The organism is Bradyrhizobium genosp. SA-4 str. CB756 (assembly GCF_000473125.1).
GTDB lineage: Bacteria > Pseudomonadota > Alphaproteobacteria > Rhizobiales > Xanthobacteraceae > Bradyrhizobium > Bradyrhizobium arachidis.
The window spans coordinates 2590833-2645617 of the sequence record NZ_KI421499.1 but is presented as its reverse complement, the minus strand read 5'-3'; the positions used below and the strand labels follow the sequence as shown (position 1 = coordinate 2645617).

At 64.9% G+C, this 54785-nt stretch carries 55 protein-coding genes and 1 tRNA gene (1 of these 56 only partly in view); 22 read left to right on the top strand and 34 right to left on the bottom strand.

Translation table 11 applies throughout. The annotated features are described in order from the left end of the window. Positions 1–137: 137 nt before the first annotated feature. Entirely contained in the window at positions 138–566 is a 429-nt protein-coding gene (locus tag BRAGE_RS0113045) for a PaaI family thioesterase (RefSeq protein ID WP_027559531.1), read from the bottom strand. 86 nt (positions 567–652) lie between these two features. On the opposite strand from BRAGE_RS0113045, the gene BRAGE_RS0113040 reads away from it, so the two are divergent. The 4 genes from BRAGE_RS0113040 to BRAGE_RS0113025 all read left to right on the top strand — a co-directional run bounded on the left by BRAGE_RS0113040 (position 653) and on the right by BRAGE_RS0113025 (position 4149). Further along, positions 653–1477, top strand: a complete 825-nt coding sequence (locus tag BRAGE_RS0113040) for an enoyl-CoA hydratase (protein WP_027559532.1) — start codon at positions 653–655, stop codon at positions 1475–1477. Between the two features lie 123 nt (positions 1478–1600). Then, on the top strand, positions 1601–2185 hold the full coding sequence (locus tag BRAGE_RS0113035; protein ID WP_027559533.1) for a CoA-binding protein: 585 nt from the start codon (positions 1601–1603) through the stop codon (positions 2183–2185). A gap of 149 nt (positions 2186–2334) precedes the next feature. Next, on the top strand, positions 2335–3615 hold the full coding sequence (locus BRAGE_RS0113030) for an O-acetylhomoserine aminocarboxypropyltransferase (protein WP_027559534.1): 1281 nt from the start codon (positions 2335–2337) through the stop codon (positions 3613–3615). 189 nt (positions 3616–3804) lie between these two features. Next, on the top strand, positions 3805–4149 hold the full coding sequence (locus BRAGE_RS0113025; protein ID WP_027559535.1) for a hypothetical protein: 345 nt from the start codon (positions 3805–3807) through the stop codon (positions 4147–4149). Here BRAGE_RS0113025 and BRAGE_RS0113020 read toward each other — a convergent pair whose 3' ends face one another. Beyond that, positions 4150–5232, bottom strand: a complete 1083-nt coding sequence (locus BRAGE_RS0113020; RefSeq protein ID WP_027559536.1) for a COX15/CtaA family protein — start codon at positions 5230–5232, stop codon at positions 4150–4152. A gap of 109 nt (positions 5233–5341) precedes the next feature. Between BRAGE_RS0113020 and BRAGE_RS0113015 the strand changes: the two genes are divergently transcribed. Then, positions 5342–5563, top strand: coding sequence for a DUF2842 domain-containing protein (locus tag BRAGE_RS0113015; RefSeq protein ID WP_027559537.1), 222 nt, complete (start codon positions 5342–5344; stop codon positions 5561–5563). Here BRAGE_RS0113015 and BRAGE_RS0113010 read toward each other — a convergent pair. Then, positions 5547–6596, bottom strand: a complete 1050-nt coding sequence (locus tag BRAGE_RS0113010) for a polysaccharide deacetylase family protein (protein ID WP_027559538.1) — start codon at positions 6594–6596, stop codon at positions 5547–5549. The genes BRAGE_RS0113015 and BRAGE_RS0113010 overlap by 17 nt on opposite strands. 128 nt (positions 6597–6724) lie before the next feature. Between BRAGE_RS0113010 and BRAGE_RS0113005 the strand changes: the two genes are divergently transcribed. Beyond that, positions 6725–7903, top strand: a complete 1179-nt coding sequence (locus tag BRAGE_RS0113005) for a GNAT family N-acetyltransferase (protein WP_027559539.1) — start codon at positions 6725–6727, stop codon at positions 7901–7903. Between the two features lie 155 nt (positions 7904–8058). Here the strand turns inward: BRAGE_RS0113005 and BRAGE_RS0113000 are convergent, their stop codons facing one another. Then, positions 8059–10347 carry a GumC family protein gene (locus BRAGE_RS0113000; RefSeq protein ID WP_027559540.1) on the bottom strand — a complete coding sequence of 763 codons (2289 nt, stop codon included), beginning with the start codon at positions 10345–10347 and terminating at the stop codon, positions 8059–8061. Between the two features lie 200 nt (positions 10348–10547). Here BRAGE_RS0113000 and BRAGE_RS0112995 point away from each other — a divergent pair, with 200 nt between their 5' ends. From BRAGE_RS0112995 to BRAGE_RS0112980, 3 genes are all read left to right on the top strand, one after another. Beyond that, positions 10548–11681 (top strand): glycosyltransferase family 4 protein, encoded by a 1134-nt coding sequence (locus BRAGE_RS0112995; protein WP_027559541.1) that lies wholly within the window; start codon positions 10548–10550, stop codon positions 11679–11681. Between the two features lie 118 nt (positions 11682–11799). After that, complete coding sequence (locus BRAGE_RS0112990; protein ID WP_027559542.1) at positions 11800–13347, top strand: undecaprenyl-phosphate glucose phosphotransferase; 1548 nt, start codon at positions 11800–11802, stop codon at positions 13345–13347. Between the two features lie 158 nt (positions 13348–13505). Next, positions 13506–14762: an O-antigen ligase family protein gene (locus tag BRAGE_RS0112980; protein WP_027559543.1), complete on the top strand. Its 1257-nt coding sequence runs from the start codon at positions 13506–13508 to the stop codon at positions 14760–14762. On the opposite strand, the gene BRAGE_RS0112975 is transcribed toward BRAGE_RS0112980, so the two are convergent. Next, the gene (locus BRAGE_RS0112975; RefSeq protein WP_051378454.1) at positions 14731–15207 is read right to left on the bottom strand and encodes a MarR family transcriptional regulator; all 477 of its coding nucleotides are present in this window, start codon (positions 15205–15207) and stop codon (positions 14731–14733) included. The genes BRAGE_RS0112980 and BRAGE_RS0112975 overlap by 32 nt on opposite strands. Before the next feature lie 147 nt (positions 15208–15354). Here BRAGE_RS0112975 and BRAGE_RS0112970 point away from each other — a divergent pair, with 147 nt between their 5' ends. Next, on the top strand, positions 15355–16551 hold the full coding sequence (locus BRAGE_RS0112970) for an FAD-dependent monooxygenase (protein ID WP_027559545.1): 1197 nt from the start codon (positions 15355–15357) through the stop codon (positions 16549–16551). A 134-nt stretch (positions 16552–16685) separates the two neighbouring features. On the opposite strand, the gene BRAGE_RS0112965 is transcribed toward BRAGE_RS0112970, so the two are convergent. The 4 genes from BRAGE_RS0112965 to BRAGE_RS0112950 form a co-directional block, all read right to left on the bottom strand. Further along, positions 16686–17861 carry a saccharopine dehydrogenase family protein gene (locus BRAGE_RS0112965; RefSeq protein WP_027559546.1) on the bottom strand — a complete coding sequence of 392 codons (1176 nt, stop codon included), beginning with the start codon at positions 17859–17861 and terminating at the stop codon, positions 16686–16688. Positions 17862–17890: 29 nt separating this feature from the next. Next, entirely contained in the window at positions 17891–19069 is a 1179-nt protein-coding gene (locus BRAGE_RS0112960) for a saccharopine dehydrogenase family protein (protein WP_027559547.1), read from the bottom strand. A gap of 9 nt (positions 19070–19078) precedes the next feature. Further along, positions 19079–19861 carry a DUF169 domain-containing protein gene (locus BRAGE_RS0112955; RefSeq protein WP_027559548.1) on the bottom strand — a complete coding sequence of 261 codons (783 nt, stop codon included), beginning with the start codon at positions 19859–19861 and terminating at the stop codon, positions 19079–19081. A gap of 61 nt (positions 19862–19922) precedes the next feature. Then, entirely contained in the window at positions 19923–20639 is a 717-nt protein-coding gene (locus BRAGE_RS0112950; RefSeq protein ID WP_231164040.1) for a YdcF family protein, read from the bottom strand. Positions 20640–20872: 233 nt separating this feature from the next. Between BRAGE_RS0112950 and BRAGE_RS0112945 the strand changes: the two genes are divergently transcribed. The 3 genes from BRAGE_RS0112945 to BRAGE_RS0112935 all read left to right on the top strand — a co-directional run bounded on the left by BRAGE_RS0112945 (position 20873) and on the right by BRAGE_RS0112935 (position 22763). Then, entirely contained in the window at positions 20873–21814 is a 942-nt protein-coding gene (locus BRAGE_RS0112945; RefSeq protein WP_027559550.1) for an acetamidase/formamidase family protein, read from the top strand. Between the two features lie 199 nt (positions 21815–22013). Next, the gene (locus BRAGE_RS0112940) at positions 22014–22211 is read left to right on the top strand and encodes a hypothetical protein (RefSeq protein WP_007603456.1); all 198 of its coding nucleotides are present in this window, start codon (positions 22014–22016) and stop codon (positions 22209–22211) included. A gap of 72 nt (positions 22212–22283) precedes the next feature. Continuing rightward, positions 22284–22763, top strand: a complete 480-nt coding sequence (locus tag BRAGE_RS0112935) for a GcrA family cell cycle regulator (RefSeq protein ID WP_027559551.1) — start codon at positions 22284–22286, stop codon at positions 22761–22763. Positions 22764–23104: 341 nt separating this feature from the next. On the opposite strand, the gene BRAGE_RS0112930 is transcribed toward BRAGE_RS0112935, so the two are convergent. Next, a complete protein-coding gene (locus tag BRAGE_RS0112930) occupies positions 23105–24661 on the bottom strand; it encodes a porin (protein ID WP_027559552.1) in 1557 nt (518 codons plus the stop codon). A 405-nt stretch (positions 24662–25066) separates the two neighbouring features. Here BRAGE_RS0112930 and BRAGE_RS0112925 point away from each other — a divergent pair, with 405 nt between their 5' ends. After that, complete coding sequence (locus tag BRAGE_RS0112925) at positions 25067–25573, top strand: MarR family winged helix-turn-helix transcriptional regulator (protein WP_027559553.1); 507 nt, start codon at positions 25067–25069, stop codon at positions 25571–25573. A gap of 116 nt (positions 25574–25689) precedes the next feature. Here the strand turns inward: BRAGE_RS0112925 and BRAGE_RS0112920 are convergent, their stop codons facing one another. Both BRAGE_RS0112920 and BRAGE_RS0112915 read right to left on the bottom strand, forming a co-directional pair. Beyond that, a complete protein-coding gene (locus BRAGE_RS0112920; protein ID WP_027559554.1) occupies positions 25690–26799 on the bottom strand; it encodes an alpha/beta hydrolase family protein in 1110 nt (369 codons plus the stop codon). 274 nt (positions 26800–27073) lie between these two features. After that, a complete protein-coding gene (locus tag BRAGE_RS0112915; RefSeq protein ID WP_027559555.1) occupies positions 27074–28045 on the bottom strand; it encodes an SDR family NAD(P)-dependent oxidoreductase in 972 nt (323 codons plus the stop codon). 456 nt (positions 28046–28501) lie between these two features. On the opposite strand from BRAGE_RS0112915, the gene BRAGE_RS0112910 reads away from it, so the two are divergent. Beyond that, on the top strand, positions 28502–28741 hold the full coding sequence (locus BRAGE_RS0112910) for a hypothetical protein (RefSeq protein WP_027559556.1): 240 nt from the start codon (positions 28502–28504) through the stop codon (positions 28739–28741). A 119-nt stretch (positions 28742–28860) separates the two neighbouring features. Here BRAGE_RS0112910 and BRAGE_RS0112905 read toward each other — a convergent pair whose 3' ends face one another. Beyond that, positions 28861–29835 carry an alpha/beta fold hydrolase gene (locus tag BRAGE_RS0112905; protein WP_027559557.1) on the bottom strand — a complete coding sequence of 325 codons (975 nt, stop codon included), beginning with the start codon at positions 29833–29835 and terminating at the stop codon, positions 28861–28863. Between the two features lie 123 nt (positions 29836–29958). On the opposite strand from BRAGE_RS0112905, the gene BRAGE_RS0112900 reads away from it, so the two are divergent. After that, entirely contained in the window at positions 29959–30591 is a 633-nt protein-coding gene (locus BRAGE_RS0112900; RefSeq protein WP_027559558.1) for a TetR/AcrR family transcriptional regulator, read from the top strand. Positions 30592–30989: 398 nt separating this feature from the next. Here the strand turns inward: BRAGE_RS0112900 and BRAGE_RS0112890 are convergent. From BRAGE_RS0112890 to BRAGE_RS0112860, 7 genes are all read right to left on the bottom strand, one after another. After that, positions 30990–31067, bottom strand: a tRNA-Pro gene (locus BRAGE_RS0112890). 125 nt (positions 31068–31192) lie between these two features. Beyond that, a complete protein-coding gene (locus tag BRAGE_RS0112885) occupies positions 31193–31768 on the bottom strand; it encodes a MerR family transcriptional regulator (protein WP_027559560.1) in 576 nt (191 codons plus the stop codon). Between the two features lie 26 nt (positions 31769–31794). Beyond that, positions 31795–32136 carry an integration host factor subunit alpha gene (locus BRAGE_RS0112880; RefSeq protein ID WP_026311906.1) on the bottom strand — a complete coding sequence of 114 codons (342 nt, stop codon included), beginning with the start codon at positions 32134–32136 and terminating at the stop codon, positions 31795–31797. 132 nt (positions 32137–32268) lie between these two features. Further along, the gene (locus BRAGE_RS0112875; RefSeq protein WP_027559561.1) at positions 32269–33249 is read right to left on the bottom strand and encodes a beta-ketoacyl-ACP synthase III; all 981 of its coding nucleotides are present in this window, start codon (positions 33247–33249) and stop codon (positions 32269–32271) included. After that, on the bottom strand, positions 33246–34307 hold the full coding sequence (plsX, locus tag BRAGE_RS0112870) for a phosphate acyltransferase PlsX (RefSeq protein ID WP_027559562.1): 1062 nt from the start codon (positions 34305–34307) through the stop codon (positions 33246–33248). The genes BRAGE_RS0112875 and plsX overlap by 4 nt, the downstream gene beginning before the upstream one ends. A gap of 298 nt (positions 34308–34605) precedes the next feature. Further along, positions 34606–35175: a YceD family protein gene (locus BRAGE_RS0112865; protein ID WP_027559563.1), complete on the bottom strand. Its 570-nt coding sequence runs from the start codon at positions 35173–35175 to the stop codon at positions 34606–34608. Beyond that, positions 35172–35723 (bottom strand): ubiquinol-cytochrome C chaperone family protein, encoded by a 552-nt coding sequence (locus BRAGE_RS0112860; protein ID WP_027559564.1) that lies wholly within the window; start codon positions 35721–35723, stop codon positions 35172–35174. Before BRAGE_RS0112860 ends, BRAGE_RS0112865 begins: the two co-directional genes overlap by 4 nt. A gap of 98 nt (positions 35724–35821) precedes the next feature. Between BRAGE_RS0112860 and BRAGE_RS0112855 the strand changes: the two genes are divergently transcribed. Both BRAGE_RS0112855 and BRAGE_RS0112850 read left to right on the top strand, forming a co-directional pair. After that, on the top strand, positions 35822–36307 hold the full coding sequence (locus BRAGE_RS0112855) for an outer membrane protein assembly factor BamE (protein ID WP_027559565.1): 486 nt from the start codon (positions 35822–35824) through the stop codon (positions 36305–36307). Positions 36308–36424: 117 nt separating this feature from the next. Next, complete coding sequence (locus BRAGE_RS0112850; RefSeq protein ID WP_027559566.1) at positions 36425–37426, top strand: Bug family tripartite tricarboxylate transporter substrate binding protein; 1002 nt, start codon at positions 36425–36427, stop codon at positions 37424–37426. A gap of 252 nt (positions 37427–37678) precedes the next feature. Here the strand turns inward: BRAGE_RS0112850 and BRAGE_RS0112845 are convergent, their stop codons facing one another. The 13 genes from BRAGE_RS0112845 to BRAGE_RS0112785 all read right to left on the bottom strand — a co-directional run bounded on the left by BRAGE_RS0112845 (position 37679) and on the right by BRAGE_RS0112785 (position 49134). Beyond that, positions 37679–39799: a sodium-translocating pyrophosphatase gene (locus BRAGE_RS0112845; RefSeq protein WP_027559567.1), complete on the bottom strand. Its 2121-nt coding sequence runs from the start codon at positions 39797–39799 to the stop codon at positions 37679–37681. A gap of 271 nt (positions 39800–40070) precedes the next feature. Further along, complete coding sequence (locus BRAGE_RS0112840; protein ID WP_027559568.1) at positions 40071–40676, bottom strand: hypothetical protein; 606 nt, start codon at positions 40674–40676, stop codon at positions 40071–40073. Positions 40677–40774: 98 nt separating this feature from the next. Next, positions 40775–41806: a thiamine-phosphate kinase gene (thiL, locus tag BRAGE_RS0112835; RefSeq protein ID WP_051377863.1), complete on the bottom strand. Its 1032-nt coding sequence runs from the start codon at positions 41804–41806 to the stop codon at positions 40775–40777. 143 nt (positions 41807–41949) lie between these two features. Further along, a complete protein-coding gene (gene nusB, locus BRAGE_RS0112830) occupies positions 41950–42447 on the bottom strand; it encodes a transcription antitermination factor NusB (RefSeq protein WP_027559570.1) in 498 nt (165 codons plus the stop codon). A gap of 3 nt (positions 42448–42450) precedes the next feature. After that, positions 42451–42942: a 6,7-dimethyl-8-ribityllumazine synthase gene (ribH, locus tag BRAGE_RS0112825; protein ID WP_027559571.1), complete on the bottom strand. Its 492-nt coding sequence runs from the start codon at positions 42940–42942 to the stop codon at positions 42451–42453. Between the two features lie 167 nt (positions 42943–43109). Then, entirely contained in the window at positions 43110–43718 is a 609-nt protein-coding gene (locus BRAGE_RS0112820) for a riboflavin synthase (protein ID WP_027559572.1), read from the bottom strand. A 1-nt stretch (position 43719) separates the two neighbouring features. Further along, positions 43720–44868: a bifunctional diaminohydroxyphosphoribosylaminopyrimidine deaminase/5-amino-6-(5-phosphoribosylamino)uracil reductase RibD gene (gene ribD, locus BRAGE_RS0112815; RefSeq protein WP_027559573.1), complete on the bottom strand. Its 1149-nt coding sequence runs from the start codon at positions 44866–44868 to the stop codon at positions 43720–43722. Beyond that, entirely contained in the window at positions 44865–45347 is a 483-nt protein-coding gene (nrdR, locus tag BRAGE_RS0112810; protein ID WP_027559574.1) for a transcriptional regulator NrdR, read from the bottom strand. The genes ribD and nrdR overlap by 4 nt, the downstream gene beginning before the upstream one ends. Before the next feature lie 15 nt (positions 45348–45362). Continuing rightward, the gene (gene glyA / locus BRAGE_RS0112805) at positions 45363–46661 is read right to left on the bottom strand and encodes a serine hydroxymethyltransferase (RefSeq protein ID WP_027559575.1); all 1299 of its coding nucleotides are present in this window, start codon (positions 46659–46661) and stop codon (positions 45363–45365) included. A gap of 273 nt (positions 46662–46934) precedes the next feature. Further along, positions 46935–47156, bottom strand: coding sequence for a hypothetical protein (locus BRAGE_RS0112800; protein WP_027559576.1), 222 nt, complete (start codon positions 47154–47156; stop codon positions 46935–46937). A 37-nt stretch (positions 47157–47193) separates the two neighbouring features. After that, positions 47194–47430: a hypothetical protein gene (locus tag BRAGE_RS0112795; protein ID WP_027559577.1), complete on the bottom strand. Its 237-nt coding sequence runs from the start codon at positions 47428–47430 to the stop codon at positions 47194–47196. Positions 47431–47631: 201 nt separating this feature from the next. Beyond that, complete coding sequence (gene ldtR, locus BRAGE_RS0112790) at positions 47632–48150, bottom strand: transcriptional regulator LdtR (protein ID WP_018320040.1); 519 nt, start codon at positions 48148–48150, stop codon at positions 47632–47634. 492 nt (positions 48151–48642) lie between these two features. Beyond that, complete coding sequence (locus tag BRAGE_RS0112785) at positions 48643–49134, bottom strand: DUF6163 family protein (protein ID WP_027559578.1); 492 nt, start codon at positions 49132–49134, stop codon at positions 48643–48645. Between the two features lie 122 nt (positions 49135–49256). On the opposite strand from BRAGE_RS0112785, the gene hemB reads away from it, so the two are divergent. From hemB to BRAGE_RS0112770, 3 genes are all read left to right on the top strand, one after another. Then, entirely contained in the window at positions 49257–50318 is a 1062-nt protein-coding gene (gene hemB, locus BRAGE_RS0112780; protein ID WP_027559579.1) for a porphobilinogen synthase, read from the top strand. Between the two features lie 236 nt (positions 50319–50554). Further along, positions 50555–51097, top strand: coding sequence for an RDD family protein (locus tag BRAGE_RS0112775; RefSeq protein WP_027559580.1), 543 nt, complete (start codon positions 50555–50557; stop codon positions 51095–51097). 130 nt (positions 51098–51227) lie between these two features. After that, positions 51228–52004, top strand: coding sequence for an arginyltransferase (locus BRAGE_RS0112770; protein ID WP_027559581.1), 777 nt, complete (start codon positions 51228–51230; stop codon positions 52002–52004). Positions 52005–52074: 70 nt separating this feature from the next. On the opposite strand, the gene BRAGE_RS0112765 is transcribed toward BRAGE_RS0112770, so the two are convergent. Then, positions 52075–53427, bottom strand: a complete 1353-nt coding sequence (locus tag BRAGE_RS0112765) for an Nramp family divalent metal transporter (RefSeq protein ID WP_027559582.1) — start codon at positions 53425–53427, stop codon at positions 52075–52077. 170 nt (positions 53428–53597) lie between these two features. Here BRAGE_RS0112765 and BRAGE_RS0112760 point away from each other — a divergent pair, with 170 nt between their 5' ends. Beyond that, positions 53598–54785, top strand: the 5' portion of a protein-coding gene (locus BRAGE_RS0112760) for an MFS transporter (RefSeq protein WP_027559583.1). The gene runs 57 nt beyond the window's last position; only the first 1188 of its 1245 coding nucleotides appear in the window; it begins with the start codon at positions 53598–53600; its stop codon lies beyond the right edge, outside the window.

The window sequence follows — 54785 nt, the reverse complement described above, 5'->3', positions numbered from 1 at the left end:
GAGCATCGGCGCGAACACCGCACCGGACTGCGCGGTTTTCTAGAGAAGAGACGCTCAGCGGTCAATGCCCGAAGACGTAGATTATCTACGCGAAATCAATAACTTAAAAATATGGTGCTATCTTACCTGCGAAAAGGTCAAACATTTGGAATGGAATAGGTCGAGGTGACATGGGCAATCGGGTCGGCTGAGGTCCCGGACAACAGGTTCACCTCCCCGACGGCCAGGCGCTTGCCGAGCTTGAGCAGCCGGGCTTCCGCCAGCACGTCCTGCCCGGGCTGGCCTTTGCGCAGGAAGTTGATGTTGAGATTGGTGGTCACGGCGAGCCCGATCGGTCCGATCGCGGACAGAAGCACTACGTACATGGCGAAATCGGCCAGCGCCATCAGCGTCGGGCCGGACACGGTTCCGCCCGGCCGCAGCATCCTTTCGCTGAAACGCTGGCGTAACAGGCAGGTCTGGCCATCCGCGCTCTCGATCGTGATGTCGTCGCCGCTGAAGGCCTGGGGAAACTCGTCGCGGAGAAACTGCTCGACCTCCGCCACGGTCATTTTCGCTGCCGCCATGCTGTTCCACACCCTCGCTTCGCTTGCCCTGTTACATTAAGTTATCTGCGTCATCCCATTGCAATCATCCAACGGAAACCGCGTCAATGTCCGTTCAGGCCGCCCGCGCCCCCTCCCCGCACCCGCCGATCCTGCTGCGCGAGACCGTCGGCCCCATCGCGGTCCTGACGCTGAACCGTCCGGCCGCCCGCAACAGCCTGTCCGCGGCGATGATCGCCACCCTGCACGCCGAGCTCAACGAGATCCGCGACGACAAGGCCATCCGCGGCGTGGTCATCGCCGCCAACGGCCCCGCCTTCTCCGCCGGCCACGACATGAAGGAGCTGACCGCGCGCCGCACCGACCCGGATCGCGGCCGCGCCTTCTTCGCCGAGATGATGAACGCCTGTAGCGCGATGATGCAGGCGGTCGTGCATCTGCCCAAGCCCGTGATCGCGTCCGTCCAGGGCATCGCGACCGCGGCTGGCTGCCAGCTTGTGGCAAGCTGCGACCTCGCGATCGCCTCGGAGGATGCGAAGTTCGCAACGCCCGGCGTCGACATCGGCCTGTTCTGCTCGACGCCGATGGTGGCGCTGTCGCGCAACGTCCCGCGCAAGCAGGCGATGGAGATGCTGCTCACGGGTGAGCCTGTTACCGCCGACCGTGCCCGCGAGATCGGCCTCGTCAACCGCGTGGTGCCCGCCGGCACCGAGCTCGGCGCCGCGATCGAGCTTGCGCAGCAGGTCGCGTTGAAGTCCGCCTACACCGTCAAGCTCGGCAAGGAAGCATTCTACCGCCAGGCCGAGATGAGCCTTGCGGACGCCTATCGCTATGCCGCAGAGGTGATGACCGAGAATATGATGGCGCGTGATGCCGAGGAAGGCATCGGCGCGTTCATCGAGAAACGCGAGCCGATATGGCGGGATGAGTGATTTGTTGCGCAGTCATTCCGGCGGCTCGAAGAGCCGACCCGGAATCTCGAGATTCTCAGGTGCGCCATTGCGCACCATAGTTCGATGCTGCGCACCGCCCCGGAATGACGAATGAAGGATCACATGAACCACGACGCCTATCCCGACAATTACATCCGCAGCATCCTCAACAGCGTGAAGTCGATCGCGATGGTCGGCGCCTCGCCGGTCAATGTGCGGCCGAGCTATTTCGCGTTCAAATATCTGGCCCAGCGCGGCTACGACATGATCCCGATCAATCCCGGCCATGTCGGCAAGGAGCTGCTCGGAAAACCCTTCGTCGCCTCGCTCTCCGACATCGGACGTCCCGTCGACATGATCGACATCTTCCGCAATTCCAGCCACATCATGCCTGTCGTCGACGAGGCTCTCACGCTCGATCCGCTGCCGAAGGTGATCTGGATGCAGCTTGGCGCACGCGATGACGCCGCCGCGGAAAAGGCGGAAGCGGCCGGGATCAAGGTCGTGATGAATCGCTGCCCCAAGATCGAATATGGCCGTTTGTCATCGGAGATTTCCTGGATGGGCGTGAATTCGCGCACGCTCAGCTCCAAGCGCCCGCCGGCGCCGACGCAGGGCATGCGACTCTCCCTCAATCGGATGAGTGTCGGCGGCGGCGACACCGCGGCCTCCGATCGCGCGGCCAAAAACAAGACCGAGCAAAGCTGAGACAATCGCGAAGGATTCCTTTCGCGAACGCGACAATGCGTAGCAAGATCATGCCCAAATCATTCTGATGTGAAGCGGCAGCTTGACGGCGGCCACGGCGGCCATCAGCATGCCGCGCGATTTCAGACCACAAGAACAGGACGCCCTCAATGAGCGATCGCCTTCCGGGATTTTCAACCCTCGCCGTGCATGCCGGTGCACAGCCCGATCCGACCACCGGTGCGCGCGCGACTCCGATTTATCAAACCACGTCTTTCGTCTTCAATGACGCCGACCATGCCGCCTCGCTGTTCGGCCTGCAGGCATTCGGCAATATCTACACCCGCATCGGCAACCCCACCAACGCGGTGCTGGAAGAGCGCGTCGCCGCGCTCGAAGGCGGCACCGCCGCGCTCGCGGTCGCCTCGGGCCATGCCGCGCAGGTCGTGGTGCTGCAGCAGCTGCTCCAGCCCGGCGACGAATTCATCGCTGCGCGAAAACTCTATGGTGGCTCGATCAACCAGTTCACGCATGCGTTCAAGAGCTTTGGCTGGAACGTGGTGTGGGCCGATCCCGATGACATCGCAAGCTTCGAGCGCGCGGTGACGCCGCGCACCAAGGCGATCTTCATCGAGTCCATCGCCAATCCCGCCGGCAGCATCACCGACATCGAGGCGATCTCGACGGTCGCCCGCAAGGCGGGCGTTCCGTTGATCGTCGACAACACGCTGGCCTCACCCTATCTGATCCGCCCGATCGACCACGGCGCCGACATCGTCGTGCACTCGCTGACGAAGTTTCTGGGCGGCCACGGCAACTCGCTCGGCGGCATCATCGTCGATGCCGGCACGTTCGACTGGTCGACCGGCGGCAAATATCCGATGCTGTCGGAACCGCGGCCGGAATATCACGGCATCCGCCTTCAGGAGACCTTTGGCAATTTCGCCTTCGCGATCGCCTGCCGCGTGCTGGGTCTGCGCGATCTCGGGCCGGCGCTCTCGCCCTTCAATGCCTTCATGATCCTCACCGGCATCGAGACGCTGCCGCTGCGCATGCAGAAGCACTGCGACAACGCCAAGGCGGTCGCCGAATTCCTCGCCGGCCATCCGGCGGTGGCCTCGGTGAGCTATGCGGGCCTGCCGAGCGACAAGTACAACCAGCTCGCGCGCAAATACGCGCCGCGGGGCGCGGGCGCGGTGTTCACCTTCAGCCTCAAGGGCGGCTATGACGCCGGCGTCAGCCTGGTGTCGAAACTGCAGCTGTTCTCGCACCTCGCCAATGTCGGCGACACCCGCTCGCTCGTCATCCACCCGGCCTCGACCACGCACAGCCAGCTCGACGACGCCGCCAAGGTCAAGTCCGGCGCCGGTCCCGACGTGGTGCGGCTCTCGATCGGCATCGAGGACAAGGAAGATCTGATCGCGGACCTGGAGCAGGCGCTGGGGGCCTAGTTTTCCGCTGTCATTCCGACCGGGATGGTCCGAAGGACCAGACCCGGAATCTCGAGATTCCGGGTTCGGTGCTTCGCACCGCCCCGGAATGACGGCCGCGCTGTTTGGCGATCGCCCCCGTTAACAGTCATTAACCATATCTGCCCCATACATCGTTCGAGGATCGCCCCCCTTGATTCGGAGCCGACGATGTTGCGCTGGACGCTGCCTGCCCTCGCGGCGATGCTGACGGTTTCAGCCGCTGTCGCCGCCGATTTGCCGGCCACGCCGAAGCGGCGCGCCGTCGCTCCGCCGCCGGAACCGCCGACGGTCTATGTCGAGACCGATCCGGATGCGCTGATCTCGCCGGCGTACGGCATCGGCAGCTATATCCGCAACCTGCCGGGCACGCCGCTCCTGCCCGGCTCCAACACGTTGCCGGGCTATTACGGCCGCCCCTGGAGCTACGATTATCAGGGCCCATACTACGGCGGACCGCAGGTCGGCTATTTCTGGCGGCTGCCCTATGCGTGCGGCATCTACGGCTATTGCTGATCAACCTGCCTGGCTAACCGGAACCGCACTCGGCTGCGTCGCAGTCGACTGCCGCGAAGCGAGCCGCTCCACCTGTATCACCGCGAGTGTGAGCACCACGATCGCAACAGCCTGATGCGAAAGCGCGAGATCAATCGGCACCTGATTAAGCAGCGTGAGAATGCCGAGCACCGCCTGCAGGCCCACCGCCGCGAGAAGCAACAGCGCGCCACTCGCCGCTGCACCTGCGCGCGAGCGCGCCGCGTCGATCGCATGCAGCGCCGCCAGCACGAACAGCGCGTAAGCCGTCATGCGGTGCTCGAACTGCACGGTGAGCACGTTGTCGAACATGTTGCGCCACCACGGCGTCTCGAACCACAGCCGGTCTGCAGACGGGATGAAAGCACCGTCAATCTGCGGCCAAGTGTTGTAGGCACGGCCCGCGCGCAGGCCCGCAACCAGCGCGCCGAAATAGATCTGCACAAAAGTCACGACGAGGAGCAGCGCGCTCGTGAAACGCAGCCGCGTGGGCGCTGCGATCTGCGGGCGCTCTTTGAGCCGGCGCACCGTCCAGACGATGCCGGCGAAGATCAAGAGCGCCAGCATCAGATGCGTCGCCAGCCGATATTGCGAAACCTCGACGCGTTCGGTGAGGCCCGAGGCCACCATCCACCAGCCGACCGCGCCCTGCAGTCCGCCGAGCGCGAACAGCAGCCACAGCCTCCGCTTCAGCTCACCGGAGAGGCCCCCCCGCCACAGGAAGAACAGGAACGGCAGGAGATAGGCGATGCCGATGAAGCGACCGAGCAACCGGTGGCTCCATTCCCACCAGAAAATCTCCTTGAACTCAGACAGGCTCATGCCCGCGTTGAGCTCGCGATATTGCGGGATCTTCTTGTAGGCCTCGAAGGCCTCGGTCCACTGCGCTTCCGAGAGCGGCGGGACGCTGCCCGTGACCGGTTTCCATTCGACGATCGAGAGCCCGGATTCCGTCAGCCGCGTCGCGCCGCCGACCAGCACCATCAGCGCGATCAGCGCGGCCACGGAAATCAGCCACCAGCGCACGGCGCGATGCGGCTCGGACGGGGCGGAAATCGGCGTCATTTCAAGGGCTAAACCAGGTCTATAGCTAAGAGACTTGAACCGGACTGCGTGCCCCTTATAGTCCCCCGCTTCCGCAGTGCAAGTTACGCGAAAGCCGCAGTCATCCGCCATGACGATCCGCACCCGCAAGTTCCTCGGCGCCATCCTGCTCCTGGTGCTAGCCACCGTCTGGGCCCTGCTCGGCATGGCGGCCGCGCAGATGCCATGGATCGCCGAATCCGGCTGGCGGCAGGCGATCTATTACGTGGTGGTCGGCATGGGCTGGGTGCTGCCGGCGATGCCGATCGTGAGCTGGATGCAGCGGCCCGACCGCGTCAAGTCGAGCTCGTGACGCTGCCCGTCGGCTTCACCGGCGCAAAGGCGACACCCGACATCAGCACGCGCAACATGCGCAACGAGCGCACGCGCCCGTCCCAGGAAATCCGCGGCAGTGCGCGCAGATTGGTGCGGCCCTCCGCATCGACGATGCCTGGGATCGTCGACACAGCGCTGGCAAAACCCGCCTCCTCCGCCATCACGACATGGCTGCGCCGGAACGACGAGCGGTCGCCGAACGGAAAGGCGAGATGCCTGACGTCGCTGCGAAAGGCAGCTTCCGCGACGGCCTTGCCCATCGTCATCTCGCGCAGCGCGGCTGCATCCTTCATGTTGGCAAGAACGGGATAGTTCACGGTCGCGCTGCCGATCGTCACCAGCGGGTCGGCAGCCAGCTTCGCCAGATCCTCCCAGTCCATCGACGCTTCGCGCGAGAGCGCGGCAAGATCGATCCGGTAGCGCGTGCAGAGATCGGCCATCGCCGCCGACAGCTCCGCCGGCGGCAGCGAGCGCAGCCAGCCTTCAAGATACGAAAACAGTGCCCGCTTCTCGGCATTGCCCGTGACGGTGAAACGCTGCTCCTTCTCGCCCATCATGAGGCTGATGCGGCTCTCGCGCGCGATCACCTGCTCGAGGCCGAGCCACCAGGCTTCTCCGACACCGTCGGGAAAGGCGGTGGGAACGTAGATGGTGAACGGGACCGCGTGGCGCGCCAGCACCGGATAGGCGAAGCTGATGAGGTCCTTGTGCGCGCCGTCGAAGGTGAGCGCCACGAAGCGGCGCTTCTCCCGCAGCGTCACCGCACGGCGGCAAACCTCGTCCATGCCGAGAAAGTCATAGCGCCACCGCTTCAGCGCGCGAATGGCGCGGTCGAGGAATTGCGGCGTGATCTCGTCCTCTCGCAGCGGCTGGAACCCGCCGCGCCGCCGCGGCCGCACGCGCGAAAACCGCAGGATGGCCCCGGCGCCGCGGCTGCTCAGCGCAGCCTTGCCGGTGAACCAGGCCAGCTCGAGGCGCAGCCGCTCCAGCCATCTGTCGTCCGATGCCAATATCCCACCTTCGCGTTCGCTGGCGGCCCGTTCCCGCAGCTATTGTCATTACCCTTTGTTGACATTTCTTTGCAAAGGTCGGCCACAGGCCGAATTGCGCATTTTTCGTTTCTCGACAGGTTTCGCGAATGACCATGGCTGCGGCGATGCAAAGCCGGACGGCAGAAGCGCCAGCGCGGTCGAAAGCGAGCCGTATCGCGCATGTCGAAATCGTCACCGATCTCGCCGAGGCCGAGATAGCCTGGCGCGCGTTCGAGGAGAGCGGCCACCTCTTCACGCCCTATCAGCGCTTCGACCTGCTGGGCCCGTGGCAGCGCCTGGCCGGCTGCGAGGACTCGCGCCCCTTCATCGTCATTGCCCGCGACGCCGATCGCCAGCCGCTGCTGCTGCTGCCGCTCTCGCTGCGTCAGGGGCACGGCTTGCGCACGGCCTGCTTCATGGGCGGCAAGCATACGACGTTCAACATGGGCCTGTGGAACGCCGAATTTGCCGTGCAGGCCACCGTCGCCGACCTCGACGCGCTGCTTGCGCCGCTGCGCGAGCATGTCGATGTGCTCTCGCTGACGCAGCAGCCGCTGCGCTGGAACGACCAGCAGAACCCGTTTGCGGCTCTGCCGCGGCAGAGCGCAATCAACGGCTGCCCGCTGCTGGTGATGGAGCCCGGCGGTCCGCCCACCTCGCGGATCAGCAACTCCTTCCGCCGCCGTCTCAAGAGCAAGGAGAAGAAGCTCCAGGCGCTCGCGGGCTATCGCTATCACCTTGCCACCACGGACGCGGACGTCACCCGCCTGCTCGACTGGTTCTTCCGCGTCAAGCCGGCGCGGATGGCCGAGCAGAAGCTGCCCAATGTCTTCGCCGAGCCCGGCGTCGAAGCGTTCATCCGCAGCGCGTGCCTCGCCCCGCGCGGCGACGGCCGCGTCATCGACATCCACGCGCTCGAATGCGACGACGAGGTGATCGCGATCTTCGCCGGCGTCGCCGACGGCCAGCGCTTCTCGATGATGTTCAACACCTACACGATGTCCGAGCACGCCCGCTACAGCCCCGGGCTGATCCTGATGCGCTACATCATCGACCGCTACGGCGAGCGCGGCTACCGTTCGCTCGATCTCGGCATCGGCTCGGACGACTACAAGCGCATGTTCTGCAAGGACGATGAGGACATCTTCGACAGCTTCGTTCCCCTGACCTCGCGCGGAAAACTCGCGGCGATGGCGATGTCCTCGCTGAGCCGCGGCAAGCGGCTGGTGAAGCAGAACCAGATGCTGTTTGATTTGGCCCGGCGGCTGCGGCAGGCGTTCGGGTAGTTCTCTTCCCTTCTCCCCTTGGGGGAGAAGGTGGCGCGAAGCGCCGGATGAGGGGTATCTCTCCGCCCGCTAGACTGTTCGTGAGGAGAGAAACCCCTCACCCGGCTTCGCTTTCGCGAAGCCACCCTCTCCCACAAGGGGAGAGGATAAGAACGTCACGCCGCCACGACGCGCGGGGCTTCCGGTGCGTTTGACGGCTGCACCGGCCTAGTCAGCATCGTCACCTCGCTGAAGCCGACGCCCCTCAGTTGCTCGCACATCAGCGTGCGCGCATCCTGCGCCATCGACGCATCGGGCACCACGACGGCGCGGGCATGCGCCGTCAGCAGCTCCGCAGGCAGGTCCGAAGCGCTACCGGCGTCGAGCAGCACGTGGTCATAGGCACGGAGTAGCGCGTCGACCGCGAGCGTCACCCGCGGCGATTGCAGCAGGCTGCGGTCGAAGCCGGGACGGCCGGCCATGACCAGGTGCAGCCGCGAGAGCTTGTCGCGGGTGATGACCTGCGCGAACGAGGCTTCACCCTGCATCAGCTCGGCAAGGCCAGGTGCCGTGGTATCGACGGACACGGCGGCGATGGTCAGCGACGCCCCGGCGAGATCGACCACGACGACCCGCGCGTCGCGCGCCAGATGCCGGGCGAGCGTCAACGTCGACAGCGTGATGGCTTCGCCCGAGGCGGTGCCGAGCACCGTGACTTTCTTGGCCGCAGCACCAGCCGCGCTCAGGCGCTCCGCCAGATGCTCGATCTCGGCGAACTCGCTGACATCGGCATCGGCCGTGATCTCCGGCTGGAGCGGCGCGGGCTCCGCCATGACCGGATCGACGAGCGGTTCGACGACCGGCTCGACCACCCGCTCCTGGCGCACCGGCGTCGGTGCCGGGACGACCGCCGCCACTGCGCGCGGCGCGGTCTGGCGCAGCAGCTCGCCGGTGACGACGACGCCGGACGACAGCAGCAAGGTCGCGATCGTCGCGATCAGCACGATCGGCAGCTTCTTCGGATAGGCCGGCGTGTTCGAGACGATGGCACGCGAGATGATGCGTCCGTCAGTCGGCGCGGTGTCGATGGTCTCGCGGGTGTTGGCCTCGCGGTATTTGGCGAGATAGGTCTCGAGCAGGTCGCGCTGCGCCTTGGCTTCGCGCTCGAGCGCACGCAGCTGTACGTCCTGACCGTTGGTCGAGGTCGCCTGCTTCTTGAGCTGCTCCAGGCTCGCCGACAATTCCTGCACCCGACCGCTGGCGAAGCGCGCGTCGTTTTCCAGCGAGCGGGCGATCTTGGCGGCCTCGTCGCGGATCTGGTTGTCGAGATCGGCAAGCTGCGCCTTCAGCTCCTTGATGCGCGGATGATTGCCGAGCAGCGTCGAGGATTGCTCCGCCAATTGCGCCCGCAGGGCTACGCGCTGCTGGGATGGCCCACGAATCGATTCCGAGTTCAGCACCTCGGAGGCCTCGATCGGCTTGCCGCTCTGGAGCATCTCGCGGATCAGCCGCGCCTTGGCCTCGGCATCGGCCTTCAATGCGCGCGCATTGTTGAGCTGGGTGTTGACCTCGCCCATCTGCTGGTTCGACAGCGTGGTGTTGTTGGTGCCGACGAACAGGCTCGACTTGGAGCGGAAATCCTCGGCCTTGGCTTCGGCCTCGGCGACGTTCCGCCGCAGCTCGTCGATCCTGCTGCCGTACCACTGGCTCGCGTTCTTGGCTTGATCCTGGCGCGCATCCTGCTGCAGCACCAGATAGCCGTCGGCGATCGAGTTGGCGACGCGCGCGGCAAGGTCGGGATCGGCGGACTGGAATTCGACCACGATGACGCGCGACTTGTCGACGGCATAGGCTTGCAGGCGCTCGTAATAGGCGTCGAGGACGCGCTCTTCCGGCGTCATCGAGAACGGATCGCGGCCGATGCCGACCAGCGCGGCCAGTGACTTCAGCGGCGAAATGCCTTGAAGCACCGGATCGAATTCGGGCCGCTCCGCAAGCTTGTTCTTCTTGATGATCTCGCGCGCGAGTTCGCGCGACAGCACGAGCTGCACCTGGCTGGTGACGGCTTCGGCGTCGAGCGCCTGCCGCTCCTCGGTGCGGTCGCTGTTCGGCCGCAGGAACACGTTCTCGCGGCCGTCGATCAGGATGCGCGCCTCGGATTTGTAGCGCGGCGTGACGAGATTGACGGCGGCAATGGAGGCGACGAGCGCGAGCACCGTCGGCACGATGATCCAGCCGCGCTTGCGCGCCAGCGCCGCGCCAAGCGCGTGCAGGTCGATGTCACCGGATTCCACGGGCGCCTGCTTAGGAGCAACAGGCGCAGGCTTTGCTTCGACCCTGGTGGCTTCAACCTCGGATGCGGCTTCGGCTTCCTTGGGTCCAGCCTTAGGTTCGGTCTTGGGCTTCGAAACAGCCCGCTCGATCACAGCCTTGTCCTTGCCGGCACGCCAGAACGCTAAACGCATCGAACACTCCCGCAGGGCAATGCTGCGACTCTACCTCAACCACGGCGATTACACTCCATTAAGGTTGCCGCTGGGTTAATCGCGCCGCACAGCGACCGGCGGACTTGCACCCGACACCGTTTGTTAACCACGAGGGCTCTTAATCCATCTCGATATTTCGAGAATTGTTCGAGCATCGCCTTCGAGCGCTGGTTCTGATCATGCCCCCCTCTTCCGACCGGCCGCTCCGCATCCTCCACGCCGTACGCGCGCCCGTCGGCGGCATCTTCCGCCACATCCTCGACCTCGCCAACGGGCAGGTTGACCGCGGCCATCATGTCGGCATTCTCGCCGACAGTCTCACCGGCGGCGAGCGCGCCGAGAAGGCACTTGTCGAGCTCGCGCCGCGGCTCAAGCTCGGCGTGCATCGGCTCGCAATCCGCCGCGAACCTTCTCCGGATGATTTCCTGGTGTGGCTGCGGATGCGCCGCCTGATCGCCGGCCTCAAGCCCGACGTCATGCACGGTCACGGCGCCAAGGCCGGCGCCTTCGTCCGGATGCGGCGGCGCTCCGACGACACCATTCGCATCTACACCCCGCATGGCGGCTCGCTGCATTACCCTCTCCACACGTTCAAGGGCGAATTCTACGCACGCCTGGAACGCACGCTGATGGATGCGACGGACCTGTTCCTGTTCGAGAGCGCCTTTGCCCGCAACACCTATCAGCGCATCGTCGGCACGCCCAAGGGCGTGGTGCACTGCGTCTTCAACGGCGTGACGTCGGAGGAGTTCGAGCCTGTTATCACCGCGGAGGATGCCACCGATCTCGCCTATGTCGGCGAGTTCAGGCACATCAAGGGCGCAGATCTGCTGGTCGATGCGGTGGCGCGCCTGCATGCAGGCGGCAGGAAGGTGACGCTGACGCTCGGTGGCGATGGCGAGGAAACGGCGACCTTGAAAGCGCAGGTCGAGAAGCTCGGCCTCGCCGGTGCCATTCGTTTCATCGGCCACGTCAAAGCGCGCTACGGCTTCTCCAAGGGCCGGCTGCTGGTGGTGCCTTCGCGCGGCGATTCCATGCCTTATGTCGTGATCGAAGCGGGAGCGGCCGGCATTCCCATGATCGCCGCCCGGGTCGGCGGCATCCCCGAGATCTTTGGTGCCGACAGTCCGGCGCTGTTCGCGCCGAGCAATGCCGAAGCGATGGCGGAAGCAATTGCAGCCGCGCTGGACGATCCACAAGGAACCGCACAGCGTGCATCCTCTCTGCGCGAGCGCATCTCCGCGCATTTCTCGCAGCAGGCGATGGTCGATGGCGTGCTCGCGGGCTATCGCGACGCATTTGCCAATCATTAACATTGTTCGGGTCGCTTTAGAAAATCTTCCGATTTGTTCGATAATCGACGTGCCAGGGGATGCTCACCCGGGGCGCAAAGTCGCTGCCCGCGGGTCTTTGGAATGGACGTGGACGCCCGTGGAACCGCTCAACGCACGCTCGATGCTCGATGCCGCGACCAGCGCCGCGGCCGTCCCGGTTGATAAACCCTTCGTCGAACGACGCCGCCGGCTTTCGCCGGCCGCGCTCGATGTCGTCAACCAGAAGGTCGCTCGCGCCTATTCGCCGATCGTGATCACAGGCTTCGTGCGCGCGGCCGACTTCACGCTGCTGAGCCTCGTCGGCGCCGCACTCTATGTCGGCTATGTCATGCCGCTGTCCGGCTTCAGCTGGGTCTATCCTGCGCAGATCGTTGCCGTCGCGGTGGCCGCCGTGGTCTGCTTCCAGGCTGCCGACATGTACCAGGTGCAGCTGTTCCGCGGCCATCTGCGGCAGATGACGCGGATGATCTCGTCCTGGTCGTTCGTCTTCCTGCTGTTCATCGGCGTCTCCTTCTTCGCCAAATTCGGCAGCGACACGTCGCGGCTCTGGCTCGCCGCCTTCTTCTTTCTCGGACTTGGCGTGCTGATCGGCGAACGCCTCGTGCTGCGCTCGCTGGTGCGCAACTGGGCCCGTCAGGGTCGCCTCGACCGCCGCACCATCATCGTCGGCTCCGACCGCAACGGCGAGGAGCTGGTCGAGGCGCTGAACGCGCAGGAAGACTCGGACATCCACGTGCTCGGCGTGTTCGACGACCGCAACGACAGCCGCGCGCTCGACACCTGCGCCGGCGCCCGCAAGCTCGGCAAGGTCGACGACATCGTCGAGTTCGCGCGTCGCACCCGCGTCGATCTCGTGCTGTTCGCGCTGCCGATCTCGGCCGAGACCCGCATCCTGGAGATGCTGAAGAAGCTCTGGGTTCTGCCGGTCGACATCCGCCTCTCCGCGCACACCAACAAGCTGCGTTTCCGGCCCCGCTCCTATTCCTATCTCGGCGAGGTGCCGACGCTGGACGTGTTCGAGGCGCCGATCACCGACTGGGATTTGGTGATGAAGTGGCTGTTCGACCGCGTTGTCGGCGGCCTTGCGCTGCTCGCGGCGCTGCCGGTGATGGGACTGGTGACGCTGGCGGTGAAGCTCGACAGCCCCGGCCCGGTGCTGTTCCGCCAGAAGCGCTTCGGCTTCAACAACGAACGCATCGACGTCTACAAGTTCCGCTCGATGTACCATCATCAGGCCGACCCAACCGCCTCGAAGGTCGTCACCAAGAACGACCCGCGCGTCACCCGCGTCGGCCGCTTCATCCGCAAGACCAGCCTCGACGAGCTGCCGCAGCTCTTCAACGTGGTGTTCTCCGGCAATCTCTCCCTGGTCGGCCCGCGCCCCCATGCGGTGCAGGGCAAGCTCCAGAGCCGCCTGTTCGACGAAGCCGTCGACGGCTATTTCGCCCGTCACCGCGTCAAGCCTGGCATCACCGGCTGGGCCCAGATCAACGGCTGGCGCGGCGAGATCGACAACGAAGAGAAGATCCAGAAGCGCGTCGAGTTCGACCTCTATTACATCGAGAACTGGTCGGTGCTGTTCGACCTCTACATTCTGCTGAAGACGCCGATCTCGCTGCTGACCAAGAACGAGAACGCGTATTGAGTTGAGTTGCTCTGTCATGCCCCGCGAAGGCGGGGCATCCAGTACGCCGAGACGCCGGGGCTGAACCTCGCTGCCGCGGAATACTGGATCGCCCGGTCGAGCCGGGCGATGACAGCGGTGTTTGTGGCGTACCAGTTGCGTAAGCGTATGAGCGTGTGATGGCGTATGCGGCGACAGCCGGTGGAGTGAACGTAGCCGGGCCGGCTGCGCCTGGCGTGCTGGCGCTCCAGCGTGCGCTGGTGTGGCTGGTCGGCGCCTCCGGCGCGATCGTCTTCATCGAACCGAGCCCCTACGAAATCGCGACGCTGCTTGCCACCGTCGCCTTCTTCGCCACCGGTTTGCGGCTGAAGCTCGTGCTGATACCGCTGGTGCTGATGCTGGTCCTGCTCAATGTCGGCTACACCATCAGCGCGATCCCGCTGTTCGAGCAGAGCGAGGTGGTGAGCTGGATCGCGACCTCCTGGTACATGGCAGTCACCGTGGTGTTCTTTGCGATGATCACCTCAGAGGACACCGCCGCCCGGCTCGACATGCTGCTGCGCGGCCTCGTGGTCGGCGCGATGGTTGCCTCGCTCGCGGCGATCGCCGGCTATTTCCACCTGGTTCCGGGCGGCGACGATCTCCTCACCCTCTACGGACGCGCGCGCGGCACGTTCAAGGACCCGAACGTGCTCGGCGCCTTCCTGATCCTGCCGGCGCTGTTCGCGCTCCAGAGCGTGGTCTCCGACAAGCTGGCCAAAGCGCTCCGGAACGTCATCGCCTTCGGCATCATGTCGCTGGCGATCCTGCTCGCCTTCTCCCGCGCCGCTTGGGGCGGGTTGGTGCTGACCTCCGCCTTCATGCTGGCGCTGATGGTCCTGACCAGCCGCACCAATGCGCAGCGCTCGCGCATCGTCGTCATGGCGATCGTCGCCGCCGTGCTGAGCCTCGCGCTGATCGCGGTCCTGCTGTCATTCGATTCCACCGCCGAGATGTTCAAGCAGCGCGCCAGCTTCGACCAGAGCTATGACGAAGGCCGCTTCGGCCGGTTCGGCAGGCACATCCTCGGCGCGGAGATGGCACTCGACCTGCCGCTCGGCATCGGCCCGCTGCAATTCCACCGCTTCTTTCCCGAGGACACCCACAACTCCTATCTCAACGCCTTCATGTCGGGCGGCTGGCTCTCCGGCGTGTGCTATCCCGCGCTGGTCTTCACCACCGTGATCATGGGCTTCCGAAACGTCTTCGTCCGCGTGCCCTGGCAGCGCGCTTATCTTGCGATCTTCTCTGCCTTCGTCGGCACCGTCGGCGAGAGCTTCGTGATCGACACCGACCACTGGCGGCACTTCTGGATGATGCTGGGCGCGATGTGGGGCATGATCGCCGCTGCGCAGGCCTACAAGATCAAGGTTTCGGACGAAGCTTCTTCAGCTTGAGATCAGGACGCTTCTCCGGCGGCGTGTCGAGCAGGCCCTTCAGCGCCTCGGTCGCCGCCAGCACGCCCTTGTAACCCTCGGTCGCGAAGCGCAGCAGCAGCCGCAGTTCCTCATCGGAATAGGCGCCAAATACCTTTTCCATCGCCTGCTGCATCGGCACGTAGAGCTGGCCGATTTTCATCGCCTTCTCCGGCACGACCGAAATGAAGACCTTGCGCCGATCTTTCTCGTCGCGCTCGCGGCGCACCAGGCCGGCCTTCTCGAGTCGGTCGACCACACCGGTGATCGCGCCCGTGGTCAGGCCGGTGACCTCGGCGAGCCGGCCTGCGGTGACGCGGCCCTCCAGATACAGGATGTCCATGCATTCGAGGTCGGAATTGGCAATTCCGGCAACGTTCGCAACGGTCTGGCCATAGAGCACGCCCTGCGCGGACGACCTGCGCATTGCCTCCTCGAGCTCCTGCAACAATGCCACGCGCGCTTTCGTCCTTGACAAGGCTGGCCTCGTATCTTAGTCGATATATATCTTAGTCACTAAGAGATTTAGCAACCTTAATTCCTCCTAGCACCACGGAAACGTCGGGAGCAAGCCATGTCCAGCCCTCCACGCAAGGCCCTGATCATCGGCGCCGGCATCGCCGGGCCAGTCGCGGCGATCCTGCTTCGCCGCGCCGGCATCGAATCCGCGATCTACGAGGCATGGCCCTATTCGAAAGGCATCGGCGGCGGGCTTCAGATCGCGCCGAACGGCATGCAAGTCATGGACGAGATCGGCCTTGCGGGCGAGCTGATCGGCCGCGGCTCGGTCGCGGAGTCCTTCGACTTCTACTCGCAAGGCGGCGAGCGGCTCGGCTCGATCAATCGCGACATGGAACGGCGCTTCGGCCAGCCGGCGGTCAATGTCTGCCGCGCTACGCTGAACGAGATATTGATCGACAAGGCCTGGTGCGCTTGCGTCTCGCTCTATTTCGAAAAGCGTCTGATCAAGATCGAGGATCGCGGCGACCAGCCGATCATTGCCTATTTCGCTGACGGCACCACAGCCGAAGGCGACTTCCTGATCGGCGCCGACGGCGTGCATTCCATCACCCGGCGCCAGGTGGTGCCGGACGGACCGCAGCCGTTCAACACCGGCCTGATCGGCTTTGGCGGCTTCGTGCCGCACGCCGTGCTCGACGGCCGGCCGATCGGCCGGCACGTCGAGACGACGTTCGGCCAGAGCGGGTTCTTCGGCTACGGCTATTGCAGCCCGGATCCGACCGACGGCGTGATGTGGTGGAGCACGCAGCCCGCCCACGGCATGGATGCCGCGATGTTCCGCGCGCTCGACCAGGCGACGCTGAAGCAGCATCTGCGCGGCTTCCACCGCGGCTGGCACAATCCGATCCCCGACATCATCGAAGCCGCCGAAAATATCGTGGTCACCGATACGCTCGACGTCGCGACCCTGCCGACCTGGTCGCGCAAGCGCTCGCTGCTGATCGGCGACGCCGCGCATGCGACCAGCCCCCATGCCGGCCAGGGCGCCTCGCTCGCGCTTGAGGATGCGATGAGGCTCGCACGCCTGATGCAGGACGGCCAGGAGCTCGGCACCACCTTCCAGGCCTTCGAGGCCGAGCGCCGCCCCCGCGCGGAGAAGATCGTTGCCATGGCCCGCCGCAACGGCAACAGCAAGCGCGAGTTCAGCGCCACCGGCGCGTGGATGCGCAATCAGATGATGAAGTGGCTGCTGCCGCTGGGCGCCAAGAGCATGGATTTCATGTACGCGTATGACGCGCGGGCGGCGTAGCGGGACACTGCCGTAGTAGCGACACACTGCCGTAGGGTGGGCAAAGCGCAGCGTGCCCACCATTTGCGAAGCGAAACCGCAGAGAGATGGTGGGCACGGCGCGTTGCGCCTTTGCCGACCCTACGAGAGCTGAATTAACTCTCCACCTCAAACCTCAGCCCAGCGTTCTCGACCAGCCGCCCGATCAGCTTGTGTTGCATCGCTGCGCCCGGCGTCCAGAGACCAGCCGGCACGTCAGGCGTGTCGCGCAACAGGCAGATCGCGCATTCGGAGACGATCTTCGCGGTCGACGCATAGCCGGGATCGAGATCGCCCTTCACCGCCGCGCGAACCTGACGGCCGTCGGGCGCAATCGCGACATAAAGCAGGTCGTAGTGACCGTTGTCGCGCTCTTCCTTCGTGGGGCCCTCGCCGGGCTTGAGCGCTTCAGGACCTGTCTTTTCGCTGTTGGCGGCCATGACGCGCTTGGCGTTGGCCTGCCCTTCTTCCCCCGCTCCCGTCAGCACCATCTCGTCGTAGACGAAATCCCTGCCATACGGGAATCCCATCAGCATGTTGGAGCGGTGGACGTTGCGCGTATTCAGCGTCGCCATCGCGAACGGGGCGGACCACGATTGCAGGTCCTCCTCGAAAACAGGCCTGTTGCCGCGCGGCTGTTTCGGCCCCTCGATGCCAGGCGTGAATGCGAAGGGGTCCTTGAGGATCGACACCAGGCTGAGATCCTGCGCGACTGCTTCGAAGGTCACCCTCGCGCTCGCCGAGGTGCCGCCTGAGAACTTCCAGCTGAGGTCGCGGACGCGCCCCTTGACGCGCGGCACTGGCGCTCCGAACACGCGCCTGGCTTCCTCCTGCACGAAGAACGCCCCGAGCTCGAACGGCACGGAATCGAAGCCGCAGGAGAAGATGATGCGCGCACCGCTCGCCTTGGCGGCCGCCTCATGCCTGTCGATCATCTGCTTCAGCCAGATCGGCTCGCCGCAGAGATCCATGTAGTCGGTGCCATCAGCGACACAGGCCGCAAGCAGATCGGATCCGTAAAGCTGGTACGGGCCGACCGTGGTGACGACCAGCCTCGCTTGATCGACCATCGCCCGCAGCGACGCGGGATCAGCGGCATCGGCAACGATGAGGGGCGTGTCCGCGGGGGCTCCGATCGCATCGAGAACGGAGGCGAGCTTGTCCCTGCTGCGCCCGGCGAGCGCCCAGCTCGGCGAGCCTTCACCGACATAGTGCGCGGCGAGATACTCGGCGACGAGCTGGCCGGTGTAACCGGTTGCACCGTAGACGACGATGTCGAACTTCGCTGACACAGATCACGCCTTCTGCAGGACCGTGGGGTCTAGGCTTCCACCCTGAACGTCAGCCCCGCGTGGTCCTGCAGCCGCTTGATCAGCTTGTGCTGCATCGCTGCGCCCGGCGTCCAGAAGCCGGCGGCGACATCAGTCGCATCACGCAGCATGCAGATCGCGCATTCGGAGATCATCTTCGAGGTCGAGCCGTAGCCGGGATCGCGGTCGCCGGTGACGCCGGCACGCACCATGCGACCGTCCGGCGCGATCGCGACATAGAGCAGGTTGAACAGACCGTTCTCCCGCTCTTCCTTCGACGGCCCCTCGCCCGGCTTGGGCGCGTTCGGGCCGGTCTTCTCGGCGTTGGCCGCCATCACACGTTTCGCGTTGGCCTCGCCTTTTTCGCCGGGACCGGTCAGGACCATCTCGTCGTAGACGAAGTCCTGGCCGTAGGGGAAGCCCATCAGCATGTTGGAGCGATGGACGTTGCGCGTGTTGATCAGCGCCATCATGAACGGCGCGGCCCAGGATTGCAGATCCTCCTCGAGCAGCGCCCTGTTGCCCTTCGGCTGTTTCGGACCGGTGAAGCCCGGCGTCAGCGCGAACGGATCGTTCAGGATCGCAACGAGGCTGATATCCTTTGCGACCGCATCGAAGGTCGCCTTCGCGCTCGCCGCCGTTCCGCCCGAGAGCGTACCGCGCATGTCGCGCACGCGCCCCTTCACGCGCGCGGCGGGAGCGCCGAACGCGCGTTTGGCCTCGTCCTGCACGAAGAACGCGCCGAGCTCGAACGGCACGGAATCGAAGCCGCACGAGAACACGATGCGTGCGCCGCTCTGCTTCGCCGCCGCCTCGTACTTGTCGATCATCTGCCGCATCCAGACCGGCTCGCCGCACAGATCGAAATAATCCGTGCCGCCAGCAACGCAGGCCGCGAGCAGGTCCTCGCCATAGAATTGATACGGACCGACCGTCGTGACGACCGACCTCGTCTGCGCCACCATCGCCTTCAGCGAGGCGGCATCCGACGCATCGGCGACGATCAGCGGCGTATCCGCGGGCGCGCCTATCGCATCGCGCACCGTTTTCAGCTTGTCGAGGCTACGGCCTGCCATCGCCCATTTGAGCGCCTTGTCGTCCTTGTAATGTGCCGCCAAGTATTCGGCGACGAGCTGGCCGGTGAAACCGGTCGCACCGTAGACGACGATGTCGAATTCCTGAGAGCTCATGGTCGTCCCTTACTTTTTCGCGTAACTCACGCCCATGCCGGCACGGACGTCGCTTTGAATACCATAGGGCGGGATCGGATAGCGCAGGCCGTTCTTCGCCAGCGCCTTCATCCCCTCGATCGCCTTGGCGAGATGGGAGGGCTTCAAGGCCATCAGCATCTCCTCGTCCGGCACGCCGCCATAGCGCCGTTCGGCATAGCATGGCAAGGACAGGCTGGGCTCGCCGGTCTTGAGCGCCCTGCCCCAGGAATCCGCGCAAGCGGTCTCGCCGACCACGCCCCATTCGAACTTCTTGTAGCCGGTATACTGCAGGCCGTTGATCAGGATGATCATCTGCCCGGGTGTCGCGTAGACGAGGCAGATGTCGGGCGGATCGAGCCGGCCGCTCTGGAGCGGACTGACCGCGAGCGCCTGGTAGTGCCCGAACGGCACGACGTCCAGCGCCTCCTGGCGCTTGCGCGCATCTTCGGCCGTGCCGTGCCATACGCCGACATAGTTTTCGCCGGCGAGCCATTTTTCGTCCTGTGGCGCGAGGCCGATCACCGCACGGCACTGTGCGCCGACCAGATCGTCGCCGGTGATGCCGACGGTCCAGCCCAGACGCGCGGCCATGCTAACGATCTGGTCGGTGGTATGGATCGCGTTCGGCCGCCGGATTTTCGGGATCGCCTCCATCTCCGCGGCTTGCGCGAACAGCTTCATGCCGATCACCGTCGTCTTCAGTCGCAACAGGCTATTGAGATCGGCGACGAGGCCGGCAAGATCGATCCTGTCTGCGCTCTGCTGCTGCATGGCATCCTCCGGGGCCGGCGATCGCGCGCCGGTGCTGTGTTCTTGTTTTGCAGCCCCCGTTCTAGTCCTTGCCCGGTCCCGGAAGCAACTCGCCGGTCCGTCCCGTGATGCGGTACGCCACAAGGCCGATCCATTCGCGCATGGCGACGTCGGTCTTGCTGAGGCCCTCCGCGCCGTTGCGGGTGAAGGCGAAAAGCGCGTCGCGCCCGCCCATCCGCCAGTCGACGGGATAGGCCTCGACGTCAAATCCGGCCTTGCGGAAGGTCCCCATCGCGCGCGGCATGTGGAAGGCCGAGGTGACCAGGAGCCACCGTTCGCCCGGCTTCGGCATCACCAGCTGCTTCGTGAAGATCGCGTTCTCCCAGGTGTTGCGGGACTCGCGCTCGAGGATCAGCCGCTCCTTCGCGATGCCCAGGCTTTCCAGGATCGGCGCGGAATAGTCGGCTTCCTTGGCCTCGGTCGAGATCAGGTTCGCCGAGCCTCCGGTGAAGACGACGCGCGCATTCGGATAACGGCGCGCGAGCTCGGCCGGCGCAAAGAAGCGATCGGCGGCGTGCGAGACCACCGGCGTGCGGTGCGCCGCCGACAAGTCGGAATCGACGGAGCCGCCGAGCACGATGATGCCGTCGGGCGCGCCGCGCGAGGAGTCCCACGCCGGAAACCGCGATTCCAGCGGGTACATCAGGAGATTGCCGAGTGGCGAAAATGCAACCAACGCCAGCAGGACCAGCGTGGTCACGGCCAGCTTGCGGCCGAGCGATGCAAAGCGCGTCACCATCAGCAGCAGCGACAGGATTCCGAGCTCGATCAGCAGATTGATCGGCAGCAGCGCGGTGCCGAGCGTCTTGGAAAGGACGAAATACAGGGGAGCCTCGCTGGAATGATCATGCCGGACTTGACCGGCCCATCCTTCTTCAGAAAATCTTCTTGAAAGAGGATCGATCGCCGGGTCAAGCCCGGGCTTATCAGGTTCTCATGACGAGCTCTGATGAAACCGGACGGACGCGACAAATGACCCATCATCACCTGCATTCAAGCCCCGAGACCTGCCATTGGGGCTTCTTCGAAGCCGCCCTCAAGCCCGTCCTCACCATCGCGAGCGGCGACGAGGTGACGGCCGACACCATCAGCGGCGGCCCGGACGTGCTGCCCGACCGCAACAAGTTTCACATTCCGCCGGAGATGCACGAGGTTCATGCCAAGAACGAGCGCATGCTGCCCGGCCACATCCTCACCGGCCCGGTCGCGGTCGAGGGCGCCGAGCCCGGCGACGTGCTCGCGGTCGAGATCCTCGACGTCCAGCTCCGGCAGGACTGGGGCTGGAACATGATCAAGCCGCTGTCGGGCACCCTGCCCGATGATTTCCACGCGACGCGTGTTCTCAACATCCCGCTGGACCAGACGCGGATGGTTGGCCGCATGCCGTGGGGCCTCGACCTGCCCCTCAAACCGTTCTTCGGCGTGATGGGCGTGTCGCCGCCGCCGGCTTGGGGCCGCATCTCCTCGCTGGTCCCGCGCGCGATGGGCGGCAATCTCGACAACAAGGAGCTTGGTGCGGGGGCGACACTGTACCTGCCGGTGTTCGTGCCGGGCGCGCTGTTCTCCTGCGGCGACGGTCATGGTGTGCAGGGCGATGGCGAGGTCTGCGTCACCGCGATCGAGACCGGGCTCCGGGGCCGCTTTCGGCTGACCCTGCGCAAGGATCTCAAGTTCGACTATCCCCGCGCCGAGACGGCGACGCACTACATCACCATGGCGATGGACCCCGACCTCGACCAGTGCGCGGTGCGCGCGCTACGCGACATGATCGTGCTGCTCGGCGAGGTGCGAAACCTGTCACGCGAGGATGCCTACACGCTGTGCAGCCTGGCGGCCGATCTCAGGGTGACCCAGACCGTCAATGGCGCCAAGGGCATCCATTGCATGATCGAAAAGGCGATCGCGCACGGCTGAGCCAAACCGCCTTCCCTGACCTGCTGACGCCACGCCGCCGCCCTGCCTTCCGGGCGGCGCGCTGAGCCGCGCCAAATTTCACGTGTGATTCCAACGGGCTGAGCCACGAACTCAACCTGCATTTGACTTCCACCCCTGAACCTAAATAGAGTCTTAATCGTTACTTTTATGTACCCGAGTAAGAGGCTAGCGTTCGGCCATGGCCACCGAAAAAGCCGAGACTGACCGCATTCCCGTAACCTTGGCGCTCTCGACCATCACCTACCTGGAGAAACTGGTGAGACAGGGCACCCATGGCACCAGCGTTCCCGGCGTCGCGCGGACATTGATCGAGGAAGGCATCCGTCTCGCCATCAAGGACGGGCTTTTGTCGATTCGCGACAATGGCAGGACGTGAGCGCGCAGCGGACGCGAGGCGGACGGATCTTGCGATGCGGATGGCCAACATCTGCAACCTGGGACCGTTACAATGCCTGTTCTCTCACCTACCTGGACTGACGAGCGAATTGAACTTCTGAAGCAGCATTTCGAAGCCGGCCTCTCCTGTCGCGAGATCGCGGCCGATATCGGCGTCAGCCGCAATGCCGTGATCGGCAAGCTGTCCCGGCTCAATCTGACGCGCAGCCGCGCGGTCGAAGACCGCAGGCTCGAGCGAAGCCTTGCGCCGCCGGCCCGCGCGACCCGCGCCGTACCGCGGCTGCAATACGAGATGCTTGCCACGATCTACGGCGAGACCGGCGCGCCCGTGATGGCCGGGCCGATCGATGACACCAATCGCTGCTCACTGCTCGAGCTGTCCGAGAATCGCTGCCGCTGGCCGATCTCGTCGCCGGGCGAAGAAGATTTCTGCTTCTGCGGCAACGCCGCGCCCGACGGCCAGCCCTATTGCGCCGGCCACAGCCGCCTCGCCTACCGGCCGAATTCGCGTGCCCGCGTGATGCGCGGCTAGCTTGTTGGTTGGCGCGTTTTCCTGACGCGAACCGGTATCGACTTCGCTCGAAAACGCTTTCCCCCCAAAAACGAAAAACCTCCGGCGGGGCATCACCGGAGGTCTCTGGAGGCTTAGCGTGAAGCTAAGAGCCGTGACTTTCGTAATCGGCTGAAGAGAATATAGCTGATCAAGTCAGGTAAGTAAATAAGTTTGAAGACGATCGAATCGCATGGCTCGTCTTCGTGGCCTGCAGAGGCTGCCGGATTTTCCGAAATCCGTCCCTGCCAGAAGGCCCCTCTCGCAAAAAAGCCCCGGCGGTGTCCCGCCGGGGCTAAGGTCAGATCAGACAGACCTTGAGCTTACCAGTTGCGCTGGGCGCGCAACAGCAGGCTGTAGGTGTCCTGGTCCTTCAGCTCGTAGGTGGCCGCCGGCTTGGCGACGCTCGTCAGAGCACCGGTCGTGATCGTGCCCGAGTACTTCTGGTCGAGATGGCTGTAGGTGAAGTCGGCCGAGAAGGTCAGGTTCTTCACCGGCGTCCAGCGGGTGATGACACCCACCTGGCCGATGTTGAAGTCCGGGTTGCAGGTGCCGGTCAGGGTGGCGAACGCGGCGCTGCCGCAGATCAGGCCCTTGGCCGTGCCGCTGTAGTTGACCGCAGCCCACGCGCCGTACAGCGCCGTGTTCCAGTACGGGCTCCAGTTGTGGGTGTAGGCACCACGGAAGCCGTAGGTCTTGGTCAGCTCCATGCCACCGCCGGGAGCGAACACAGCGTCAGACACGCCGGCAAAGCCGATGCTCTGATAGGCGGCGTTCGAGCTGCCGAACATCGAGTAGCTGGTCGCGGCCAGCTCCTGGAAGTTGTAGCGGCTCGCACCGTCGGTGTAGACGCCCGAGATGTTGATCACGTCGCCAGCGCCGGTCGGGATGTTCTTGATCTGCAAGGCGAGCTGAACGGCCCAGCCCCACTTGTCTTCGGGGTGACCGGTGATTTCGCTCGCACCGTAGTAGGCGGCGTGGTTGTCGTGCGCGGCGACCGACGCCTGGAACAGACCCCAGGCCTGATCGACGCGGACCATGCCGACGAGGTCCGGAGACCGGGTGCCGCCGAGCGTGTTCGAGCCGTAGGCACCGCCGAGAACGCCGGTGGTGGACATGCCCGCGGTGTTCCAGATCGCGGTCTGGAAGACCTGCGTCTGGTCCTGCGCCGAGAACGCAGCCGTCACGCCCTGACCGAAATCAGCGGTGTAGGTGATCTGGGCGACGCCGTTGGTGGTGCCGCTGCCGCCGACCAGCTGGTCGAAGTTGTTGCCGGGATAGTTGATCCAGGGCGCGTCGAACTGCGACACGGCCTTACCGAGAGTGAAGCCGGCGAACTGGATGAAGGCGTAGTAGACGCCGAGCGCGCCGCCCGAGATCGCACCGTCGGTGCCGTTGACGGCGCCGCCGGTCGAACCGACGAGGCCGGTGCCGGCCGCGTTGAGGCCGAGCGTGCCGCTGTACTGGGTCCCGCCAGTGCCCGAGCCGGTGCCGACATAGTTGCCGGTCGTCCAGGTGAAGACCGCGTCGAAATAGGTGCGGACCACGCCGTATTCGGTCGCGGTGCGCGTGTCGATGTTGAGATCTTCACGAGCGCGCATCGAGTAGTAGTTCGTCAGGCGGTTGTTGGCCGCGAAGACGTTGTTGTAGGAAGCGCTGTAGTTGCCGCCGGAATTCAGCGCGACTTCGGCACGCAGATAGCCGCCCAGCTTGATGCAGGTGTCGCTGCCCGGGATGTAGTAGAAACCCGCGCCGTAGAGCGAGCAGACCTTCACGTACTCGACCGCCTTGGCCTTGACCGGAAGATCAGCCGCCTGAGCTCCACCGACGGCGATCAGACCCGCCGCAGTGCCGAGCAAAAGGCTCTTCACCACTTTCATTTAAAACCTCCAAGTTCTCATTTTACGGAGACCGGACCGTGAGGCCCCCCAGATCCCCATCTCTTCAAATCCGCTCGGCCGCTTCGCGCTTTCGGACACACCCGCATTCGACGCGAGGTACGTGAGCGAACCACCTGCAACGGGACGATCGAGTACCCCCCACCGTCACGGAGCAATATGCCTGCGCCGTTCCGCTAATCAAAATAGTTTATCTGCTCAGCTTTGTTGTTTCATTAAACCTGTGCCCCGCGGGCAACACCAGGGTCGACCGATCTGCTGAGTCGGTCATCTTTGTAATTTTAGTGACAAAATTACCCTGCTCTGCACTTGCGTCAGAGCAGGCTTGCGTGGACTATGGCCTTCCACGACACCAGCCCAGAAGAATCAGATCACGGGAGTGACGCTGTGTCCGCAACGAGGAAGGAAGGAGCGCGCCTGCGCTCCATCGGAAATCTCGATATCATCCGGCGTTTCACCTGGGAGATATCGTCGATCAACATGTATCTGGAAGAACTGCGTCAGTTCTGGGCCAGAACGCTCGGCATCAGCGGCCCGCAATGGCTGATCCTGATGGCGATCTCCGACCTCGACAAGGACGACGGCATCCCGGTCAACGTGGTCTCCAAGCTGCTCCACGTCGATCCGTCCTTCGTCACGACCCAGTCCAAGCTGCTCGAGAAGAAGGGCCTGTTGCGCCGTCGCCCCTCCCCGACCGACGCCAGGGTGGTCCGCCTCTCCCTGACCGAGAAGACGCAGAAGCACCTGGCGAGCCTCAACGAGCAGTACAAGACCATCAAGGAATTCGTCTTCCAGGAGTTCGACGAGAACGAGCTCACCGAGTTCACCGCCAAGCTAGCGACGCTGAAGACCCGCCTGGAGAAGGCTTGCGTCCGTCTCAGCCTCGAGTTCTGACGCGCGACGCCGCCGCTAGAGCATGATCCGGAAAAGTGCGCAGCGGTTTTCCGAAAAGATCGTGCTCAAACAATTACCTAAAGCGCGATGACGATTCGTCCTGATCTCATCGCGCTTTAGATGCGCGCGGCACCGAGCCGCGATTCGAGCCAGTCGAAGATGTATTCGTTGGCAAGACTCGGATTATCCGCATGCGCTTGCGCTGCGCCGGTCTCCGCCGCGGTGAACACCTTGAGCATGACATCCGAGCTGCCGAGCCGGGAGGTCTGAACGATCTGACGGGCCCGATCGGCCTTGAGCCAGCCGTCCTCGCCCAGCGTGATCAGCACCGGACAATCGGCGCTGGAGGCCATCAGCGGCGCGTGCGGCACCGGGACGATGCTGACGTCGCTCATGGCAAACCGGCTGGCGAAAAAGGCGCGCTCGTGCAGGTCCCACAGCCCGCCATCGCAGACGGCGGCGGCAAGCCGCGGCTCCTGCAACACGGCGCGCGCCACGAAGGAAGAGCCCCAGCCATCGGCGACGATCGCAACGCGGTCGAAATCGACGTCGCGGCGGGTCTCCAGATAGTCCATGACGCCCGGAATCGCGCTCTCGAGATCCCGCCGCCGCAACAGCACGTCGAGATAATCGTCGCGCTGCTCGCCGAACAGATCCAGCGCCAGCATCGAGAAGCCGCGCTCGCGCGCATGCGGCGCGAGCTTGAACAGGAACTCCTCCTTGCGGTGGCCGGGCTCGCCGATGCAGATCACGGTCGGAGCCCGCCCGCCTGCCGCCGTCGCGGGCAGGAAGTAGCCCTGCAAGGCATGATCCTCGATCCAGGGTATCGTCACGACCTCGCCGGACGGGCTGCGCGCCGTGAGATAGCGGCGAGCGCATTCCTGCATCGCGAGCACCGCAACCCAGCGCCGCTCGTCGGCCTGGTCCAGCGGCATCGCCGCTGCGCCATAGTAGTTCAGCGCACGCAGCCAATTGCGCTGCGCCGTCGCCATGTGGCCTTCGGTGAAGGCGGCTTCGGCACGCTGACGGTTCACTTGCGCGAGCTTCTTCCACTCGCGATGCCAGGATTGCTCGTCGCCCCGCTTGAGCTGGCGCGCGATCATCAGACATTCTGCGATCGTGGCGCCGCCCTCCTGGGCCGCGGTGAGGAGCCGCGTGAATTCAGCGGAGATGTCCTCTCTCTCCGGGCAGAGGGTCCATTCGTCGGAGAGGCATGCGGGTATCATCGGGAGCTACGCTCTATCATCGCGTTACCCCTGATTCACTAAACTATTTTGGTTCCCTGACCAAGACGCCGTGCGCCGAATGAGACCCGTTTAACATCACCATCGCTTGAACGATGCTTGATGGGCAGCGGTGTCGCATGCGTGACATTCCAATTCGTCATAAGGCGCCGGACATTGGCAGGAGGTGGCACGTAAAATCATCGGCGCACCTCTTGCCATGACGCGCATCATACATACATCCGCGCGCCATCGTTGACGGCGTCAGCAGGCAGGTTCAGCCGAGACGCCAGCCGACCTCCTGCGTGAAACTTTCGTAGAAGGCGCGGTCATAGGCTTGCTCCGGCGTGGCGCGCACGCGCTCGTCAAGACGCTTTGCATCGTCGCCCACAAGAATCCGCCATCGCTCCGCCCTGACCCCGTCGAGAATGATCTTGGCGGCCTGCGCGGCGGTCGTCGGCGCATCCTCGAGGAAGCTGCGGGCGCGCTCGGCGAACACCGCCTGGATATCCTCATCCGACATCCTGTCGGCATCCGGCACGCCGGCCACAACCATCCGCTTGCGGGTCAGCGCGACCTCGTCGGCGTTGAGGCGGTCGGAGCCGTCACTGCTCTGCACCTTGCGTGAATTGGAAACGATCGAGGTGCCGATGTGGCCGGGCATCACCACCGAGCATTTGACGTGCGGTGCATGCAGGCGCAGGTCGTTGATCAGCGCCTCGGTAAATCCCTTCACCGCGAACTTGGCCGAGCTGTAGGCGGTGTGCGCCTGGTTCATGCCGATCGAGGCCCAGAAACCGTTGACGCTCGCGGTGTTGACGATGTGGGCCTCATCCGCGGCGACCAGCATCGGCAGGAAAGTGCGCACGCCGAGATAGACCCCGCCCCAGCAGATGTTGAAGGTACGCTCCCACTGCTCGCGCGTGTTGGTGAACAGACTGCCGCCGCCACCGATGCCGGCATTGTTGAACAACAGATGGATCTTGTCGGTCTTCTGCTGCTCGGCGAGCTCGTCGCGAAAACGCTTGAGGTGATCCTCGATCGCGACGTCGGCGACATGCGTCGTGATGCGCAGTCCCTGCGGCAGCTTCTCGACCTCGCAGAGCCGCCTGGTCTCGGCCATCGCCGCTTCCGAGACGTCGCACATCGCGACATTGCAGCCCTCGGCAACGAGCTGCCGGGCGAGCTCGCGTCCCATGCCCGTGCCGCCGCCGGTGATGACGGCGATCTTTCCTGCAAAATCCTTCATGGGACGTCGATCCCTCCCCTTGTCGGTCTGTTTCTTTGTGGCCGCGCCACCGACAGCGGCGCGCGCAAAATGTAGCAGCACCGCTTCTGCGCGCAAAAGCGGATCGACACGGCGCGCCGATCAAACATTGCGCCTTATTTCGACGCGCGGACTATTCCGCGCGAATCCGAGACGTGACGAGCTCGGCACGACCCGCAGCTGCCGGCTGACCACGCGATGCACAGCGTATCGAGGCACTGGCCGCCGCTGTGGCGCGGCCGCCACAGGCGATTGATCCCGCCGGTTCCCCGTATTTGTCCGGCTTCGGTTTAAGGGCAATTTTTTTACAATCCGAATCGCCCACTGGAACCGGACGCTGGGTCGAGTCGGCTAGGCCAGCGTGTTGTTTGCGTCACAGGCTCTGGCACTCCGCTTGCATCCTCTTCGTGGTCAGAAACTACCGATGAGGTGACTGGAATGTTCGTGACTGTCGTAGCCGTGCTCTGCCGGCTTGGTGCATCCGCCACAGGCGGCTGCGTCGAAGAAATCGTGACCGACAGCAACATGACGCCCGAGATGTCGATGATGCAGTGTGCGGTCGGCGCACAGGCCCCCTTGGCGAAATGGATGGGCGAACATCCGATCTATCACGCCAATTGGCGCCTCGAGCGCTACAAATGCGTGCCGGGCCATTACGAGATCAAGGGCCACGCCTAAGGGCCCGCAAAACGACGTCCATCCGAGGAAACGCCCGGGGGCTGCCTTGTCCCTCTATGCGGATACAGCGCCAGACTCATCGAGGCGGCGCCTTGCGTGACAATGGTCACGCCTTTCCCTCAAGCCACCGCTCGCAAAATGATCCCGCGCGCTTGCCGCCCTTCCGGCGTCGGCATCAGCGCATAATTGTGCGGCTGGTCACGGAGCAGATGCAGCTCGACCGGCACGCCCACCGCCCTCGCCCGCTCCGCAAGATCGACGCTGTCGGGATAGAGCAGATCGCGCGTGCCGGAAAAGATCGTCATCGGCGCAAGCGCGCGGAAGGCGCCATTGAGCGGGCTGACGAAGGGATGGCCGACATCGAGCTCGCCGGCATAGAGGCGCGCGGCCTCGACGATCCCCGGGATGTCCTGGATCGGATCGCGCGCCGCGATCGCCGTCTGCTCCGGGCGGCTGACCGAGGCCTCGGCCGCAGGCGAGATCAGCATCAGCCGGTTCGGCTGCCGATGGCCGCGATCGCGCAGCCATTGGCATGCGGCGAGCGCGAGGCCCGCGCCGGCCGAATTGCCGACCACCGTGACCTTTGCCGGCCCGGCATCCTCCAGCAGCATCCGCAGCAGCTCGGCCGTCGCCGGCACGACGTCCTTCGCCGTGGCGCGCGGCGCCAGCGGATAGATCGGCACGACGCAGACGACGCGCGCCTTGCGCGTCATCTGGCCGATGAAGCGCCAATGCGCCGGCACGATCTCGTTGATGTAGCCGCCGCCATGCAGGAACATGACGAAGTTGCAGCCCTCATGACCCGACGACGGCGCCGTGTAGTAGACCGGCCAGCCGCCCATCTTGGTCAGCGTCGCCTCGACGCCGCGGCCAAGTCCCGTCGGCTCGAACGAGGCCGGCTGCAACGCGAGCTTCTGCACATGGGCCTGCACCGCCTCGGCTGACGCGAGCTGCTCCTTATACGGGCGCTGCCGCAGCAGCAGGTTGAAGGCGCGGCTTTGCAGACTCGGCGCCGGATCGCGCGGCGCCTGCGCACCGAACATGCAACCGCCGGGGCAAAACTGCAAAGCCGACACAAGTCTTGCAACGCTCATGGTCCGTTCTCCGCCTTGGCTCAGCATCCATATGGCGACAAAGCAGCTTGCCGGAAGGCCGCACTTCGCCGTTATAATGCGAGTGATCGCTCGTTTTTCCTACTCGCATTTGGATTCGACGCCATGGCGCGCAGGCCGCCGACAAAACCCCGGAAAAATGCCTCGCAAGCGCGCTCGCGCGCCACCGTCGACGCGCTGATCGAGGCAACCGCTCGCATTCTGGTCCGCGAAGGTTTCGAGAAGACCAGCACCAACCGCATCGCCGAAATCGCTGGCGTCAGCGTCGGCTCGCTCTACCAGTATTTTCCGAGCAAGGAGGCGCTGGTCGCTGCCGTGATCGACCGTCACAACGACGAGATCATGCAAATCGTCCGCGCCGCCTTCGTCGAGGTCGCGGAGATGCCGGTCGAGAAGGCGGTGCGCCGGCTCGTCACGGTCGCAATCGAGGCCCATCACATCGATCCGAACCTGCATCGCGTCCTCGCCGAGCAGATCCCGCGCTCGGGGCGGCTGGCCGAAGTCGAGGCCTTCAATCACGAGGTCCACGCCCTCGTGCGCGCCTATTTCGAAAGCCGTCGCAAGGAGATGCGCAAGATCGACCTCGATATGGCGACCTTCATCTGCGTCAGCGCGATCGAGGCGGTGGCGCACAACACGGTGCTGCACCAGGCCGACATGCTGTCCGATAAGACGGTGAAGGTGCTGGTCGACGAGACGACAAGGATGGTGGCGGGCTACTTGCGTCCATCCGCTTAGCACGCGCCGCCCTGTTACAGATCTGTCGCACTTCAAGAAAGCGTGCGCGAGCCTCGTCGAGGTCTTGAACTTGGCGAAAAAGCCCCACTTATCCGGCGAGCGACAAAATACCTGAGAAAGTCAGCTAATGCAGTCACCAGAATGGAAGGCAATGAGCGTCGCCGGAACGATTTCGCTCCTGTCGGTGACCCTGCTGGCCGCCGACGCAACGCTCGACCTGAGCGCCAGCGGGTTCGCCAAGCGCCTCGAAAGCGCGCAGGCGTCCATCGTGGACGCGGTGGGACCGCGCCAGCTCGCCTTCGCCGTCCGGACCTGGGCCCATGGCAAGCCACTGCCCGAGCAGCAGTGCGAGCATAGCGCGGCGATCGCGCAAAGCTTTGGTCCATTTGAGAAGAAAATGGTCGGAGCGAGAGGATTTGAACCTCCGACCCCTAGTCTCCCAGACTAGTGCGCTAACCGGGCTGCGCCACGCTCCGAATGCCGTTCCATTAGCTAGGATCGCCGCGTTGCGCAAGGCGAGGTCACACCATTTTGGTGTCGCGATCTGATTGGCCCCGAGCCCAGCTTCCCGGAACTGCCCGCAAAGCCGGCGAAAAGCGCCTCAGCCGTCCTTCAGCGCCTGATCCAGCATCTCCCGGCAGGCGACGAGGTCGGCGAGCGCACGCCCGAGTCGCTCCCGGTCGACGGCGCTGGGGCCCGCCGGCGCGGCAGCGCCGCCCTTGCGGAAGGTGGTGAGGATTTCCTCGTCATCGACCTCCGTGAAGCGGAAGTCGATGCCCTCCTCCTCATCCCCCTGGTAATCGTCATCGTCAGCGTCAGTGATGCCCGTGATGGGAGCCTCGTCGTCCGGCTCCATCAGGCTCTGGCCGATGGCGTCCTCGATGGCCCCGAACGAGACCGCAGCCGCACCGTCTGCGAGGCCCTGCACCGACTTGACGCCATGCTCCTTCAGGATCCGCTGCACGCCGCGGATGGTGTAACCCTCGCCGTAGAGCAGACGGCGGATGCCCTTGAGCAGATCGACGTCGTCGGGGCGGTAGTAGCGGCGGCCGCCGCTGCGCTTCATCGGCTTGATCTGGGAGAATCGGGTCTCCCAGAACCGCAGCACGTGCTGCGGAATGTCGAGTTCCTGCGCTACTTCGCTGATGGTTCGGAACGCATCCGGCGCCTTGTCCAAATGCCAAATCCTTATCCGGAGGGCGGTTACGCCTCGGGTTGAACCTTGCTGCCATCGCCGTTGGTACGGTGCTGGGCGTTGATCCGTTGCTTCAAGATCGCCGACGGCTTGAACACCATCACCCGGCGCGGCGAGATCGGCACTTCGGTGCCGGTCTTCGGGTTACGGCCGATGCGCTGACCTTTCTTGCGCACCATGAAGGAACCGAACGAGGACAGCTTCACCGTCTCGCCCTTTTCCAGGCAGTCGGTGATCTCCTTCAGCACGAGTTCCACGAAGGCGGACGATTCCGTACGCGACAGGCCCACCTTCTGGTAGACGGCTTCGCAGAGATCGACACGCGTTACGGTTTTACTTTGATCGGTCATCGCCCTGCCCCACATCACGGCGAACAATTGTTGTCTGAAATTATGAGGTTACGGCACGGCGGTCAACAGGGCTCATCAATGCAGACGCATCGATAATCGGCGCTGATTCCGGCAAAATTTTATCGACTGTCGCTACCAGCGCACCAGCGCGGAGCCCCAGGTGAAGCCGCCGCCCATCGCTTCCAGCAGCACCAGGTCGCCGCGCTTGATGCGGCCGTCCTTGCGCGCCACCGACAGTGCCAGCGGGATCGAGGCCGCCGAGGTGTTGCCGTGACGGTCCACCGTCAGCACCACCTTCTGCGGTGCGATATGAAGTTTGTGCGCGGAGGCATCGATGATTCGCTTGTTGGCCTGGTGCGGCACGAACCAGTCGATGCTGTCGGCATTGAGCCCGGTCGCCTCAAAGGCATCGACGATCACGTCCGTGATCATGCCGACCGCATGCTTGAAGACCTCGCGGCCCTCCATGCGCAGATGGCCGACGGTCTGGGTCGAGGACGGTCCGCCGTCGACGAACAGTTTTGCCTTGTGGCGGCCATCGGAGCGCAGATGCGTGGTCACAACGCCGCGGTCGGTCGCGGCCTTGCCCGGCTGCTCCTGCGCTTCCAGCACTACCGCGCCGGCGCCGTCGCCGAACAGCACGCAGGTGCCGCGGTCGTTCCAGTCGAGGATGCGCGAGAAGGTCTCCGCACCGATCACCAGCGCACGCTTGAAGGCGCCGGTGCGCAGGAAATTGTCGGCGGTGGCGAGTGCGAACACGAAGCCCGAGCACACCGCTTGGAGATCGAACGCGGCGCCATGGTTGATGCCGAGCCCGTGCTGCACAGCGACAGCGGTTGCCGGGAATGTATTGTCGGGCGTCGAGGTCGCCAGCACGATCAGCTCGATCGATTGCGCGTCGATGCCGGCATCGGTGAGCGCGGCCTGCGCCGCCTTGATCGCCAAATGCGAGGTGAACTCGCCCTCGGCCGCGATGTGCCGCTCGCGAATGCCGGTGCGCTGCACGATCCACTCGTCGGACGTGTCGATACGCGCCGCCAATTGGGCGTTGGTCACCACCTGCTCCGGCAGGTAGGAGCCGCAGCCGAGCACGACCGAACGAATTTGAGTCACGAAACAGCCTCCTGCGCGGACTGCACGGAATTGAGTGCACCACCCTCGCGGTTGAGCATCTGATTGATCTTGTTCAGGAGATCGTAGTGAGCCATCTCATAGCCAACATCGATCGCATAGGCAAAGCCTTCGGCGTTGATTCCGCCATGGCTTTTGACCACCAGTCCGTTGAGCCCCAGCAACACCCCGCCGTTGGACTTGTTGGGGTCCATCTTGTTGCGCAGGGCCCGGAAGGCGCTGCGGGCAAAGAGATAGCCGAGCTTGGACAGCCAGCTCCGTTGCATCTCGTTGCGGAGTAATTCCGCCATCTGCCGTGCGGTTCCCTCGGCGGCCTTGAGCGCGATATTGCCGCTGTAGCCTTCGGTCACGATGACGTCGGCCAGCCCCTTGCCGATGCCGTCGCCCTCGATGAAGCCGATATAGTCGAGTTCCGGCAGGTTCCGCGCACGCAGGATTTCACCGGCCTCGCGGATCTCCTCGTGTCCCTTGATTTCCTCGGTCCCGATGTTGAGCAGGCCGACCGTCGGACGCGGCTTGTTGAATTGCACGCTCGCCATGGCCGCGCCCATCACCGCGAGCGCCACCAGATGTCGCGCGTCGCCGCCGATGGTGGCGCCCAGGTCGAGCACGACGGATTCGCCGCGCCTGGTCGGCCATATCGCGCTGATGGCCGGGCGGTCGATACCCGGCAGCGTGCGCAGGTGGAAGCGCGACATCGCCATCAGCGCGCCGGTATTGCCGGCGGAAACCGCGACATCCGCCTCGCCCTTCTTCACCGCGTCGATGGCAAGCCACATCGAGGAGGTCTTGCGGCCGCGCCGCAGTGCCTGGCTCGGCTTGTCGGAGCCGCTGACGGCAACGTCGGTGTGGATGATCTTCGAAGCGGCCTTGAGGGCGGGATGTTTCTCGAGCTCTGGCTCGATCCTGGCGCGGTCCCCGACCAGCAGGAATTCGGTGTTGCGATGCCTGCCAAGCGAGATGGCAGCGCCTGGAATGACCACGGCGGCGCCGGCGTCGCCCCCCATGGCGTCCAGCGCGATGCGAACCTTACTTAGCATGAAAGTCCTGGAAACCTGGTCTGGTGCGGTCTTGAACGAGCGGGGCCGCGAAATGGGTTCGCCGTTGATTTGGCGACCGGCCAAGCGCCCCGCCGCACCCGGACCGCGGCGCGACAATAGCGTTTTGTTATCCCGAAACAACCTCTTGCCCCCAGCCTTTTGCATTCAGGACGATCGGCTGGCGGGCGGTCAAATTCGAGATAAAGCACAATAAAATCAAATGGATGAAACTGCTCTTCAAACCATCCCGGCAAACGCCTCGCGCTCCCTCGCAAGGCGCTCACTTGGAAATGCCGGGCTATCGGCCTTTCTTCTCGTCCTGAAGCGCCTTCAGCGCCGCGAACGGATGATCCTCCGGATCGGGAGCGGTGACCTCCGCCTCGAATACGGCCCCCGGCTTGCGGGGATAGGGGTCGATCGCCAGGAACAGCGCATCGGTGGCGAGCCGGCCGAGATCGATGATGCCGCCGACGATGGCCTCCGGCGGGTCGGCGACCTCCGGAGGCTCCTCGTCGTCCTGGCCCTCCTCGATCAGGTCGGCGAGGCGCCGCGCCTCGGCTTCGGGCGCGAACATCAGGTCCACCTCCTCCTCGATCTCGTTCTCGATCGGATCGAGCGTCACCACGCAGGTCTGGCCGATTCTGGCGCGGACGTGGCCCGTGACCTGGTAGCGGCCGCCGCTTTTCGGCACGACGTCGAAGCTGGCCTTGGCGGACAGGATCTCGCGAAGGCCGGCGAGCTCTGCCATGGCCTGCCGCTCAGCGGCCGACGCCTCGAGCTCGCGATAGAGGCCGGTGTCTGGAATCTGCGCAACGATGACAGGGGCCCGCCAGGGATCGGGCTCGGTTCCGGTGTGCGGTCGGCTCATGGCGAAAGATCCTCGGAAAGCGCCGGGGGAAACTTGAAGGACGCGCGCAGCAGCGCGGCCTCGCTGGTCCGAGCAAGATCGGCCTCCGTAGCCCGGGCGTAAGCCGCGAGCCGCCGTGCCTGGTCCAGACCGGACCCATTCAAGATATTCTTGCAGATCGCCGCCGCCAGCGCCTCACCGCCGACTTCGATCGCCTGGTCGTAGGCCTGCACCCGGCCGTAAAACGCCTCGCCGAAGGCCCGCATTCGCTTCGGCACGGTCTGGTCGCCGACCCCCATCTCGCGCAGATTGTCGTCCATGTCCTCGCAGAAGCGGTCGAACAGCGCCTGCGACAGCTCGGTGGCGCCCTGGACTGTGCGCAGGCGGCGCAGCACCAGCCAGAGATGCAGCAGCAACAGGTCGAAACGCCCGTTAACCGTATCGGACACGCCCAAGTCGCGGTAAAATATGGGTTGTCGCGCCTGCGTCACGATCATGCCATAGATGGCTTCAATGGTGCCGGCCGGGGCTAGCCGGGGTTTCCTGAAGTGATTGAACGGCCAAAGCATTGTGGTTTCCGCAAGCGGGCGCGCGCGTGTTGCATTCAGAGCCTCCGCCCGGTACTTCAGCGCCTCGCGCGACGCAAGGGGACGGAATCAGTTCCACTATGACGATAACGAACCAGACCAGCCTGCGCGCAAGCCAGCCGCGCGGCCTTTTTGCACGCTGGCGCGGCTTGCGCATGGCCGCCGCCGTGGCCCTGGTCGGCGCGGCACTCGCGGGCTGCACCGGCGAACAATTCCAGAAGGGCTACATCCTTCCTCCCGGCGCGCTGGAGCAGATTCCGATCGGCGCGAGCCAGGACCAGGTGCTGATCGTGATGGGCACGCCCTCCACGGTCGCAACCCTCGACGGCGAAGTGTTCTACTACATCTCGCAGCGCTCGGAGCGCATGGTCGCCTTCATGAACCAGAAGGTGGTCGATCAACGCGTGATCGCGATCTATTTCGACAAGAACCGGCGCGTACGTCGCCTTGCAAATTACGGCCTGCAGGACGGCAAGATCTTCGACTTCATCAGCCGCACCACGGCGACGTCGGGCCAGGAGATGAGCTACCTCGCGCCGCTGTTCAAGCTGCTGAGCTTTAACTGATCTTTCAGCCTGCGGCGTCCTGCCGCTGTCCGCACGGCGCTTGCCGCCGCGCGCGACTTGCCGTTGCGCGCGGCCTTCCCTACGCTCCCTGCAAAACAAGAAGCAGGGAGTGGATTCGTGCCCAATCGTTTGTTGTCCCGCCGTCGCGTGCTGACCGCTGCTGCCGGCCTCTCGGCCGCGGCGATCCTGCCGCGCTCGAGCCTGGCGGACTGGAAGCCCACCGAGAACGTCCGCGTCGTCGTGCCGGCCGCGGCCGGCGGCTCGACCGACGTCATGGGCCGGCTCTTGGCCGCGCATCTGCAAACCGCCTGGGGCCAGTCGGCCGTTGTCGAAAACCGCTCCGGCGGCGGCGGCACGATCGGCACGGCCGAAGTGGTCCGCGCCAAGCCTGATGGACACACCATCCTGATCGGCAATCCCGGTCCGAACGCCATCGCCTACAGCATCTTCAAGAACCTCACCTACAAGCCGGACCAGCTCCAGCCGGTCTCCAACATGATCCGGATCCCGAACATCGTCTCGGCGCATCCGAAGACCGGCATCAAGTCGGTCGCCGAGCTGATCGCATATCTGAAGGCCAATCCGGACAAGCTCAGCTACGCCTCCTCCGGCGTCGGCCAGAGCCCGCATCTCACCGGCGCCTGGTTCCTCCAGCTCACCGGCCTGAAGATGACGCACATCCCGTTCCGCGGTGCCGGTCCCGCGCTCCAGGCCGCGCTCGCCGGCGACATCCAGATCCTGTTCGACAATCTCTATCCGAGCTTGCCGCAGGTGCAGAACGGCACCCTCACCGGTCTCTGCGTCACGACGCCGGAGCGCAGCGACCTCGCGAAGGACCTGCCGACCATGCGCGAGAGCGCGCCGGAGCTCGCCAATTTCGACGTGTCGTCCTGGTTCTCGGTGTTCCTGCCGAAGGGCGTCCCCGCCCCCGTGCTCGACGCGCTCAATCTCCAGGTCAAGGCGATGCTGGAGCGCGACGACATCAAGAAGCAAATCGCCGCCATGGGCGCCCGCGCCGACTACGGCACACCGCAGCAGTTCGCCAACTTCGTGGACGCCGAGACGAAGAAGTTCGCCGGCATCATCCAGAAGGAAGGGCTGCAGATGGACGTGCAGTGACGCGCGCTCAAGAGAGGTCGGCACAAGGATAGCGCCCAACACACCGCTGTCATTCCCCGCGAAGGCGGGGAATCCAGTACGCCGCGCCCTATCCATATGCCATTATGGCCTCTGGAATACTGGATCGCCCGCCTGCGCGGGCGATGACGGCGAGGTTGAGGCTGCGCAATGACGGGATGACAGATATCGGCCTCCCCAAACAAAAACCCCGCGGCTCGCGCCGCGGGGTTTTGTCTTTCACGTCTGCGCCGCTCAGTGCGCCAGAATCGCCAGCAGCAGCAAGGCCACGATGTTGGTGATCTTGATCATCGGGTTCACGGCGGGGCCGGCCGTGTCCTTGTAGGGATCGCCGACGGTGTCGCCGGTCACCGCCGACTTGTGGGCATCAGAACCCTTGCCGCCGAAATGACCGTCCTCGATGTACTTCTTGGCGTTGTCCCAGGCGCCGCCGCCCGAGGTCATGGAGATCGCGACGAACAGGCCCGTCACGATCACGCCGAGCAGCATCGCGCCCACCGCCGAGAACGCCGCCGACTTGCCGGCAACGCCGCCGCCCGCGATCGCGTAGATCACGAAATAGACGACGATCGGGGAGAGCACCGGAAGCAGCGAGGGGATGATCATCTCCTTGATCGCCGCGCGGGTGAGCAGGTCGACCGCCTTGCCGTAATCAGGCTTGTCGGTGCCCTGCATGATGCCCGGCTTCTCGCGGAACTGACGCCGCACCTCCTCCACGATCGCGCCGGCCGCACGGCCGACCGCCGTCATGCCCATCGCGCCGAACAGATACGGCAACAGGCCACCGAACAGCAGGCCGACGACCACGTAGGGGTTGTTGAGCGAGAAGTCCGGATTGACGCCGGCGAAGTAAGGATGCTTCGCGGAGTCCGCGACGAAGAACTTGAGGTCCTGGTTGTAGGCCGCAAACAGCACCAGGGCGCCGAGACCGGCGGAACCGATCGCGTAGCCTTTGGTCACCGCCTTGGTGGTGTTGCCGACCGCGTCGAGTGCGTCGGTCGACTTGCGCACCTCCTTCGGCAGGCCCGCCATCTCGGCAATGCCGCCGGCGTTGTCCGTCACCGGGCCGAAGGCGTCGAGCGCGACGACCATGCCGGCGAGTGCCAGCATGGTGGCGGTCGCGATCGCGATGCCGAACAGGCCGGCGAGGCTGTAGGTGACGAGGATGCCGGCGATGATCACGATCGCGGGCAGCGCAGTCGCCTCCATCGAGACGGCAAGGCCCTGGATCACGTTGGTGCCGTGACCGGTCACCGAGGCCTGGGCGATCGACTTCACCGGACGATAGTCGGTGCCGGTGTAGTATTCGGTGATCCAGATGATCAGCGCGGTGACGACGAGGCCAACCACGCCGCACTCGAACAGCGCCATGCCGGTGTAGTCGACGCCATCGAGCTTGCCGAAGCCGATCAGGGAGTAGATCACTACGGCAATGCCGATCAACGACAGGATGCCGGTTGCGATCAGGCCCTTGTAGAGCGCACCCATGATCGACTGGCTCGGCCCGAGCTTGACGAAGAAGGTGCCGATGATCGAGGTGATGATGCAGATGCCGCCGATGGCGAGCGGCAGCGTCATCATGTTGGCGAGGATCGGCGTCTTGGCGAAGAAGATCGCCGCGAGCACCATGGTGGCGACCGCAGTCACCGCATAGGTCTCGAACAGGTCGGCGGCCATGCCGGCGCAGTCGCCGACATTGTCGCCGACGTTATCCGCGATGGTCGCGGGATTGCGCGGATCGTCCTCGGGAATGCCGGCTTCGACCTTGCCGACGAGGTCGCCGCCGACGTCCGCACCCTTGGTGAAGATGCCGCCGCCGAGACGGGCGAAGATCGAGATCAGCGAGGCGCCGAAGCCGAGCGCCACCATGGCGTCGACCACGGTACGGCTATCGGGCGCGAGCTTCAGCGAGTGGACCAGGAAGCCGAAATAGAGGGTCACGCCGAGCAGCGCGAGACCGGCCACCAAGAGGCCGGTGATCGCGCCGGCCTTGAAGGCGAGCTCGAGGCCGCCGGCCAGCGACGTGGTCGCCGCCTGGGCGGTACGCACGTTGGCGCGGACCGAGACGTTCATGCCGATGAAGCCGGCCGCCCCCGACAGGATGGCGCCGATGGCAAAACCGATCGCGACATAAAGCCCAAGGAAATAGGCAAGCAGCACGAAGATGACGATGCCGACGATACCGATCGTGGTGTACTGGCGCCGGAGATACGCCTGTGCGCCTTCACGCACCGCTCCCGCGATCTCCTGCATGCGCGGTGACCCCGCATCCGCACTCAACACCGAAGACGTCGCCCAAATCGCGTAGACGACGGAAAGCACTCCGCAGAGCACTATCAACCATAATGCTGTCATGTGATTTTTGCCTCAGATCCTTGATGTACCCCCGGCGCCTTTTGTTGTCCGTCGTGCGGTATGGCGCCTTGATTTTGAACAAAGCCGCCCCCAGGCGGCTTTAGTCGGTTGCGAGCTTGCCAAAATCAAATTGAGGGTGCAACGCCGGATGAGGCCGAAAAAGCCGATCTCGGCAAGTATTTAGACCAAATCCTGAGCAGCATTTGGCCGCTGACTTGCCCAGTGCATGCGAAAGACCGCTGAACCGGGCTCAGCTCGACCGCGGCCATGTTCAGGCCGCCGACCTCACGGGGTGACGGGAAGAGGACGCGATCTCGAAGGTCTGACCATCATCCGTCTTTCGGGTTGTCGAGACCTTGATCTCGTAGACGCCACCGTTCGGACCGGGCTCCAACCGAACCGCGATCGTTTGCTGGGGTGTCAGAGGACCGAGCGCCACATCCTGGTCAGGCAATACGAGCGTCGCCTGGTCGTTGACGAAAACGACGACGTACATGCCTTTCGGCATGTTCTTGGTCGCCCATTGCCGCAAGTGGTCGTGATAGGGCTGACGGCTCCATGCCGAAGGCAGGCCTGGATCCACCTGGATCTGGATGTTCCGGGTGAGTGGATGGATGGTGACCACCATCTTCGCCTGATCCGGCTTCCATTGCGCCGGCATCGCCGCGTCCGTCCGCCAAAGGCAATTGAATTCCGCGCACTGGCTCGGCAGGTTGTCGTGAATCTTGCAGCCGCGCCCGGGCTTGCATTGCCCGCACCATTTGCCGGCGGCTTTCTGGATCTCGGGAACGTTGTAGACCTTGCAGCACAGCGTGCAGCTTCCGCATTCCCTGCCGGGCACAGGCTGCAGCGTGCCCGCGGCTGAAACCGCCGTCATCCGAATCAAGTCCGTCAGTTGCGATTGCCGATGTTACCCGGTTATCGCGGAAAAGCAGAGGGACTGCGTTCGCTGCGGACGCAAGGTCGCACCCGAATCTAGAAATGGCTGTACGAGAGCCGTTGCAGCGCGATCTCGTTGCCGTGCGCGTCCGTCCAGCGCGGCGCGTCGCGGCCGACGACGACGGTGCCGATCGCCGAGACGGGAACTCCCGCCTGTTCGGCCTCGCGGATGAAATCAGCGCAGCGCGCGTCCGGAACCGCGCACAGGACTTCGTAATCGTCGCCGCCCGACACCAGCTTCTCAAGGCCGACGGCGGAGATGGCGAGAGAGGCGGCAGGTGATTTCGGAATGCGGTCAGCCTCGATCAAGGCGCTGACGCCGGAAGCGGCGCAGAGCTTGGCGAGATCACCTGCCAGGCCATCGGACACATCCATCGATGCATTCGCGTGGGTGAGGACCGCTCCCGCCAACGCATTGCGCGGCCGCGGAACGCGATAGCGCTCGATCAGGTAGTCCTGCGCGGTTTGGTCCTTCAGCACAGCCGCGACCGCCCCACCCGTGAGCACGTCGAGGCCGAGCGCAGCGTCTCCGATTGTCCCCGTCACCAGGATGCGATCGCCCGGCTTTGCGCCGATGCGGCCGACCATCCGGCCCTTCGGCACGCGCCCGAACGCCGTGATCGAGATCATCTGCGGCCCCGGCGTCGACACCGTGTCGCCGCCAAGCAGCGGGCATGCGAAGGTTCTTGCGTCCTCGCCGAGCGCATCCGCGAACGACCGGAGCCATGCATCCTCCTGGCTACGCAACGCCAGCGTCAGCACGAAGCCGGCAGGCGCAGCCCCCTTGGCGGCGAGGTCCGACAGGTTCACCCGCAGCGCCTTGCGCGCAATCGTATCGGGGGGATCGGTGGCAAGATAATGCACGCCTTCGACCACGGCGTCGGTGGTGACGACGATGTCGTCGCCGGACGAGGACAGGACCGCGGCATCATCGACCAGCCCGAACGCGCCGGGATCGGTCGCCAGCGGCTTGAAATAGCGCGCGATGAGAGAGTCTTCGGCGGAGGGCTGTGTTCTGTCCTGTGTCACGACAGTAAACCCGTCATCCCTGCGAAATTGCGAAGCCATTTTCGCCGGAGGTGCGAGCCCTTGCGAGCCTCGAAGGATGCACGGCCGAGGTGCACCTTCAGTGGCACGCCGTCGTCCTTCGAGGCCTCCGCTTCGCTACGGCACCTCAGGATGACGGCTACTGCCAAAGTCATCGTCTCGTCCTACCCCCGCCCGAACTCGTCGCCGCGAAACTGGCGGCCGATCTGGTCGAGCACGGCGTTGACCATCCCGGTCTCCTCGCGGTCGACGAAGGCGTTCGCGACGTCGACATATTCTGACACGACGACGCGGCCCGGCACGTCCTTGCGGTGCTCCAATTCGTACGCCCCTGCCCGCAGCACCGCGCGCAGGATCGCCTCGATCCGCTTCAGCGGCCAGCCCTTCGACAGCGCCTCGTCGATCAGGGGATCGAGCCTCTTCTGGTCGCGCACGACGCCGGAGACGACGTCGCGGAAGAAAGCGGCTTCCGCCGGCAGGTAGGTGTCGCCCTCGACCTCGTTGCCGAGCCAGTGGCTCTCGAACTCGGCGAAGATGTCGTTGATGCCGGCGCCGGCGATGTCCATCTGGTACAGCGCCTGCACGGCGGCGAGCCGCGCGGCACCGCGCCGGTTTGCTTTCTTCTCGGTGGCAGAAGCCGGTTTTTTGGTGTTGTCAGCCATTGTTCAGGCCCGCGCCAAGCGGCGTTTGATGCGCAGCATCGCGAGCGCGGCGCGCGCGGCATCGCCGCCCTTGTTCAGCTCGCTGGCGCGCGCCCGCGCCCAGGCCTGGTCCTCATTGTTGACGGTGAGGATGCCGTTGCCGAGCGGCAGCTTGCGCGCCACGGCGAGGTCCATCAGCGCGCGCGAGGATTCCTGCGAGACGATCTCGAAATGGATGGTGTCGCCGCGGATCACGCAACCAAGCGCAATCACCGCATCATAGGGCTTGCCGTTCGCCGCCGCCGCATCGACCGCGATGGCGATCGCCGCCGGGATCTCCAGTGCGCCGGGAACCGTGATGACGTCATGGGTCAGGCCGGCCGCTTTCAGCTCGGCGACCGCGCCGTCCAGCAGCGCGTCCTGGAGATCGTCATAGAACCGCGCCTCGACAATCAGCGCCCGCGCGCCGGAAATGTCGGTCTGGTCCTTCAGGGGTGCGCGCCGCGCGTCTGCCATCGTTCAATCCGTTTCGAAAGGGGTCGGCGCGCTATGTAGTCGCCGCCACAGACTAAGCCAAGTTCAAAGAGATTGTCATTCCGGGATGGCGCGCGAGCGCCAGACCCGGAATCTCGAGATTCCGGGTTCGATGCTTCGCATCGCCCCGGAATGACCGGCTTCGCCGGTCACTTCATTTCCGTCAGCCGCGCCGCGTAGCGGGCCATCAGGTCGACCTCGATATTGACCTCGTCGCCCGCCTTCCAGCCGCCGATGGTCGTGACATCAAGCGTGTGCGGGATGATCAGCACCGAAAAGGTCACGTCCTTCACCGTATTGACCGTCAGCGAGACGCCGTCGAGCGTGATCGAGCCCTTGGTGGCGATGAAGCGCGCCAGCTCCCGTGCGGTCGAGAGCTCGAACCGTGCCATATCGGGCAAGTCCTCACGGCTGACGAGGGTTGCAATGCCGTCGGCGTGGCCTGCGACGATATGGCCACCGAGCTCGTCGCCGATCTTCAGCGCGCGCTCGAGATTGAGCTTCGTGCCCACCTTCCAGTGCTTTGCCGTCGTCAGCGCCAGCGTCTCCGCCGCCGCATCGACGTCGTACCAAGTCCTGCCGCCTGCGACGCCGGAAGCAACCACGGTCAGGCACACGCCGTTGCTGGCGATCGAGGCGCCGTCGGCGATGGTGGTCTGATCGTAGCTGCAGGCGATGCGCAGGCGGTGCAGCTGGCCCTGCGCCACAGGCGTGAAGCTGACGATCTCGCCGATGTCGGTGACAATGCCGGTGAACATGTTAGGCGCGCTCGTAGATGGTGAGAGTATCCTTGCCGAACGTTTCGCTAGCATGAACCTTGTAGGCCTGCGACTGCGTGATTTTCGACAGGGGCATTGCATCGAGCGCATCGACGCCGCCTTCGCCGACCGCTTCCGCCCCGCGGAACAGCCAGATCTCGTCGACGAGGTCGGCCGCCACAAAGGCCGCAGCGACGCGGCTGCCGCCCTCGACCATCAGCCGCGAGATGCCCCTCCCGGCCAGCCCATGCAGCACGGCCGGAAGATCGAGCCCGGTCGCGCTGCCCGGGGCTACGCGAATGATCTGCGCGCCGGCTGCGCCAAGCCGTGTCGCGGCCGCCGCCTCGGCGAGCTCCGAGCCCACCACCCAGAGCGGCGTCTCGCGCGCTGAGCGCACGAGCTGGCTCGATGCGGGAATCCGCAGGCTCTGGTCCAGCACCACGCGCACCGGCGAGCGCGCCGCCATGCCCGGCAGGCGGCAGTTGAGCTGCGGATCGTCCGCCAGCACCGTGCCGATACCGACCAGGATGGCATCGCTCTGCGCGCGCAAGAGATGCACGCGATCGCGCGCGGCATCGCCCGTGATCGCGACCGGCTTGCCACCGGCCGCGCCGATCTTGCCGTCGGGCGAGACCGCGAGCTTCAGGATCACATGCGGACGTTTGTCCCGGATGCGGCGGAAATGCCCGGCGTGGTCGAAGGCGGCCTCCGCTGCGCACAGGCCCACGTCCACGGTGATGCCGGCGGCACGCAGCCGCGCATGGCCCTGGCCTGCGACCTCCGGATTGGGATCCTCGATAGCTGCCACGACACGCTTGATGCCGGCGGCAATCACCGCATCCGCACACGGCGGCGACTTGCCGAAATGCGAGCACGGCTCCAGCGTGACGTAGAGCGTGGCGCCGCGCGCCGCCTCGCCCGCGCGCCGCAGTGCTTCAGGCTCGCCATGCGGCCGTCCACCCGGCTGGGTCCAGCCGCGGCCGACGATCACGCCGTCTTTCACGATGACGGCGCCCACGGCCGGGTTTGGCCAGGTGCGCCCCTGCCCGCGCCGCCCGAGCGAGAGTGCCAGCTCCATGAAGCGTCGATCGGCGTCTTTGGCCTCGCGGGCCTTCTGCGCGAACTGATCTTCCAGGATGCGGAAGATCATTTGCGGATCGCGGCGAGCCGCGCTTCCTCCTCACCGGAGAGCTCGCCGAGCACGTCGGCGAAATCCTTGGCCTCGCGGAAATTGCGGTAGACGGAGGCGAAGCGCACATAGGCGACATCGTCGAGCGTGCGCAGATGCTCCATCACGGTCTCGCCGATCACCTCGGAGGAGATCTCGGCCTCACCGCCGGTCTCGAGCTCGCGCACGATGGTGGAGACCATCTTCTCCACCCGCTCCGGCTCGACCTGCCGCTTGCGCAAGGAAATCTGCACCGAGCGCATCAGCTTGTCGCGGTCGAACGGCACGCGGCGGCCGTTGCGCTTGATCACCGTGAGCTCGCGCAGCTGCACGCGCTCGAAGGTGGTGAAACGGAATTCGCAGGCGACGCACACGCGCCGCCTGCGGATGACGGAAGAATCCTCGGTCGGACGCGAGTCCTTTACCTGCGTATCGAGACTGTTGCAGTTCGGGCAGCGCATCCGTTTGCCTTGACCTTACTGATAGATCGGGAACCGGTCGGTGAGCGCCTTGACCCGTTCCTTGATCGCGGCCTCGACCAGCGGCGCCTTGCCGTCGTCGGACTGTGCGATCGCGTTGAGGACCTCGGCGATCATGCCGCCGACCTGCTGGAATTCAGCGACGCCGAAGCCGCGGGTCGTCGCCGCAGGCGTGCCGAGACGCAGGCCCGAGGTGACGAACGGCTTTTCGGGGTCGAACGGAATGCCGTTCTTGTTGCAGGTGATGGCGGCGCGAACCAGCGCCTTCTCCGAGACATTGCCCTTCAGGCCCTTCGGCCGGAGGTCAACCAGCATCAGATGGTTATCGGTGCCGCCCGAGACAATGTCGAAGCCATGGCTCTTCATCGCTTCGGCCAGCGCCTTGGCGTTCTTGACGACGTTCTTCGCATAGACCTTGAAGTCCGGACGCAGCGCCTCGCCGAAGGCGACCGCCTTCGCCGCGATCACGTGCATCAGCGGACCGCCCTGGAGGCCCGGGAAGATCGCCGAATTGAGCTTCTTGGCGAGCACCTCGTCGTTACTGAGGATCAGACCGCCGCGCGGACCGCGCAGCGACTTGTGCGTGGTCGTGGTGGTGACATGGGCATAGGGCACGGGCGAAGCATGCACGCCGCCGGCGACGAGGCCGGCGAAGTGGGCCATGTCGACCAGCAGATACGCGCCGACGCTGTCCGCGATCTCGCGGAAGCGCTTGAAGTCCCAGGCCCGCGAATAGGCCGAGCCGCCGGCGACGATCAGCTTCGGCTTGACCTCTTCGGCCTGCTTCTGGACCGCGTCCATGTCGATGATCTGGTCCTCGCGGCGCACGGTGTAGTGCGCGGCCTTGAACCACTTGCCGCTCATGTTGACGGGCGAGCCATGGGTGAGATGGCCGCCGGCCGCAAGATCGAGACCCATGAAAGTGTCGCCGGGCTGCAGCAGCGCCAGGAACACCGCCTGGTTCATCTGGCTGCCGGAGTTCGGCTGCACGTTGGCGAAGTTGGCGCCGAACAGCTTCTTGGCGCGATCGATCGCGAGGTTCTCGGCGACGTCGACCCACTCACAACCGCCGTAATACCGCGCGCCCGGATAACCCTCTGCGTACTTGTTGGTCATCACCGAACCCTGCGCTTCCAGCACGGCCCGGCTGACGATGTTCTCGGAGGCGATCAGCTCGACCTCGTGGCGCTGCCGGCCGAGCTCGCCCTTGATGGCGGCGGCGATTTCCGGGTCGGCCTGCTCGAGCGAGGCGGTGAAAAACGAATCGGGCGCAGAGGCGGTTTTGGCGAGGGTCATCTTGCGAATATCTCCACCGCCGCAGCCTTTTGGCAGGCTACGGGCGGGTCTGGTGTGGCGATCGGAAGCACGCGCGATCTACCACATCGCCCGCCCCCGGCCAAGCATTTGCGGGTCGGGCCTGATAATTATGCAAGATATGGTGGGGATTGAAGGTTTTCCGCCCCAAGGCGGGTTCTATGAACTCGCTCCCTTGCCGATCTCTCCGAAGAGGCCGTTTTGGACCTTAAATTCCCCCATACCGGCCCAAGCCCGATGAGGGCCAGATCGCCACTACAACCCCGTATACCCCGCCTTCACCGGGTCCACGCTGCCGTCGAGCTGGCGCAGATAGGTCAAGCCGCAGACAGTCAACCGGTGGGTGTCCTTCTCGCCGGCTTCCACCAGAATATTGAGGTAGTTCGTCACCTTCATGCGCGCCTCCTCGCTGGCCGCAGCGGTGCGGTTGGCGAGCAGGTCATAGGTCTGCATGATGCGATCGATGGCAGCTTCCATGGCACCCTCTGGTTCTTCCAATTTCGGGGAGTCTTGATCAGGCAACCGCGCGGGCCTCGGCCTCAGCCTCGAACCGGACGATCGCCTTGTTGGCGAGCCTGATCTTGTTGAATTCGCCGTGCTGGAGCAGCTTGATGATGATCCCGAGCAGGCGCTCGTCGGTGACGAGGGAGTCGGGAATCGCGCCAGAACGGCGGAGGTAGTTCGCAGCGATGGCGTAGGCCTCGCTCACGAGTTCCACGTTCATCGCCTGAAGCCCGCGCTCGACCAACATCGACATTTCTCCGATCCGAAGGAGATAAGCGGCGAGCCGGACGCTGGTTCCGCAGTGCCGTCGATTTTTTTCGCAGTCGCAAAAAGCAAAACGCACCGGTCCGGGCAAAGCCGGGCCGGCGCGCTTGGGGAAGTTAGGCACGTTCGGGAGGCTTGCCGGTCTTGTTGTGGGGCCGGCTTGGCCTTGATCCCTCGGAAAAACTCAGAGCCGGTACAGGATCTGGTCGGTCCAGAACCGCTCGAGACGGTGCAGCGACTTGTTGAGCGTGGAGAACTCCTCGCCCGAGATGCCACCGACCTGCTCGACCGTCTTGACGTGCTTCTGATAGAGCGCGTCGACGATGCGGCGGACTTCCTGGCCCTGCGGGGTCAGGCGGATGCGCACCGAGCGGCGATCAACGCGCGAGCGCTGATGATCGAGGAAGCCGAGCTCGACGAGCTTCTTCAGATTGTAGGAGACGTTGGAGCCGAGATAGTAGCCGCGCGTGCGCAACTCGCCCGCGGTCAGCTCCTTGTCGCCGATGTTGTAGAGCAAGAGCGCCTGCACCGAATTGATGTCCGCGCGGCCGCGGCGATCGAACTCGTCCTTGATGACGTCGAGGAGACGGCGATGCAGCCGCTCCACCAGAGTCAAAGCTTCCAGATAGAGCGACTGCACCGAACCTTGCTGGCCGGAGACGCGCTCTGCCGTATCTGCCGCAGTTGCGACGGCTTTCATCATGACACTTCCCCTGTTGTCGTTTTTATCGACACTTATTCGACGAAACTTGTGTCCCGCCTGATAGGTGCAACTTAAGGGGGGCGTTTGAAGATCGGCTTAAATAAGAGAATAAAGAGATCATGAATTTAAGACAGTGAATTGCGGATTAAGCCTGTGCCAGAAGGACTTTTCGCAACCCTCTGTTGACCCTCGCAAGGTCTTGTTCACCCTCCGTCCGCCACATCTGTCGCATTCCAGAACAGCCCCGCCCCGTTTCGAAACGGCCGCGTAACAGCTGTGGCGGAACAGACTGGTCAATGAAAACTTACCGCGAATTTTAGGCAACCAGCGGTCAACCAACGCGCACGACTTCGCGAGCTTCGCTCTCGTGTCCCGGAGTTGAACAGATCGTAGGATGGGTAGAGCGAAGCGAAACCCATCCTCGTCGTGAGACAGCATCGATGGGTTTCGCTTCGCTCTACCCATCCTACACGAAGCCTGCGCACGCGATCGCTACGGCGGCCGTTCGCGCGCGGCCATCCAGGCGAGCGCGAGATAGGCGGCGAGCATGAAGGCCTCGACCCCGACCACGATCAGGCTGCCGCCGTAGATACCGGGGAACATCAACTCGATCACCGCCATCGACACCACGGTGGTGAGCCACACCACCGCGCCCCACGGCGTTGCCAGCCAGAGGCCGACCGCGGCGACGAGCTCGATCACCGCGAAGTAGACGGTTGCGGCCTGCCAGGCCATCGGCTGGTTCTCGAACGCCTCATCCTCGCCGCCGACGAAGCCGGTCACCTGGGCCCAATGATAGAGGCCTTTCAGGATCGAGAGCAGTGCCATCACCCGCAGGAACAGCACGAGCCGGCGCGTCCAGACATTGTCGTCGGACTGAGCCCGCTCGGAGGAGATCGCCGCGACCGATATCGCATGGTCGCGCGCAGCGTCCCTTGCAAGGGCGCTGTCGCGGGCCGCATCGCGGGTGGAGATCTCGGACATGCCCCCTTCTGGCTGCTTTGCCCCGCAAAATCAATCGGCCGCCATCTCTTGCGGCAGGTCAAGCCGCGGTGGCGGGAACCATGCGAGCTGGTATAAGAATAATTCCAGCCGGAGGAAGAGTGATGGCGATCAAATACGGACGTCCGATCGAATTGCGCGAGGTGTCGCGCGGGACCGGTACCGCGGTGCCCCATGCCCTCGATCTGACGGTCCGCCCGCGCCGCAACCGCAAGGCCGAATGGGCCCGGCGGATGGTGCGCGAGAACGTGCTCACCACGGACGATCTGATCTGGCCGCTGTTCCTGATCGACGGCAACAACAAGCGCGAGCAGATCGCCTCGATGCCGGGCGTCGACCGCCTCAGCGTCGACCAGGCCGTGCGCGAGGCCGAGCGGGCGATGAAGCTCACCATCCCCTGCCTCGCACTGTTTCCCTACACCGACCCGTCCTTGCGCGACGAGGAAGGTTCGGAAGCGACCAATCCGGACAATCTGGTCTGCCAGGCGGTGCGCGCCATCAAGAAGGAGTTTCCTGAGATCGGCATCCTTTGCGATGTCGCACTCGATCCCTTCACCAGCCACGGCCATGACGGCCTGATCTCCGACGGCAAGATTCTGAACGACGAGACGGTCGCCGTGCTGGTGCGCCAGGCGCTGGTGCAGGCCGAGGCCGGCTGCGACATCATCGCGCCGTCCGACATGATGGACGGCCGTGTCGCGGCGATCCGCGAGGGGCTCGATCGCGCCGGGCTGCTCGACGTGCAGATCATGGCCTATGCCGCAAAATACGCGTCCGCCTTCTACGGCCCGTTCCGCGACGCCATCGGCTCGGCCAAGACACTCACCGGCGACAAGCGCACCTATCAGATGGACAGCGCCAACACCGACGAGGCGCTGCGCGAGGTCGAGCTCGACATCGCCGAGGGTGCCGACATGGTGATGGTGAAGCCCGGCATGCCCTATCTCGACGTGGTCCGCCGCGTGAAGGACACGTTTGCGATGCCGACCTTCGCCTACCAGGTCTCCGGCGAATACGCGATGATCGCGGCAGCAAGCGGCAACGGCTGGCTCGACGGCGAGCGCGCGATGATGGAGAGCCTCTTGGCGTTCAAGCGTGCCGGCGCCGACGGCGTGCTCAGCTATTTTGCGCCGAAGGTGGCGGAGAAGCTGCGGGCGCAGGCGTAAGAGCGACGCCGTCATTCCGGGGCGATGCGTCAGCATCGAACTATGGTGCGCAATTGCGCACCTGAGAATCTCGAGATTCCGGGTTCGGTCCTGCGGACTGCCCCCGAATGACAACGGTAACCGCACCGCCCCCGAATCGCCGGAATATTTCGGCTTGTTGACACCCTCGCGCCCTTGGCACGGGGATGGCCTGTTCCCATGTCCTGCCCCGAGGGTTTTCCTCCGGAGGACGGATCATGTCGTATGACTCGGGTAGTTCAGGCGCCTGGCGCAATGACGGCGCGATGCAGCCGCATGCCTATGACCCTGACCTGCATCCGGAACTGTTCCGCGGCGTTGCGACGCGGCGGGCGTTCGCCTTCCTGATCGACCTCGTCATCATCTCGGTGCCGGTGATCCTCGGCTACATCTTCATTTTCGTGTTCGGCGTGGTCACGCTCGGCGTCGGCTTCCTGCTGTTCGGGATCGCCTGGCCGGCCTCCGTGGTCTGGGCCATCGTCTATTATGGCGCCTGCATCGGCGGTCCCTCGTCCGCAACGATCGGCATGCGCCTGATGGATCTGGAGCTGCGCACCTGGTACGGGGCGCCCGGCTATTTCGTGCTCGGCGCCACCCATGCCGTGCTGTTCTGGGTGACGGTCTCGTTCCTGACGCCCTTCGTGGTGCTGGTCGGCCTGTTCAACGGCCGCCGTCGCCTCCTGCACGATTTCGTGCTGGGAACGGTCGTCATCAACAATTCCGTGCGCGCCCCTCTGCCGCAGGCAGCCAGGACCTACTGAGAGCCCGGTGATCAACGACCTATCAACCCGGATCCACTAAGCTGTCTGATCTGATCTGCCGAGCAGGCCAATTGACCAGGGACTTCCGTAGCGCGATGCTTATGTTCAGTTCGGAGGCCCACGACGTCCCTTGACCCAGCACTCGCGCGATACCCCGCAATTCTACCTCACGGCGCCGTCGCCCTGCCCCTATCTGCCGGGCCGGCATGAGCGCAAGGTGTTCACGCACCTCGTGGGTGACCGCGCCGGCGACCTCAACGACCTTCTGACCCATGGCGGGTTCCGCCGCAGCCAGTCGATCGCCTACCGCCCGGCCTGCGACCAGTGCCGCGCCTGCGTCTCGGTCCGGGTCGTTGCCAACGAGTTCCGTCCGTCCCGCAACTTCCGCAAGGTGCTCGCGCGCAACGCCGACATCGTCGGCGAGCAGCGCAGCGCGGTGCCGACCTCCGAGCAATATTCGGTGTTCCGCGCCTATCTCGATGCCCGCCACCGCCATGGCGGCATGGCCGACATGACCGTGCTCGACTACGCCATGATGGTCGAGGACAGCCATGTCGAGACCCGTATCATCGAATACCGCAAGCGCGGCCCCGACAGTGGCATCACCGGCCGCGGCGAGGAGCTGATCGCGGTCGCGCTCACCGATGTGCTCAGCGACGGCCTGTCGATGGTCTATTCGTTCTTCGACCCGAGCCAGGTCAGTCGCTCGATGGGCACCTTCATGATCCTCGACCACATCGCCCGCGCCCGCCGGCAAGGCTTGCCCTACGTCTATCTCGGCTATTGGATCGAGGGCTCCAAGAAGATGGACTACAAGGCCCGCTTCCTGCCGCAGCAGCGCCTCGCGCCGTCAGGCTGGCTGCGCATCGACGCACAGGGCGATATGGCGTCCGAGCCGCAGGATTGAGCGGCGAATGATGAGTGGCGAATAGCGATTAGAACTGCATTCGCTATTCGCCACTCGCCATTCGCGCTTCTCACCCAAACAACGTATCGGCCAGCAGCTTCACATTCAAAACCACGATCACGCCCGCGACGATCCATGCAACCGCGGCGACTGACATCGGTATCGCGAACTTGCCCATCTTGCGGCGGTCGGAGACGAAGCGGACCAGCGGGATCACGGCGAAGGGCAGCTGCATCGACAGCACGACCTGGCTGAAGACCAGCAGATCGGCCGTGCCGCGCTCGCCATAGATCGCGGTGACGATGATCACCGGAATGATGGCAATGCCGCGCGTGAGCAGGCGGCGCGCCCAGCTCGGCAGGCGCAGGTCGAGAAAGCCTTCCATCACGATCTGCCCGGCGAGCGTCGCGGTCACCGTCGAGTTCAGGCCCGAGGCGAGCAGCGCCACCGCGAACAGCGTCGAGGCGATGCCGAGGCCGAGCAAGGGCGAGAGCAGCTCGAAGGCCTGGCCGATCTCAGCGACGTCGGAATGGCCACTCTTGTGGAAGGTCGCAGCTGCGACGACGAGGATCGCGGCGTTGATGAACAGCGCCAGCATCAGCGCGATGGTCGAGTCCGTCGTCGCCCATTTGATCGCCTCGCGGCGGCCGGTGTCGTTGCGCTCGTAGGCGCGCGTCTGCACGATCGAGGAGTGCAGATAGAGATTATGCGGCATCACCGTCGCGCCGATGATGCCGATCGCGATGTAGAGCATCTCCGAATTGGTGAAGATCTCGGTCTTCGGCACGAAGCCGTGCAGCACTTCCGCGACCGGCGGGGCAGCGGCGACGATCTGGACCGCGAAGCAGACCGCGATCACCGCGAGCAGCGCCATGACGAAAGCTTCGAGGAAACGGAAGCCGCGGTTCATCAGGAGCAGCAGCAGGAAGGCATCGAGCGCGGCGAGCAGCGCACCGCCGATCAGGGGAATGCCGAACAGGAGTTTCAGCGCGATCGCGGTGCCGATGACCTCGGCGAGATCGCAGGCGATGATCGCGGCTTCGCAGGCGAGCCAGAGCAAGAAGTTGACGGCCGGCGAATAGGTCGCGCGGCAGGCCTGCGCGAGGTCGCGGTCGGTGACGATGCCGAGCCGCGCCGCCAGCGACTGCAGCAGGATCGCCATCAGGTTCGAGAGCAGAATGACCGAGAGCAGCGTGTAGCCGAACTTGGAACCACCGGCGAGGTCGGTCGCCCAATTGCCGGGGTCCATATAGCCGACCGAGACCAGATAGCCCGGACCGACGAAGGCAAGCAGCCGCCGCCACCACGCCGCCGCCGCCGGGATGGCGACCGTGCCATTCACTTCGGCGAGGCTCTTGGTGGTGGGCGCATCGGCGCGCCAGCCGGCGGCGTCGGAGCTCAGGTCAGGCGATCGGGCATCCATGAAGCCAGAATACCGAAGTCGAGGCTTATTGCAACTCATTTGCAACTGCATCTAGCCGGATCGGTTCCCGCAGAGCCTCCTTGCTGCCCCGGACTTGTCGGGAAGCGGGTGGGTTTGGCCGGCCGCCGAGGCCGATACTGGCGTCAATCCGACTTTGCAGGAAATGCGCCATGTCAAATCCGCCCCGCCTCCCCGACACCTTCAACCGCCTCGCCTGGTCCAATCTCGCGGCGCAGTCGGCCGAGCAGATCGCGCTGGCCGCGGCCCCCATCGTCGCGGTGCTGACGCTGGGCGTGGCTGAGGGCCAGACCGGCCTGCTCCAGACCGCCCTCACCCTGCCCTTCGTCCTGTTCGCCATTCCCGCCGGCCTGCTCGCCGACCGCATCTCCCGCCGCTCACTGATGGCGGGCGCCGAGGCGCTGCGGGCCGCCGCGCTCGCAGCGATCGTGCTGCTGCTCGCGCTCGGCGCGCTCAATCTGCCGCTGCTGGCGCTGCTCGGCTTTGCCGCGGTGTGCGGCACCGTCGTCTACAGCGTGGCTGCGCCGGCGTTAGTGCCCTCGCTGGTGAGCGCGGACCTCTTGCCGGCAGCCAATGCCCGGATCGAGCTTGCGCGCACCATTGCCTTCGCCAGCGGACCTGCGCTCGGCGGCGCGCTGGTGGGATGGTGGGGCGCGAGCCCGGCCTTCGCCTTTGCCGCGGCGCTCTCGGCGATCGCGGTCGTGCTGCTCTCCGGCATCTACGAGCCCGCGCGTACGCCCGCCCCCCGGCGGCATCCGTTCCAGGACATCCGCGAAGGCGCAGCCTTCGTGTTTCACCATCCGCTGCTGCGGCCGGTGTTCATCACCCAGTTCATCTTCAACACCGGCTGGTTCCTGCAAATCGCCGTGTTCGTTCCTTACGCCGTGCGCCATCTCGGCCTGACCGCCGCCGGCGTCGGCACCGTGCTGACCATGTACGGCGTCGGCATGGTGATCGGCGCGCTGTTTGCCACGCGCGTGATGCAGCGCATCGCGTTCGGTACCGTGGTCGGCCTCGGCCCGGTCACCGGCTTCGTCGCCGCTGTCGTGATGGCGCTGACGGTGCTGGTCCCCTCGCCCTGGCTCGCAGGTCTCAGCTTCTTCCTGCTCGGGGTCGGGCCGATCCTGTGGGTGATCTCGACCACGACGCTGCGCCAGTCGGTGACGCCGCCACGCCTTTTGGGGCGCGTCTCCGCCATCAACATCATGAGCTACGGCGCCCGCCCGCTGGGCTCGGCACTGGGCGCGATCGTCGGCGGTCTCTGGAGTGCGGAAGCGTGCCTGTATCTCGCGGCGGCCGTGTTCGGCGTGCAGGCGCTGATCATTTGGCTCTCGCCCGCG

Coding starts and splice junctions, on each gene's coding strand:
- BRAGE_RS0113045 (WP_027559531.1), bottom strand. CDS start 566: ATGGCGGCAGCGAAAATGACCGTGGCGGAGGTCGAGCAGTTTCTCCGC.
- BRAGE_RS0113040 (WP_027559532.1), top strand. CDS start 653: ATGTCCGTTCAGGCCGCCCGCGCCCCCTCCCCGCACCCGCCGATCCTG.
- BRAGE_RS0113035 (WP_027559533.1), top strand. CDS start 1,601: ATGAACCACGACGCCTATCCCGACAATTACATCCGCAGCATCCTCAAC.
- BRAGE_RS0113030 (WP_027559534.1), top strand. CDS start 2,335: ATGAGCGATCGCCTTCCGGGATTTTCAACCCTCGCCGTGCATGCCGGT.
- BRAGE_RS0113025 (WP_027559535.1), top strand. CDS start 3,805: ATGTTGCGCTGGACGCTGCCTGCCCTCGCGGCGATGCTGACGGTTTCA.
- BRAGE_RS0113020 (WP_027559536.1), bottom strand. CDS start 5,232: ATGACGCCGATTTCCGCCCCGTCCGAGCCGCATCGCGCCGTGCGCTGG.
- BRAGE_RS0113015 (WP_027559537.1), top strand. CDS start 5,342: ATGACGATCCGCACCCGCAAGTTCCTCGGCGCCATCCTGCTCCTGGTG.
- BRAGE_RS0113005 (WP_027559539.1), top strand. CDS start 6,725: ATGACCATGGCTGCGGCGATGCAAAGCCGGACGGCAGAAGCGCCAGCG.
- BRAGE_RS0113000 (WP_027559540.1), bottom strand. CDS start 10,347: ATGCGTTTAGCGTTCTGGCGTGCCGGCAAGGACAAGGCTGTGATCGAG.
- BRAGE_RS0112995 (WP_027559541.1), top strand. CDS start 10,548: ATGCCCCCCTCTTCCGACCGGCCGCTCCGCATCCTCCACGCCGTACGC.
- BRAGE_RS0112980 (WP_027559543.1), top strand. CDS start 13,506: ATGGCGTATGCGGCGACAGCCGGTGGAGTGAACGTAGCCGGGCCGGCT.
- BRAGE_RS0112975 (WP_051378454.1), bottom strand. CDS start 15,207: ATGCGCAGGTCGTCCGCGCAGGGCGTGCTCTATGGCCAGACCGTTGCG.
- BRAGE_RS0112970 (WP_027559545.1), top strand. CDS start 15,355: ATGTCCAGCCCTCCACGCAAGGCCCTGATCATCGGCGCCGGCATCGCC.
- BRAGE_RS0112960 (WP_027559547.1), bottom strand. CDS start 19,069: ATGAGCTCTCAGGAATTCGACATCGTCGTCTACGGTGCGACCGGTTTC.
- BRAGE_RS0112955 (WP_027559548.1), bottom strand. CDS start 19,861: ATGCAGCAGCAGAGCGCAGACAGGATCGATCTTGCCGGCCTCGTCGCC.
- BRAGE_RS0112950 (WP_231164040.1), bottom strand. CDS start 20,639: ATGGTGACGCGCTTTGCATCGCTCGGCCGCAAGCTGGCCGTGACCACG.
- BRAGE_RS0112945 (WP_027559550.1), top strand. CDS start 20,873: ATGACCCATCATCACCTGCATTCAAGCCCCGAGACCTGCCATTGGGGC.
- BRAGE_RS0112940 (WP_007603456.1), top strand. CDS start 22,014: ATGGCCACCGAAAAAGCCGAGACTGACCGCATTCCCGTAACCTTGGCG.
- BRAGE_RS0112935 (WP_027559551.1), top strand. CDS start 22,284: ATGCCTGTTCTCTCACCTACCTGGACTGACGAGCGAATTGAACTTCTG.
- BRAGE_RS0112930 (WP_027559552.1), bottom strand. CDS start 24,661: ATGAAAGTGGTGAAGAGCCTTTTGCTCGGCACTGCGGCGGGTCTGATC.
- BRAGE_RS0112920 (WP_027559554.1), bottom strand. CDS start 26,799: ATGATACCCGCATGCCTCTCCGACGAATGGACCCTCTGCCCGGAGAGA.
- BRAGE_RS0112915 (WP_027559555.1), bottom strand. CDS start 28,045: ATGAAGGATTTTGCAGGAAAGATCGCCGTCATCACCGGCGGCGGCACG.
- BRAGE_RS0112910 (WP_027559556.1), top strand. CDS start 28,502: ATGTTCGTGACTGTCGTAGCCGTGCTCTGCCGGCTTGGTGCATCCGCC.
- BRAGE_RS0112905 (WP_027559557.1), bottom strand. CDS start 29,835: ATGAGCGTTGCAAGACTTGTGTCGGCTTTGCAGTTTTGCCCCGGCGGT.
- BRAGE_RS0112900 (WP_027559558.1), top strand. CDS start 29,959: ATGGCGCGCAGGCCGCCGACAAAACCCCGGAAAAATGCCTCGCAAGCG.
- BRAGE_RS0112880 (WP_026311906.1), bottom strand. CDS start 32,136: ATGACCGATCAAAGTAAAACCGTAACGCGTGTCGATCTCTGCGAAGCC.
- plsX (WP_027559562.1), bottom strand. CDS start 34,307: ATGCTAAGTAAGGTTCGCATCGCGCTGGACGCCATGGGGGGCGACGCC.
- BRAGE_RS0112865 (WP_027559563.1), bottom strand. CDS start 35,175: ATGAGCCGACCGCACACCGGAACCGAGCCCGATCCCTGGCGGGCCCCT.
- BRAGE_RS0112860 (WP_027559564.1), bottom strand. CDS start 35,723: ATGCTTTGGCCGTTCAATCACTTCAGGAAACCCCGGCTAGCCCCGGCC.
- BRAGE_RS0112855 (WP_027559565.1), top strand. CDS start 35,822: ATGACGATAACGAACCAGACCAGCCTGCGCGCAAGCCAGCCGCGCGGC.
- BRAGE_RS0112845 (WP_027559567.1), bottom strand. CDS start 39,799: ATGACAGCATTATGGTTGATAGTGCTCTGCGGAGTGCTTTCCGTCGTC.
- BRAGE_RS0112840 (WP_027559568.1), bottom strand. CDS start 40,676: ATGACGGCGGTTTCAGCCGCGGGCACGCTGCAGCCTGTGCCCGGCAGG.
- thiL (WP_051377863.1), bottom strand. CDS start 41,806: ATGGCTTCGCAATTTCGCAGGGATGACGGGTTTACTGTCGTGACACAG.
- nusB (WP_027559570.1), bottom strand. CDS start 42,447: ATGGCTGACAACACCAAAAAACCGGCTTCTGCCACCGAGAAGAAAGCA.
- ribH (WP_027559571.1), bottom strand. CDS start 42,942: ATGGCAGACGCGCGGCGCGCACCCCTGAAGGACCAGACCGACATTTCC.
- BRAGE_RS0112820 (WP_027559572.1), bottom strand. CDS start 43,718: ATGTTCACCGGCATTGTCACCGACATCGGCGAGATCGTCAGCTTCACG.
- ribD (WP_027559573.1), bottom strand. CDS start 44,868: ATGATCTTCCGCATCCTGGAAGATCAGTTCGCGCAGAAGGCCCGCGAG.
- nrdR (WP_027559574.1), bottom strand. CDS start 45,347: ATGCGCTGCCCGAACTGCAACAGTCTCGATACGCAGGTAAAGGACTCG.
- glyA (WP_027559575.1), bottom strand. CDS start 46,661: ATGACCCTCGCCAAAACCGCCTCTGCGCCCGATTCGTTTTTCACCGCC.
- BRAGE_RS0112800 (WP_027559576.1), bottom strand. CDS start 47,156: ATGGAAGCTGCCATCGATCGCATCATGCAGACCTATGACCTGCTCGCC.
- BRAGE_RS0112795 (WP_027559577.1), bottom strand. CDS start 47,430: ATGTTGGTCGAGCGCGGGCTTCAGGCGATGAACGTGGAACTCGTGAGC.
- ldtR (WP_018320040.1), bottom strand. CDS start 48,150: ATGATGAAAGCCGTCGCAACTGCGGCAGATACGGCAGAGCGCGTCTCC.
- BRAGE_RS0112785 (WP_027559578.1), bottom strand. CDS start 49,134: ATGTCCGAGATCTCCACCCGCGATGCGGCCCGCGACAGCGCCCTTGCA.
- hemB (WP_027559579.1), top strand. CDS start 49,257: ATGGCGATCAAATACGGACGTCCGATCGAATTGCGCGAGGTGTCGCGC.
- BRAGE_RS0112775 (WP_027559580.1), top strand. CDS start 50,555: ATGTCGTATGACTCGGGTAGTTCAGGCGCCTGGCGCAATGACGGCGCG.
- BRAGE_RS0112765 (WP_027559582.1), bottom strand. CDS start 53,427: ATGGATGCCCGATCGCCTGACCTGAGCTCCGACGCCGCCGGCTGGCGC.